General features: G+C 54.5%; 52 protein-coding genes, 1 pseudogene and 1 CRISPR repeat array (1 of these 54 cut by a window edge). Of the genes and pseudogenes, 28 read left to right on the top strand and 25 right to left on the bottom strand.

Translation table 11 applies throughout. The features are described from left to right. Positions 1–349 precede the first annotated feature (349 nt). The 4 genes from FE788_RS08970 to FE788_RS08985 all read left to right on the top strand — a co-directional run bounded on the left by FE788_RS08970 (position 350) and on the right by FE788_RS08985 (position 2,988). Entirely contained in the window at positions 350–1,246 is an 897-nt protein-coding gene (locus FE788_RS08970) for an aldo/keto reductase (protein ID WP_138381345.1), read from the top strand. Further along, complete coding sequence (locus FE788_RS08975; RefSeq protein ID WP_246057893.1) at positions 1,246–1,914, top strand: DUF6064 family protein; 669 nt, start codon at positions 1,246–1,248, stop codon at positions 1,912–1,914. Before FE788_RS08970 ends, FE788_RS08975 begins: the two co-directional genes overlap by 1 nt. A 145-nt stretch (positions 1,915–2,059) precedes the next feature. Continuing rightward, the gene (locus FE788_RS08980) at positions 2,060–2,434 is read left to right on the top strand and encodes a hypothetical protein (RefSeq protein WP_138380321.1); all 375 of its coding nucleotides are present in this window, start codon (positions 2,060–2,062) and stop codon (positions 2,432–2,434) included. 302 nt (positions 2,435–2,736) lie between these two features. Beyond that, positions 2,737–2,988, top strand: coding sequence for a hypothetical protein (locus tag FE788_RS08985; protein WP_138380322.1), 252 nt, complete (start codon positions 2,737–2,739; stop codon positions 2,986–2,988). Between the two features lie 99 nt (positions 2,989–3,087). On the opposite strand, the gene FE788_RS08990 is transcribed toward FE788_RS08985, so the two are convergent. Together FE788_RS08990 and FE788_RS08995 are read right to left on the bottom strand one after the other, a co-directional pair. Beyond that, positions 3,088–3,279, bottom strand: coding sequence for a helix-turn-helix domain-containing protein (locus FE788_RS08990; RefSeq protein ID WP_138380323.1), 192 nt, complete (start codon positions 3,277–3,279; stop codon positions 3,088–3,090). Next, entirely contained in the window at positions 3,228–3,818 is a 591-nt protein-coding gene (locus FE788_RS08995) for a sigma 54-interacting transcriptional regulator (RefSeq protein ID WP_210413843.1), read from the bottom strand. Before FE788_RS08995 ends, FE788_RS08990 begins: the two co-directional genes overlap by 52 nt. Positions 3,819–4,197: 379 nt before the next feature. On the opposite strand from FE788_RS08995, the gene FE788_RS09000 reads away from it, so the two are divergent. From FE788_RS09000 to FE788_RS09010, 3 genes are all read left to right on the top strand, one after another. After that, a complete protein-coding gene (locus FE788_RS09000) occupies positions 4,198–5,058 on the top strand; it encodes a response regulator transcription factor (RefSeq protein WP_138380325.1) in 861 nt (286 codons plus the stop codon). A gap of 96 nt (positions 5,059–5,154) precedes the next feature. After that, positions 5,155–6,300 carry a CaiB/BaiF CoA transferase family protein gene (locus FE788_RS09005; protein ID WP_138380326.1) on the top strand — a complete coding sequence of 382 codons (1,146 nt, stop codon included), beginning with the start codon at positions 5,155–5,157 and terminating at the stop codon, positions 6,298–6,300. A 10-nt stretch (positions 6,301–6,310) separates the two neighbouring features. Further along, positions 6,311–6,499, top strand: a complete 189-nt coding sequence (locus FE788_RS09010; RefSeq protein ID WP_138380327.1) for a hypothetical protein — start codon at positions 6,311–6,313, stop codon at positions 6,497–6,499. Positions 6,500–6,596: 97 nt separating this feature from the next. Here FE788_RS09010 and FE788_RS09015 read toward each other — a convergent pair whose 3' ends face one another. The 11 genes and pseudogenes from FE788_RS09015 to FE788_RS09065 all read right to left on the bottom strand — a co-directional run bounded on the left by FE788_RS09015 (position 6,597) and on the right by FE788_RS09065 (position 22,482). Further along, entirely contained in the window at positions 6,597–7,778 is a 1,182-nt protein-coding gene (locus tag FE788_RS09015; protein WP_138380328.1) for an acyl-CoA dehydrogenase, read from the bottom strand. Beyond that, complete coding sequence (gene gabT / locus FE788_RS09020) at positions 7,775–9,058, bottom strand: 4-aminobutyrate--2-oxoglutarate transaminase (protein WP_138380329.1); 1,284 nt, start codon at positions 9,056–9,058, stop codon at positions 7,775–7,777. Before gabT ends, FE788_RS09015 begins: the two co-directional genes overlap by 4 nt. Positions 9,059–9,364: 306 nt before the next feature. Beyond that, positions 9,365–9,742, bottom strand: a complete 378-nt coding sequence (locus FE788_RS09025; protein WP_138380330.1) for a DUF1428 domain-containing protein — start codon at positions 9,740–9,742, stop codon at positions 9,365–9,367. 17 nt (positions 9,743–9,759) lie between these two features. Further along, a pseudogene (locus tag FE788_RS14210) lies at positions 9,760–9,948 on the bottom strand (VOC family protein); the annotation flags it as partial. A 197-nt stretch (positions 9,949–10,145) separates the two neighbouring features. Beyond that, positions 10,146–11,564: an amidase gene (locus FE788_RS09035; RefSeq protein ID WP_138380331.1), complete on the bottom strand. Its 1,419-nt coding sequence runs from the start codon at positions 11,562–11,564 to the stop codon at positions 10,146–10,148. A gap of 114 nt (positions 11,565–11,678) precedes the next feature. Continuing rightward, entirely contained in the window at positions 11,679–12,920 is a 1,242-nt protein-coding gene (locus tag FE788_RS09040) for an MFS transporter (protein WP_210413847.1), read from the bottom strand. Then, the gene (locus FE788_RS09045) at positions 12,917–15,115 is read right to left on the bottom strand and encodes a serine hydrolase domain-containing protein (RefSeq protein WP_138380332.1); all 2,199 of its coding nucleotides are present in this window, start codon (positions 15,113–15,115) and stop codon (positions 12,917–12,919) included. The genes FE788_RS09040 and FE788_RS09045 overlap by 4 nt, the downstream gene beginning before the upstream one ends. Further along, positions 15,112–16,710, bottom strand: coding sequence for a tetratricopeptide repeat-containing sulfotransferase family protein (locus FE788_RS09050; RefSeq protein WP_138380333.1), 1,599 nt, complete (start codon positions 16,708–16,710; stop codon positions 15,112–15,114). The genes FE788_RS09045 and FE788_RS09050 overlap by 4 nt, the downstream gene beginning before the upstream one ends. A gap of 72 nt (positions 16,711–16,782) precedes the next feature. Further along, positions 16,783–19,152, bottom strand: a complete 2,370-nt coding sequence (locus tag FE788_RS09055; RefSeq protein ID WP_138380334.1) for a TonB-dependent receptor — start codon at positions 19,150–19,152, stop codon at positions 16,783–16,785. A 124-nt stretch (positions 19,153–19,276) separates the two neighbouring features. Beyond that, positions 19,277–20,155, bottom strand: coding sequence for a carbon-nitrogen hydrolase family protein (locus tag FE788_RS09060; RefSeq protein WP_138380335.1), 879 nt, complete (start codon positions 20,153–20,155; stop codon positions 19,277–19,279). Between the two features lie 347 nt (positions 20,156–20,502). After that, positions 20,503–22,482, bottom strand: a complete 1,980-nt coding sequence (locus tag FE788_RS09065; RefSeq protein ID WP_138380336.1) for an aminotransferase-like domain-containing protein — start codon at positions 22,480–22,482, stop codon at positions 20,503–20,505. Between the two features lie 594 nt (positions 22,483–23,076). On the opposite strand from FE788_RS09065, the gene FE788_RS09070 reads away from it, so the two are divergent. The 4 genes from FE788_RS09070 (at position 23,077) to FE788_RS09085 (ending at position 30,689) form a co-directional block, all read left to right on the top strand. Next, on the top strand, positions 23,077–23,541 hold the full coding sequence (locus tag FE788_RS09070) for a hypothetical protein (RefSeq protein WP_138380337.1): 465 nt from the start codon (positions 23,077–23,079) through the stop codon (positions 23,539–23,541). Positions 23,542–23,892: 351 nt separating this feature from the next. Beyond that, the gene (locus FE788_RS09075) at positions 23,893–26,601 is read left to right on the top strand and encodes a TonB-dependent receptor (protein ID WP_138380338.1); all 2,709 of its coding nucleotides are present in this window, start codon (positions 23,893–23,895) and stop codon (positions 26,599–26,601) included. A gap of 93 nt (positions 26,602–26,694) precedes the next feature. Then, on the top strand, positions 26,695–29,220 hold the full coding sequence (locus tag FE788_RS09080) for a PepSY domain-containing protein (RefSeq protein ID WP_138380339.1): 2,526 nt from the start codon (positions 26,695–26,697) through the stop codon (positions 29,218–29,220). A gap of 119 nt (positions 29,221–29,339) precedes the next feature. Further along, positions 29,340–30,689, top strand: coding sequence for an APC family permease (locus FE788_RS09085; RefSeq protein WP_138380340.1), 1,350 nt, complete (start codon positions 29,340–29,342; stop codon positions 30,687–30,689). Positions 30,690–30,771: 82 nt separating this feature from the next. Here FE788_RS09085 and petA read toward each other — a convergent pair whose 3' ends face one another. The 12 genes from petA to FE788_RS09145 form a co-directional block, all read right to left on the bottom strand. Then, a complete protein-coding gene (gene petA, locus FE788_RS09090; RefSeq protein ID WP_138380341.1) occupies positions 30,772–31,305 on the bottom strand; it encodes a ubiquinol-cytochrome c reductase iron-sulfur subunit in 534 nt (177 codons plus the stop codon). Positions 31,306–31,376: 71 nt separating this feature from the next. Beyond that, on the bottom strand, positions 31,377–31,943 hold the full coding sequence (locus FE788_RS09095) for a DUF2231 domain-containing protein (RefSeq protein ID WP_138380342.1): 567 nt from the start codon (positions 31,941–31,943) through the stop codon (positions 31,377–31,379). A gap of 176 nt (positions 31,944–32,119) precedes the next feature. Beyond that, the gene (locus FE788_RS09100; protein WP_210413849.1) at positions 32,120–32,479 is read right to left on the bottom strand and encodes a c-type cytochrome; all 360 of its coding nucleotides are present in this window, start codon (positions 32,477–32,479) and stop codon (positions 32,120–32,122) included. Beyond that, the gene (locus FE788_RS09105; RefSeq protein ID WP_138380343.1) at positions 32,476–32,769 is read right to left on the bottom strand and encodes a cytochrome c; all 294 of its coding nucleotides are present in this window, start codon (positions 32,767–32,769) and stop codon (positions 32,476–32,478) included. Before FE788_RS09105 ends, FE788_RS09100 begins: the two co-directional genes overlap by 4 nt. A gap of 20 nt (positions 32,770–32,789) precedes the next feature. Next, a complete protein-coding gene (locus tag FE788_RS09110; RefSeq protein WP_168190351.1) occupies positions 32,790–34,058 on the bottom strand; it encodes a porin in 1,269 nt (422 codons plus the stop codon). A gap of 195 nt (positions 34,059–34,253) precedes the next feature. Continuing rightward, positions 34,254–34,478 carry a hypothetical protein gene (locus FE788_RS09115; protein WP_138380345.1) on the bottom strand — a complete coding sequence of 75 codons (225 nt, stop codon included), beginning with the start codon at positions 34,476–34,478 and terminating at the stop codon, positions 34,254–34,256. Between the two features lie 205 nt (positions 34,479–34,683). Further along, positions 34,684–35,028 carry a DUF4175 domain-containing protein gene (locus tag FE788_RS09120; RefSeq protein ID WP_138380346.1) on the bottom strand — a complete coding sequence of 115 codons (345 nt, stop codon included), beginning with the start codon at positions 35,026–35,028 and terminating at the stop codon, positions 34,684–34,686. A gap of 172 nt (positions 35,029–35,200) precedes the next feature. Continuing rightward, positions 35,201–35,776: an RNA polymerase sigma factor gene (locus FE788_RS09125; protein WP_168190352.1), complete on the bottom strand. Its 576-nt coding sequence runs from the start codon at positions 35,774–35,776 to the stop codon at positions 35,201–35,203. Beyond that, positions 35,754–36,200 (bottom strand): Spy/CpxP family protein refolding chaperone, encoded by a 447-nt coding sequence (locus FE788_RS09130; protein WP_138380348.1) that lies wholly within the window; start codon positions 36,198–36,200, stop codon positions 35,754–35,756. Before FE788_RS09130 ends, FE788_RS09125 begins: the two co-directional genes overlap by 23 nt. Next, entirely contained in the window at positions 36,197–36,523 is a 327-nt protein-coding gene (locus FE788_RS09135; protein ID WP_138380349.1) for a hypothetical protein, read from the bottom strand. Before FE788_RS09135 ends, FE788_RS09130 begins: the two co-directional genes overlap by 4 nt. 95 nt (positions 36,524–36,618) lie before the next feature. Continuing rightward, positions 36,619–37,038, bottom strand: coding sequence for a c-type cytochrome (locus FE788_RS09140; RefSeq protein WP_210413851.1), 420 nt, complete (start codon positions 37,036–37,038; stop codon positions 36,619–36,621). Between the two features lie 167 nt (positions 37,039–37,205). Further along, entirely contained in the window at positions 37,206–37,556 is a 351-nt protein-coding gene (locus FE788_RS09145; protein WP_210413853.1) for a hypothetical protein, read from the bottom strand. Between the two features lie 105 nt (positions 37,557–37,661). Between FE788_RS09145 and FE788_RS09150 the strand changes: the two genes are divergently transcribed. The 17 genes from FE788_RS09150 to FE788_RS09230 form a co-directional block, all read left to right on the top strand. Then, on the top strand, positions 37,662–37,844 hold the full coding sequence (locus FE788_RS09150) for a hypothetical protein (protein WP_138380351.1): 183 nt from the start codon (positions 37,662–37,664) through the stop codon (positions 37,842–37,844). A gap of 95 nt (positions 37,845–37,939) precedes the next feature. Further along, entirely contained in the window at positions 37,940–39,193 is a 1,254-nt protein-coding gene (locus FE788_RS09155; protein ID WP_138380352.1) for a TolC family protein, read from the top strand. Next, entirely contained in the window at positions 39,186–40,631 is a 1,446-nt protein-coding gene (locus tag FE788_RS09160) for an efflux RND transporter periplasmic adaptor subunit (RefSeq protein WP_138380353.1), read from the top strand. The genes FE788_RS09155 and FE788_RS09160 overlap by 8 nt, the downstream gene beginning before the upstream one ends. After that, a complete protein-coding gene (locus FE788_RS09165) occupies positions 40,624–43,764 on the top strand; it encodes an efflux RND transporter permease subunit (RefSeq protein ID WP_138381349.1) in 3,141 nt (1,046 codons plus the stop codon). Before FE788_RS09160 ends, FE788_RS09165 begins: the two co-directional genes overlap by 8 nt. 189 nt (positions 43,765–43,953) lie before the next feature. After that, on the top strand, positions 43,954–44,391 hold the full coding sequence (locus tag FE788_RS09170; RefSeq protein WP_138380354.1) for an RrF2 family transcriptional regulator: 438 nt from the start codon (positions 43,954–43,956) through the stop codon (positions 44,389–44,391). A gap of 443 nt (positions 44,392–44,834) precedes the next feature. Beyond that, on the top strand, positions 44,835–47,393 hold the full coding sequence (cas10, locus tag FE788_RS09175; RefSeq protein ID WP_138380355.1) for a type III-A CRISPR-associated protein Cas10/Csm1: 2,559 nt from the start codon (positions 44,835–44,837) through the stop codon (positions 47,391–47,393). A gap of 14 nt (positions 47,394–47,407) precedes the next feature. Beyond that, positions 47,408–47,797 (top strand): type III-A CRISPR-associated protein Csm2, encoded by a 390-nt coding sequence (csm2, locus tag FE788_RS09180; protein WP_138380356.1) that lies wholly within the window; start codon positions 47,408–47,410, stop codon positions 47,795–47,797. 17 nt (positions 47,798–47,814) lie between these two features. After that, positions 47,815–48,510, top strand: a complete 696-nt coding sequence (gene csm3 / locus FE788_RS09185; protein ID WP_138380357.1) for a type III-A CRISPR-associated RAMP protein Csm3 — start codon at positions 47,815–47,817, stop codon at positions 48,508–48,510. Between the two features lie 17 nt (positions 48,511–48,527). After that, positions 48,528–49,469 carry a type III-A CRISPR-associated RAMP protein Csm4 gene (gene csm4 / locus FE788_RS09190; protein WP_138380358.1) on the top strand — a complete coding sequence of 314 codons (942 nt, stop codon included), beginning with the start codon at positions 48,528–48,530 and terminating at the stop codon, positions 49,467–49,469. After that, positions 49,466–50,899 (top strand): type III-A CRISPR-associated RAMP protein Csm5, encoded by a 1,434-nt coding sequence (gene csm5 / locus FE788_RS09195; RefSeq protein ID WP_138380359.1) that lies wholly within the window; start codon positions 49,466–49,468, stop codon positions 50,897–50,899. Before csm4 ends, csm5 begins: the two co-directional genes overlap by 4 nt. Next, positions 50,887–51,831 (top strand): CRISPR system precrRNA processing endoribonuclease RAMP protein Cas6, encoded by a 945-nt coding sequence (gene cas6, locus FE788_RS09200; protein WP_138380360.1) that lies wholly within the window; start codon positions 50,887–50,889, stop codon positions 51,829–51,831. The genes csm5 and cas6 overlap by 13 nt, the downstream gene beginning before the upstream one ends. A gap of 165 nt (positions 51,832–51,996) precedes the next feature. Next, positions 51,997–52,278 carry a CRISPR-associated endonuclease Cas2 gene (locus FE788_RS09205; RefSeq protein ID WP_168190353.1) on the top strand — a complete coding sequence of 94 codons (282 nt, stop codon included), beginning with the start codon at positions 51,997–51,999 and terminating at the stop codon, positions 52,276–52,278. Between the two features lie 26 nt (positions 52,279–52,304). Next, positions 52,305–53,273, top strand: a complete 969-nt coding sequence (cas1, locus tag FE788_RS09210) for a CRISPR-associated endonuclease Cas1 (RefSeq protein WP_138380362.1) — start codon at positions 52,305–52,307, stop codon at positions 53,271–53,273. Beyond that, a complete protein-coding gene (cas2, locus tag FE788_RS09215) occupies positions 53,245–53,685 on the top strand; it encodes a CRISPR-associated endonuclease Cas2 (RefSeq protein WP_138380363.1) in 441 nt (146 codons plus the stop codon). The genes cas1 and cas2 overlap by 29 nt, the downstream gene beginning before the upstream one ends. 148 nt (positions 53,686–53,833) lie before the next feature. Beyond that, positions 53,834–55,853: a CRISPR direct-repeat array (repeat unit 36 nt; unit sequence GTTTGAATAACGCCCCGTTCTTCAGGGGATTGAGAC). A gap of 105 nt (positions 55,854–55,958) precedes the next feature. Then, positions 55,959–56,546: an outer membrane beta-barrel protein gene (locus tag FE788_RS09220; RefSeq protein WP_138380364.1), complete on the top strand. Its 588-nt coding sequence runs from the start codon at positions 55,959–55,961 to the stop codon at positions 56,544–56,546. Between the two features lie 91 nt (positions 56,547–56,637). Continuing rightward, positions 56,638–56,964: a CRISPR-associated protein Csx16 gene (csx16, locus tag FE788_RS09225; protein ID WP_138380365.1), complete on the top strand. Its 327-nt coding sequence runs from the start codon at positions 56,638–56,640 to the stop codon at positions 56,962–56,964. After that, positions 56,961–57,671, top strand: partial view of a Card1-like endonuclease domain-containing protein gene (locus tag FE788_RS09230; protein WP_138380366.1) — the 5' portion only. 441 nt of this gene lie beyond the right edge of the window; the window shows 711 of its 1,152 coding nt (coding positions 1–711); its start codon is at positions 56,961–56,963; its stop codon lies beyond the right edge, outside the window. The genes csx16 and FE788_RS09230 overlap by 4 nt, the downstream gene beginning before the upstream one ends.

Consider the following 57,671-nt stretch of genomic DNA (forward strand, 5'->3'; position numbering starts at 1 on the left):
TGTCTCCCCCTCACCTTCAAAATCATTCGATCTTCGCTTTACAGTTTTATGTCATCTGTACCTGGTTTTAAGGTGAATGGTGATGAGATTGCCCCATAGGAATTCAATACCAGGCCGATTCATGATATTTTAGAGTAAATTGTGCATAGGTTGGCTCAATTCACTCTAAGGGGAGCGTGGAGAAATCTGAACGGTGGATGGTTTGGTATGACCCGACCGCTGAGCCGGCCGGAGAAAAACTTCAGGCCCAAACTTCAGGGCGCAAACTTCAGGGCGCAAGGAAACACACGTGAAATATCATGATTTTTTATCAGAACACCCGCGCCTCGCTTTGACCCGACGCAACTTTATGGAAACGCTGTCTGCGGCTTTAGCGTCCAGCGTCCTACCGGTACGGGGTGTCCGGGCCTTGCCTGAAACGCGGCTGATGAATCCCATACCCGCCACCGGAGAAACAATTCCCGCCATCGGCATGGGGACCTGGGGCACCTTCAATGTGGGACAGGATCAGACCCTGCGGGATCACCGGGTGAAAATCCTCGACGCTTTTTTTGACGGTGGCGGCGGCCTGATTGACTCCTCCCCCATGTATGGCTCTTCTGAGGAAGTAATCGGTTATGGTCTAGCACGACTGACAAACACGTCGAAACTGTTTTCTGCCACCAAGGTCTGGACCTGGTTCACCGGGCAGGGTCCGGATCAGATGGCCACCTCCCGCCGGCTATGGGGGGTGGAGCGGTTCGACCTGATGCAGGTCCATAACCTGCTCAACTGGCAGGATCACCTCAAAACCCTGCGGGCCGACCAAGATAAAGGGCTTGTCCGTTATATCGGTGTCACCACCTCGCATGGCCGCCGACATGGGACGTTGGAAAACATCATGCGCCGCGAGCCGCTGGACTTTGTGCAGTTCACCTATAACATTCTCGACCGGGAGGCCGAACAACGCCTGCTACCGCTGGCGGCGGACCGGGGGATCGCCGTGATCATCAACCGGCCCTTCCGGCGCAAGGAACTGATCCACCGCTTTCGCCCGCACCCGTTGCCGATCTGGGCGGCGGAAATCGGCTGCACCAGTTGGGCGCAGTTTTTGCTGAAATTCATCATTTCCCACCCCCATGTCACTTGTACCATCCCGGCCACGTCCCAGATCCCGCACATGCGCGAAAACATGGCCGTGCTCGCCGGCCCGCAACCGGATCAGGCCATGCGCCGGCGCATGGTCGACTATGTGGAAAATTTGTGATGCTGCCCTATTCCCAGGAAGTATTTTTTTCATTTCTCAGCCTGTATAATAGCGCCTTATGGCCGCTGCTTATTGTAGGGATGGGGCTGTGGGGGATGGGGCTGGTATGGTTTTATCGCCCGGTTTCATGCGGGAGGCGGCTTTTGGCCGCATTATTGGCGTTTGGCTGGCTGTGGACGGGGGGATATTTTCTGATGACGCGCTTTGCCGCACTCAATTTTATGGCCCCGCTGTATGGTGCTTTTTTTGTGGGACAGGCGGGGCTTATGGCATGGTACGGCGTCCGGCATGGCAAACTGAAACTTTCCCTGCGCGCGGGGGGACCCGGCATGATCGGCCGCATGATATGTCTTTATGCGTTGATCGGATATCCCCTTATTGACAGGCTTTGGAGCGAAGACTGGACGGCGCTGCGCCTGGCGGGGTTTGCGCCTGGCCCTACGGTGATGCTGACCCTGGGCGTGCTGGCACTTGCCGGCCGTTCCGCTCCTCTTATCCTCTTGTTCATCCCGCTGCTGTGGTGTGGCGTGGCAACCTATACCGCCTGGGCCCTGCCCTTGCCCGTAGACTATGTCTTGCCGGTGGCGGGGCTCATCACACTGGCCGTGAGACTTTATGATCGGCCGCGGCCATATTGTTCGACAAGCGAGCGTGAAGCGCCAGAATAGCGGGGGGTCTTGCCATGAAGAAGAAAACGATTATATAGGGAAAGAGGTCGAGTTGGTTCTTACTAAAGACTCAAATGAAACGGACCGAAGATAACATCAGGTCTTGAAACCCCGTAAAAATTCGGTTGCTATTGTGACAGAAACAATGAAGAGGCCAAATATTTTCGTTGCGCTGCTGGTTCTCATACTGGCGGCCGCCTTTTCATTGTATGACGCAAGCTCCGGTTCTCCGGCACCAGGGTTGGGGGGCACGTTATATCCCGTCAAGTCTGCAGACCACCTGACCATTGAAGATAATGCGACCGCCACGATCACCCTTCGGCTTCAGGGCGGAAACAAAAGTTCTCATTCGGAAAAAGATGATCCTGATGGCTCGTTTCCCTGGGCCATGAACTTGACCCAGGATGTCTTTTTCGCCGTCCTCCTGAAGGGCGGCATCAAGCCTGCCAACGGCTTCCTGCCGGGGGTCCCCGCCGCACCGGAAGACGCCCGACCGCGGGCTCCCCCTTTCTTCTCATGACACGATGAAACCGTGACGGACCCGGTGACGGTTCCGCCGCCTGTGCGCCGAACCGCACCGGCGTCACGCTCTCAATGTAACCCTGGTTAAAATCAAGATGATGCCCATGAATGTCCGGAATCCGATCCGGACGGCAACATGATCGTGCATCCCGCGGAATATGAGAATGAAAAACATGTCAATAGCCACAGACCTCGCGAACCACAGCAAAAACGCCCTCAACTTACTTCGGAGCGATCAGGATATTTGCATCGCATTATATGCAACTCCCTGCGATGTGCTTTTTGCCGGGAGGCCATGACATGAATGTGCCTCATAAAAAGCTGCGCAGTTCGGCAATCTTCGGGGCGCTCGTCGCCTCCTCGTTCATCGTGGCGGAGATCGTGATCATATGTCTTATAGTCGTTAATGTATTTTTGAGCGGAATAGTGCAAGATATCGCCTACGGAATTTGTTTTTTGGCGATCTCCTGGTTTTGGGTGCGATTTTATCGCCATGTTTATCACGTGGAGCTGAACTTGCTGTCCGACAGCCCCCCGGACGAACCGAGCTGACGCTATGTGGAGCGGCACCAGGGCCAGGCTCACACACAAGCCTTAACAAGAGATTAAACGGCGTCAGTCGCCGAATTATGCCGGCCGGTCGTTCCCCGCCTAGGGCTTAGGCTGGTAGTTTGTCTTGCGGACGATCGTGGCGACATCGACGCCCAGCGCCTGGGCCGCTTTACGCTTGCTACCATGAAGTTCAATTGCCTTTTCGATAACCGTCAATTCAAAGTGACGAACCAGATCTTTCAGGTTTTCCGGCTGGTCAGGATGAGGAACCGGCGGCCCTTCATCATCCATACTGTATTGCCGCCCCCGCCCAGAGAAACATATTGACTGGCATGCGTAATACAATCCGGTAGATTTTCCGGCTTCACCACTTCATCGCATTCCACGGCGAGATGCTCGATAATATTTTGCAATTCCCGTATATTGCCGGGATAATCATAGGTGACCAGACGGGTCCAAGCCTCTTTGCTAAAGCGCAGCGGCCGTCCCCGTTTTTTTACCAGATGCGCCAAGAAGTTTTCAATCAGTTCCGGGACGATCTCCCGTGTCTCGCGTAAGGGGGGAGTTTTGATCCGAATAACGCAAAGGCGGTAAAAAAGATCTTTCCTAAAGGTGTCTTCGGCCACCATTTTTTCCAGATTCCGGTTGGTCGCAGCAATGATTTTGACATTAACCTGCTTCGCTGTGGTGGCTCCCAATCGTTGAACCGTTCCGGTTTCGAGGAACTGCAACAGTTTGGGTTGACAATAAAGCGGAATTTCTCCCACTTCATCCAGAAACAGCGTGCCCTGGGGGCTGCGCAGTACCTCGACCCGCTCCAGGTCGAACATCGGAAATCCGGATCTGGTTTTCAGTCCCGAACTTTCTTGCTTGATGAAAGCAAAACCCATGCCGTTTTTTTCTATCCTTTAAAATCAAACCGTTATGCTAATTTTTTATTTTTCCCTTTCCCATAATGCTGCCTTTTTGCAACGAACCAACATCAAATAATGCATCATTTGCATCGCGCCGGCCTGCCCTGCATTCCGTAACCACAACGAGGGATGCGGACATGTGTTAACGAAACATGTCTGCAGTTCGCTATTTTTCAGACTCAGGCTTGTATTTCCCGGTTCGCTCATTACTATTTACGCAGAGAACAAACGGCTGCGGAGCAGACAGGCCATGATGGGCAGAACCATATTCCATTCGGGGACAAGGCAGTAAGATATGGGCTTGATGTCTCTGACCTCGCAGGCGTGGTACGACCTTCTTTCAGAAGCGCTTTTCGCGCCGAACAGTCGAGCCAAGCTGCACGGACTTGCAACCGCACTCAAGAGCCTTGTCGCCATCGACAGTCTGCTCATTCTTGTCTATCTTCCCCACCAGCGCCCGGTTTTTTATTACAAGGATGCCGACCACAAATGGCGCAAAAACAATATCGACGAATTTCTGTCCGGTTATTATCTTCTGGATCCGTTTTATCAGGCCGCTGAAGTCTGTCGCGCGCCCTGTCTGTGTCGACTCAACAGCATTAGTTCGGAAGATTTTTACGATACTGAATATTATGAATCCTGGTACAAACAATCCGGTCTGATTGACGAAGTAAATTATCTAATTCCTGTGGATGGCGGGCCTGTGCTCGCGATTTCCTTGGCCAAAAACATGGATCACAGCCTGTTCTCACAGACCGAAATCTCTCTCCTTTCGACCATTCTTCCCCTTGTTAAGGGACTTCTCCAGGAGGTGTGGAGCCAAGGCCTGACCCCGGAGATTTCCGCAGGAGACAGCGAAGCCGCCCACCACCGCGCCCTGCGTGAGGCACAGAAGAATTTTGGTCGTTCCCTGCTCACGGAACGGGAATTTGAGATCGTGCAGCTTCTGCTAAAAGGCCATTCCACTAAATCCATCGCCGGCAAACTCGACATTTCCCCCACCACCATCAAGGTGCACCGGAAAAATATATACGCCAAGTTGGACATCTCGTCACATTCCGAACTTTTCTCGCTGTTTTTTGATGCCCTGTCCACCGTCACCCCGGCAGAAGGGGAAGACCCCCTGATCCGTTATCATATGAGCCGGCGACGCTGAGTGACTACTCCCCGGGGGGTATTTACGCTGCCACACATCTCTTTATGCTTGGATTTACTGGCAAGAGTATCTTCAGCAAGAACAGGTCGTATTGTTATGAATAGCCCCCTGTCTCATATTAAAGTGCTTGATCTCAGCCGTGTTCTGGCCGGCCCCTGGGCAACCCAGATGCTCGGCGATCTGGGTGCGGAAGTCATTAAAATCGAACGTCCCAAGACCGGCGATGACACCCGCCACTGGGGCCCGCCCTTCCTGCGCAACCCGGACGGCAGCCAGGGCGACGCCGCCTATTTTCTGTGTGCCAATCGCAACAAAACCAGCATGGTTCTCGACATCAGTACGCCGGAAGGCCAGGACAAAATCAAGGCCCTGGCCCGCGACTGCGATGTGGTGGTGGAAAATTACAAGGTCGGCGGCCTGAAAAAATACGGCCTCGATTATGACAGTCTCAGCGCCCTCAATCCCGGCCTGATTTATTGTTCGATCACCGGCTTTGGCCAGACCGGACCCTATGCCAGCCGGCCCGGCTATGATTTTCTGATCCAGGCCATGGGCGGCATGATGAGCATCACCGGTGAAAAGGATAGCCTGCCCGGCGGCGGGCCCCAAAAGGTGGGCGTCGCCATCGCCGACGTGATGACTGGCATGTATGCCTCCGTCGGCATCCTCGCCGCACTTGCCCACCGCGACAGGACCGGCGAAGGCCAATATCTCGACATCGCCCTTCTGGACTGCCTGATCGCCAGCCTCGCTAACCAGAACATGAATTATCTGATCGGCGGCCAGGTTCCCGAACGCCTGGGCAACGGCCATCCCAACATCGTGCCCTATCAGGCCTTCGCCACCCGCGACAGCCACCTCATTCTCGCCATCGGCAATGACGCCCAGTTCAGGCGTTTTGCCGAACTGAATGGGCAGGATTGGGCCGCGCGGGCGGAGTTTTCCACGAACCAAAGCCGGGTTGAACATCGCAACCAGCTTATTCCCCTGATTGAGGAGGTCATGCAACAACGTACGACGCGGGAGTGGGTAAGCCTTCTCGAACAAAACAACATCCCTTGCGGCCCGGTGAACACTCTGAAAGAAACCTTCGCGGACCCGCAGGTGATCCACCGCCAAATGGTGCGGGAAATGGTGCGAGAGGACGGGATGCGCCTCCCGACGATTTCAAACCCCATCAATTTTTCCAAGACCCCGGTACAGTACCGGAGAAGCCCCCCCAAATTGTCTCCTGAAGAGTAGGATACAAGACATGAGCCAGAACGCGAAATCAGACATACCCCCGCCCCAAACGCCCGGCGAACGTCATCTTGCCATCAAGCTGATCAAGCGTTTCGGTTATCACGAAAGCATTCGGCAGTGCCGTGAAAACAAATGGCACGGGACACTGGAAGAAATACAACGGACCCACGCCCCAGCGCTCCCGAAAAAGACCACCTGATCAAGCCCTGAAGTCTCTGGATCTCCGTGCCCGGCATAAAAAGCCCCTTCCCCGTTGGGCGGGGAAGGGGGGATGGTGTTTCCTGAACCGGGGCGCCTTAGAACGCATTGAGGCCGGTCTGCAGGCGGCCGAGGATGAGGGCGTGGACATCGTGGGTGCCCTCATAGGTATTGACCGCCTCCAGGTTCAGCACATGGCGGATGACATGGTATTCGTCGGCGATGCCGTTGCCGCCATGCATGTCGCGGGCGGTGCGGGCAATCTCCAGCGCCTTGCCGCAATTGTTGCGTTTGAGCAGGGAAATGGCGTCCGGCGACAGCTTGCCCTTGTCCTTTAAGCGTCCCGCCTGCAGGCAGGCATGCAGGCCCAGCGTGATCTCGGTCTGCATGTCGGCGAGTTTTTTCTGGATCAGCTGGGTGGCCGCCAGCGGCCGGCCGAACTGCTTGCGGTCGAGCGTATATTGCCGCGCCGCATGCCAGCAGAATTCCGCCGCCCCCAGCGCCCCCCAGGCGATGCCATAGCGGGCGTTGGAAAGGCAGCCCAACGGGCCCTTCAGCCCTTCCACCCCCGGCAGCAGATTATCCTCCGGCACAAACACCTCGTCCATCACGATCTCGCCGGTAATCGAGGCGCGTAAGGAAAACTTGCCTTCGATCTTGGGCGCGGAAAGCCCCGTCATGCCCTTCTCCAGGATAAACCCGCGCACCACCCCGTCATCGCATTTGGCCCACACCACAAATACATCGGCAATCGGGCTGTTGGTGATCCACATCTTGGCGCCGCTTAAGGAATAGCCGCCGTCGACGCGACGCGCCCGGGTCTGCATGCCCGCCGGGTCGGACCCCGCATTGGGTTCGGTGAGGCCAAAACAGCCCACCCATTCGCCACTGGCGAGCTTGGGCAGATATTTTTCCTTCTGCGCGTCCGAGCCATAGGCATAGATCGGATACATCACCAGCGAACTTTGCACGCTCATGGCGGACCGGTAGCCGCTGTCCACCCGCTCCACCTCGCGCGCAATCAGGCCATAGGCCACATAGCCCACCCCCGCGCAGCCATACCCGTCAATGGTCGGGCCCAAAAAGCCCAGCTCACCCATCCGGGTCATGATCGAGCGGTCGAAAATCTCGTGCCGGTGCGCCTCCTGAACCCCCGGCAGCAATACCTCCTGACAGAAATCCCGCGCACTGTCCCGGATCAGACGTTCCTCTTCCGTAAGACTGTCCTCCAGCAACAGCACATCATCCCACGGCGCACTCGGCCAGCTAAATTTGCTCATCTCTCAGTTTCCACTTCGTCAAAACAGTTTTCCAGAATATCCAGCCCCTCATGGATCAGCGCATCGGAGATAGTGAGCGGCGGCAGAAAGCGGATCACATTGCCCCGCGTGCCGCAGGACAGCAGGATAAGACCCTTCTTGCGGCCGGCGGCGACCAGGGCGCGCGCCAGTTCCGCATCGGGCTTGTCCGCATCGCCGTCCCGGACCAGTTCGATGGCGATCATTGCGCCCAGGTGACGGATGTCGCCGATCCGCTCCTTATGGGCGAATTTCCCGAGACGGTCCACAAAAACCTTTCCGATCTGCTGCGCCCTTTCACAAAGGTTTTCCTGCTCGATCACCTCCAGCACCGCCAGTGCGGCCGCGCAGCCGATCGGCGAGCCCGCATAGGTGCCGCCCAGACCGCCGACAGGGGCGGCGTCCATGATTTCCGCCTTGCCGGTCACCGCCGACAGGGGAAAGCCGCCGGCGATGCCCTTGGCCATGGTCATGAGATCCGGCTCGATGCCGGCATATTCAGTGGCAAACATCCTGCCGGTACGGGCAAATCCGGTCTGGATCTCGTCGATGATCAACAGAATGCCATGCGCATCGCAAATTTTGCGGAGTTCTTGTAAAAAGGCGGGTGGGGCAATATTAAATCCCCCTTCGCCCTGAACGGGCTCCAGGATAATTGCCGCCACCCGAGACGGGTCCACATCCACTTTAAACAGGGTGTTTAAGGAGATAAGAGAGTCTTCCACGCTGATCCCGTGATACAGGTGAGGATAGGAGGCATGAAAGACTTCCGATGGAAATGGACCAAAACCTGCCTTATAGGGGATCACTTTGCCGGTCAGCGCCATGCCCATCATGGTGCGACCGTGAAAGGCGCCGGAAAAGGAGACGATGCCAGACCGGCCGGTGGCCGCGCGGGCGATCTTAATGGCGTTTTCCACCGCCTCGACGCCGGTGGACAGTAGCATGGTCTTTTTGGGGCTGCTGCCCGGGGCCAGCTTGTTAAGCTGATCCGCGAGCATGATATAATCGGGATAGAGCGCCACATGAAAACAGGTATGGCTGAATTTTTGCAACTGCGCCTCAACCGCTGCCTTGACCTTGGGATGGTTGTGTCCGGTGTTCAGCACCGCGATGCCGGCAGCGAAATCAATATAGCGCCGCCCCTCCAGATCCCAGAGCTCCGCATTCTCCGCACGCGCGCAGACAATATCCGTCACATGGCCGATGCCCTGCGGCACGGCGGCCTTGCGTAATTGAAGAAGTGAATCACTTGTCGTCATCTTTCATTCCCCGCCACCCGAAGTCAGTGGCATGTAATTATCAGAAGCCAAGCGGTATTTAGCCACTCCCCCCGACAACCGTAAATACTCCCATGGGAGTAGGCGGGACCGACAATGTCAGGCGTGGACCTCGGTAGCGGGGACGGATCAGATACTCACCAGATAACTTTCATATTCAAAGCTGGTCACCTCTCGCCCGAAATTGGCCAGTTCCTGGTCCTTGGTGGCCAGGAAATAAGTCATGAAGGGTTCGCCGAAATAGGATTTTGCGTCCCCCAGCCCGATCCCCTTGAGCTCGTATCGCCGTCAGGCCTCGACCAGCACCTCGAAACCGCCGAAGATCAGCCGCTTGCCGTCAAACGGCATCGGGTTCCTTTCGGGGTCCATGCGCGGGTCGGCCCTTTCCGGATTTTTCATCCAATCGGTCATTTTTGCATGGGCAGCATCGCGCGTTTCCTTGTCGGGCCATTCGATCCAGGAAAAGACGACCATCTCGTCGTCCCTGGCCTGGACGGCCTTGCGGAAATCTGTGACCTTGCCGTCCGGCACATCATCGCCCCAGCATTCAATCACGCGCGTTGCGCCAAGCTCAATAAACACGCTGTCGCTCAGCTTGGCGTGGTCGATGAATTTCTGCTTGTTCGCCGTCGGCACGGCGTACACGAAGCCGTCGATGTAGCTCATGGCGTTTCTCCTTCAATTTCCTTACACCAGCCGCAGGCGCTCTCCGCCCCGCCATTGCCGACGATCGCGTTCCAGTAGCGGTCAATCTCTTCCTGATCCTCTGTCAATATCATCATGCTAACGGCGGATTCGTTCAGCGTAAAGGTCGGACACGCGCACTCGAGATATGTGAAACTTGTGCCGTCGCTACGATAAGTGAGCGTCAGGCGAATATAGGAATATCCGGCCGCCAATGCAATCAGCTCCAATTCCGAACTTTATGCCATGTTTATCCAGGCCCTGCCCGGTTACGCCAATTTGCCCGACCAGGACCCTTTTTCGCTTTACGATACCCGTCACGACGGATCACAGAATCCCACATACGAGCACCGGAATTAGCCCCTGCTCGGGTTCATTCTCCCTCTTATAGCGTGTTGTATTTAGCGTGCCAGGGTTTAGCCGCTTCCAGTTGCCCGGCAATCCGGAACAAACTCGCCTCGTCCCCGAAGGCGGCGCTGAACATGACCCCTACCGGCAGGTTTTCCGGCGTCCAGTGCAGCGGCAAGGAAATGCTGGGTTCGCCACTCATATTCTGGGGGAAGGTAAAGGGACAGAAGGACATCTCCGCCTTCTCAAAAGCCTCAAGATCCGGCGTGTCCATACGCATCAGGCCCAGCTTGACGGCCGGCTGGGCCAGGGTCGGGGACATGATAAGGTCATATTTCTCATACACATCGGCCATGCGACGGCCATGGCGATGCATAATCATGACTGCCCGGGCATAAGCATCGGGACTGAGGGTGCGGGCATGCTCCACCGCCGACCAAGTCACAGCCTCCACATCCTCAGGGCACAGCTCCCGGCCCAGTCCCCGGGCCCGATTGGTCAACGCGATATCGACGGTGGTCGCAACAAGGGCCCACCAGGCCGCGCCAATCTCCTCAGTGTCATAGAAGGGTGCCACTTCCTCGACCTCGTGGCCAAGACTCTCCAGCAGGGCCGCCGTCTGCCGCACGGCTCTGTCACACTCCGGATCCAGGGCAACCCCATTCGGCGGACGGGTGAAAAAAGCAACCCGGAATGTTCCCGGCCCCGCCCCCAGTTCTTCAAGATAGGGTCGCGCGGGAACCGGCGCCACATAAGGATCTCCCGGCGCGGAACCCGCCGTTGCATCCAAGAGCGCGGCACTATCGCGGACCGTGCGGCTGACCACATGCTGGACCGCCATGCCGCCCCAGCCTTCGCCATAATCCGGCCCCATGGGGGTGCGTGCGCGGCTAGGCTTGAGCCCCACCAGACCACAGGCGGCCGCCGGAATGCGGATCGAGCCACCGCCATCTGTCGCATGGGCGGCCGGGACAAGGCCCGCCGCCACCGCCGCCGCGGCCCCACCCGATGATCCACCCGCCGTCCGGGTAATGTCCCACGGGTTCCGGGTATCGCCGTAAAAGGCATTTTCCGTTGACCCTGCTAGCCCCATTTCCGGCGCATTGGTCTTGCCGAAAATGACCAGTCCCGCGTCCAGATAACGGTCCACAAGGGTGGAGTTATGATCCGGCACATAATCCCGGAACAGCCGGGAGCCATAGGTGGTCGGCGTACCTTTCAGGAAAGCCGAGGTATCCTTGAGCAAAAATGGCACCCCCCGGAAGGGACCATCCGGCAGTCCTGACTCAATCTGCCGGCAGGCCAGGTCATAAAACTCGCAGATCACCGCATTAAGGATAGGATTTTTTTCCTCATAGCGCGCCATGGCAGAATCCAGCAATTCACGCGGGCTGACTTCCTTCTCCCGAACCAGGCGCGCCAGGCCAATTCCGTCAAAATTCTTGTAATCATCCATGTAAAAACTCCATTCTCTCCTGTGAGGACACAGCGCCGGGCCCATAATGACCCGGGTGTCCGGTCGTAAGCATGGTCATCGCCCGAACATATTAATTTACTCTATTTTGGTGATTTATCCGGCCCGGGGCTGAACCGATCTTCGCCGGTCCAGGGTATAAGCCGGGATCAGGGCAAGGATCGCACAAATCATTAACCCACCCACCGCAATATTGATCAGCAGATCATAATTGCCGCCGGCCACGATATAAGCGCCGGCCATCGGACCCGACGCCAACCCCATTTTGGAAAAGAACCCGGCCAGAGCCGCCGTCTGCCCGGTCTGATCCAGTGCCGCGCACATGCCCAGAAGATAAGGCATCACAAAGGCCCAGGTAATCGCCGTGCCGCAATTGGCGACGATAAATATCACAGGAATATCGCTGAAATGAAACATCAGGGTGCCGAAAAAGGTCAACATCATGGCGGCGAGCACCGGCCAGAAACGGCCCAGCCAGGTGCCGAGCACGATGACCAGCACCGGGCCCACCATGCCGATCCAGGCGGCGGCCCCCAATGTGGAGCTGATGAAGCCCGTCTCCAGCCCGAACTGCCGTCCCAACGCGATGATATAGGCGGCTACCCCCATATTGGCCGCCTGAAACAGAAAAATCGCACAGAGGGTGAGGATCAACAGCCCGTTATGCTGGATCGGTCCCTTGCCTGGAATTACCGGCACCGTTTTCTTTTGGGGATAGTCTGGCAAAAAGGGCAGCATGGCAAAGGTGGCGCAGCTTAAGGCCAACAGTGCCATGAATAACACTTCGTAGCCATAAAGCGGCACCAGCCGGGGCAATGTCATTACCCCCAGCCCCCCGAACCCGAACTGCACCACCAACAGTACACCAAATGTGCGGTCCGGAAAGCGTGAACGGGCGATGACCGATAGCGACACCCCGACCAGGAAACCGCCGACGAAACCATGCAGAAACCGGATCACCAGCAGAAAAACCCAAGATGAAAACACCATTGAAATCAGGTCAATGGCGATCAGAGCGGTAAGCGTAATCACCGCCGCCCGGCGCCAGGGCACCCGCTTGACAAAAAACACCACGATAAAGGCACCCAATGCCGCGCCATAGACATTGGCCGAAGCGATCTGACCCGACTGCTGGTTGCTAAAGCCCAAGCCATCCACCAGCCCGGTCACCAGCGCCGGCATGATATTGATATAAAAGAACCCCGCTGTCGCCAAAAAGGACAGAATGACGCTGGCCGCATAACCGTCTGGATTAACCTTGGGCAGTTTTGGACCCCGCGTCTGGTCCGACATGGCTTCCACCGCCAGTTCGCCGCCTTTCCCTTCTGAGATCGTCATTTCTGTTTTTCCTTCCGGCACAGTGGGCGGATTTTATCGGATTCGATCGCGGCCCGCCCCCATGCAAAATTATGATTATCACTGAAATAATAATAGGCAGTGCCGTTGGGCAACAGGGCCAGCGTGATGCCCCCATAGCCGGACAGGAAGGGAATCCAGGTCTCGTCCCGGCACCCCAACATCTTTGTTGCGTTCCATAGCCAGAAGCCGTTCCGGTAACGAAAATCCTTGCTCGTTGTTTCCCGGCCATAAGTTCCGGGAAGGCGCGGCAATGTCGCCTGTAATTTTTCACCATCAAACAGCGACCGGCCCCCAAGAGTCCCCCGGTCCCGGCTCAAAAATAGCCCAAGCTTCGCCACGTCGTCCCGGTGCAGGGTCAAGCCCCAGCCCGTAAAGGGCTGCGCCTGCGCGTCATAACTGCGCCGGGTGGACCAGGTCACGGGGCTCAACCCCAATGGCTTCCAGACCGGCTCCACCAGAATGTCCCGGTACAGATCGGCGTCCTGTCCCCGTTTCTGTTTCAGATAAGCGTCCAGCGCCGTCCCCAGAATATAGGTGGCCGACGTCTGATACACGAATTTTTCCCCCGGCAGCGTCTGATGTCTGAACTGACCGCAGGCCAGGTGGATTTTCGTGTCATGATCCAGCGCAGCGAAGAACCGGCGCATCTTGGGCCCGTTCTCATCCGCCATGCTTACAGGGGAATCATAATGTCCCGTGGTCATTTCCAGCGCCTGGGCAAACGTCACGTCGTCCCACGTGCCCCTGTCCCGGCATTGCGGGACGTAATCCACGATTTTTTCATCGCTCACCCCCGGATACAGAAGTTCCATGCGCATTAGCGCCAGACCGCCGACCAAGGATTTGGCCAGGGAAAAAGACGGCAGGTCCAGCACATCGCAATAGGGATAGATCCCATAGCGCGTATCGCAACCCCCCGCATAATGGATGCCGTCAATCACAAAGCCGAACGCCGTCATATGTTCCGCTGGCACCTCCGCCGTGGAGCCGAAATTGGCCGCCACCACCCCCGGATAATCCTCCGCCAGCCGTTCAATGGGGCGCAGCGGCAGGCGGCTGGCAACTTCTCGCCGATACGCGGTGATCAGGGCGGCCTTGTCCTTGACCGGCCCGGGCGCATAACGGGCCGGCATCAGCCCCCACATGTCGAATTTGAAATACTGACAGGTTTCGCTACCAATCTGGAACGCCACATGCGAAACCGTCCCGGCCCCGTTAAATAGGAAGGTCATGACCCCGTTATGGGTGCAGTTCATGTTTTTTTCCTGCAGCGCAAAAGGGATCGCCGCCCGGCTGTAATCACCATCCACCGGATCATGCCACACCCGGCCCGGCTCCAGAATATATTCCCAGTCCGGATGAGATCCGGCGACGGGGCCGCGCCGAAGGGGGATCAGGTCCCGCCCTGCCTGCACAAATTCAAAATCAAAGGGAGGCAGGCTGTCCGGTGCTCCAACTCCCGACCGCACATAATCAAATTCATCTCTGATAACCTTGAAACCACCGCTGATGCGCGGCCCGGTGAAAGACAACCGACCCTCAAATACATGAACCGGCGCTGCCGCCCCTGGCGGTTCGGCATAGGCGGCAAGGTCCACCGGTGTCGGATAGGCGGGTCTGTCCAGCAACCGGTCGCGGGAAAGGGACGGTGCAAGTTTTGCGTCGCGGCCCACAGGCGTGCCGGTCACCTCCACATTATCCAGCCAGCACTGATCCTTGGCACTGTTGCCGGTAATACGCGCCCGGATCAGGACCCGGGGCAAATTCCCCATATGCGACAAAACCACCTGTCCCCGATGCAGAGTGACCCCATCATCCTGACCGGGGCCAATCCGGCTTATCTCATGCCAGGTCCTGCCCTCGTCGCCGGATACATCACCGATGCAATACTCGTCCTTCTCAAGGGAAGCGGCGGCAAAAGACAGGGCAAAGGCCGTATTTTCATAACCTTGAGTTGAGATCACGGTGAGTGCTGAAACGCGGCGACTGAGGTGCAGGGAAATATTGTCGTCATACCGTGTCAGACGGATATCGCCCTTGCCGCGGGCCACCCAGCCATCCGCCTCGCCGTCCTGAAAGTCATCCCGGAAAATCGTTTCCGCCCCGGCCGCGTTTCTCGCCAAAAGCGGCAACAGGACCACCAGAAACAACACTATGGCTCGCCGTTTGCTCATAAACGGATTCCCCCCTGTTCGAGCTGTTCTTTTAACGGCGCAAGTTGTTTTTCATAAGAACGCCAGCGGGCAAGCGACGTTTTATAGATCGGTTTTCTGACTTGTGCCGCACTGGCCGTCGCCGAGGGAGACATATTGCGGTAAAATTCCAGACATTGCGGTTGCCAGTCCAAGCCGCAGAACTCAATGATCCGGCGGCTCACGCCTTCCTGATCGTCCACCAGATCCTCATAGGCCACATCAAGAAAAAAATCCGGCAAAACACGCCGCCAGTGATCCATCAGTTTCGCATAGGTCAGATAATAACGGCCAAGATCCGCCAGATCATAGGAAAAGGGATACCCCATCCGGAACAGGGTCTTGTACATGGCATAACAACTGTCCAAGGGGTGACGTTGCAGATGAATGACCTTTGCCCCCAGCAGCGCGCGGGCAATAAGGCCTACATAGAGGAAATTCATCGGGGTCTTGTCAATCAGATGCGGCGCGGCGCGGCCATGCCCCCTCAGACTGTCGCAATATTGCCGTCCCAGTTCGGCAAAATCCAGTTCCGTGGATTTTTCCACCAGCTCCCGTTTGTTGCGGGCCGGTCCCGCAGCCTGCATCAGAGCCAAGGCAAAGTGGTTCACTTCTCCCAGGCTTTCCACATCGCTGTGGGAGCTCAGGATCCGGTCAACCAGGGTTGTGCCGCTGCGCGGCAACCCAATGATGAAAATCGGTGTATCGTCGCTGTGTCCGGCCGACCCGGACCGGGCAAAGAAGGCGTCATCAAAACAATCCATGATATGGTTGATGGTCTCGACATCTTCTTCCACCTTATAGGACATATGCTGTCGCCGCAGGTCAGCGCCCCGCTTCAGGTAATGAAACGAGTCCTCATATTTCCCGAGGTCCTCCAGTTCTTTGGCCAGCGCATAACAGAGCTGGACTTCCGCCATGGGGAGAAGGTTCTCGGCTCCCAATGCGGCGCGAATTTCCGCGACATGGTTATTGTCGGCCGTCTGACGGCGCAGGGTTGAGCGGTTGTAATAAGCGTCATAATCCCGCGGGTTGAGGCGCAGAACCCGGTTCAGAAGCTGTTCGGCTTCTTCCATCCGGCCCACCGCGATGACAGCGCTGGCCAGGTTATAAAGGAATTTTGCATTGTCCGGTTCGGCCTCCACAGCCCGGCGGTAACAGGATTCAGCCTTTTCATAGGCATGACACATCGTATAGAATTCCGCCAGATGTTGCAGCATCATCGGGGGCGGCACGTCCTTACCCCCGCTGAGGCTTTCCTTCTCCAAACGCTCAAGGCACTCCAGCGCGGCATCAATCCGGCCGCAATGAATCAGGGCGTCAATCTCCTGCAACCGAACGGTGGGATGACCCGGATTGAGCATCAGGGCCCGCCGGGCCATTTCCAGCATGCCGGAAAAATCCGCCTTGCTCTGACAGATCCGACCCAGAAGCATCCAGCCTTCCAGAAGTTCAGGATGATCGGTCACCAGGTCGCGGCAGAGTTGTTCCGCCTCCGCCAGACGGCGTTCCCGGAACAATCGCTCCGCCTGCTGGAACATGCGGCGGATCTCTTCCTGGCTCTCGATCCTGGTCACTATCGCCACCTCTTCTTCGTGTGAGAAAATCCGGAAGGCGGATCATACCACCTTCCGGTTCGATAAGGTGTATCAGAAAGAATAATTCACAGACAGGCCGATGGTGCGCGGCAGGGAAATCAGCTCCTTCGAGCCGTTGCCGAAATAACCGGCCGACGGCAGAGTGCCCATGAATTCCTCCTTAAACACACCGGTTACCCCCCGGTTGTTAAAGATATTCTTCATCCACAGCGTCACATCAACCCTGTCCATGATCAAGGTTGCCGAGGCATTCCAGATGGAGAAGCCCGGCAGATCTTGCTCAACCCGCGCATTGCCGACATTATTGACGATATTGCGGGTTTTCGATTGGTAATAGCCGTCAGCCCTTAAGACGAGATCCATACCGTTATCCAGATTATATGTATAATCCACCGCCAGGTTGATCATATGTTCCGACACGCCGGGCAGCATGGTGCCTTTCGGGGCCAGTAGCGTACCGGTCGGCGAGACAAAATCCTCGGTCAGTTCCGCATTGGCATAGGCGTAGCCGAAATTGACATGCAGGGCCTCGGTCAGATTGCCATCCAGTTCGATCTCCAGCCCCTGGGTCCGCGCTTTTTCCCCGTTGGTGACGACGAAGAATCCCCAGTTCGGCGTCGAGGTGTTCAATTGCGGATCTTTCCAGTCCACCTGATACAGGCTCACATTATAGCGGAAATTGGACAAGGTGCCCTTGATGCCCGCCTCATAGTTTACCACACTGTCAGAGGCATAAGACAGAAACGCCGGATCCTCGGCAAAGAAGCCGGAGATCGGCACCCCATTGGCACCGCCCCGCCGATAACCTTCCGATACGGTAAGGTAAATCATACTGTTTTCGGACAGGTCATAGGACAGGTTGCCCTTGAACAGAATGTCATCCTCAGAACGTTCGATCGGCTCCAGGTCGAGTGCCGGGAACAGGCCCGCCCATAAAGGCAGAGCCATGAAAACCTTTGCTTCCGATTCATTGTCGAAATAGCGGAAGCCGCCGGTGGCGTGCACCTGATCCGTCACATGCCAGGTCAGTTCGCCATACACCGCCTTTTCAGTAAAATTGTCGGTATAGTCATAATCAAAATCGGTATCGCCCGTGACCAGCGCCGACAGGCCGGTCCACTCATCCCACCATCTCTTGAAGCCAACCAGAACACTTTCCTGGGTGATGTTGCGCTCCTGATCCTGGTAATAGAGACCGACCACATAATCAACCGCGCCTTCGGTGTTGGATACCAGGCGTACCTCCTGAATGAAGGAATCATCACTGTAGGTCCGGTTGGCCTGGGCCATCGGGCGAGGATAGTTATAATATAGACCAAGCCAGCCGGCCTGGGCATAGAAGCCTGTATTTTCACTGATGCTGTCGCCCATATTGTCGTAATAGGACGTGCTGGAGGTCAGGGTTGCAAAACCGAGATCAATATTGGCTTCCATCGCCACCAGGTCCACATTGCGGCTGGACGGTTCAAGCTGGATGGAACCGTTCTCATACTCGCCATATGGGTTGCCCCAACCGTCAGTACCGAGGCTTGGCTGGCGGCGGCCGCCCACATCATCTTCCTGATGGGAATAAGTCAGCAATACATTGACGCTCTCTGACGGTTCCCAGTACAGGCTGGCGCGGGTGAACCAGACGTCATAAGTATCCGCATCCTTTTTGGTTTCATATTCCGCCGTGTCCGCCAGCACCCCGTCCGGGGCCACCGGCACGCCGTCTTCGTCCAGCTTATACAAATTCACATAATCGGTAATCCCCGGATAATCCGCCCAACTGCCAACCATACGCAGCGCCAGGGTATCGCCCAGCGGAACATTTAACATCAAATCGGCGGAAACCCCCACGCTATCGGACCCCTTCACATGGCTGAGCGCACCGCTGGCACGGCCTTCAAATTCCCCCATAACCGGTTTAGAGGTGATAAAGCGTACCGTACCCCCGAGCGCGCCGGAACCATAGAGCGTGCCCTGCGGGCCACGCAGCACCTCAACCCGTTCCAGATCCTTGAGCAGGAAATTGGCGAAAATCGGCGTATCGTTAATATAGGTGGACACTGTAGAGACCGCGGAAACAGCGGAATCCCCGAGGATCGAGCTGTCCACGTTCAGGCCACGAATGCGGATGCTGTTGACGGTACCAGAGTTGCGCGGGCCGCGATCCACGATCCCCACCCCCGGGATCGACCGAAGCAGCTCTGCCGTATCCACCATTTTCGCCGCCTCGACATCCGCTCCGGACACGGCGGAAATGTTATAAGGAATATCCTGAATGCGCGATTCCCGTCGGGTCGCCGTCACCACAATTTCATCAAGAGTGACAACCTTCCCCTCATCCAGATTGTTTTCCTCCGCCTGGGCCGGCCCCGATACTCCCGTCAGAAGCGCCGTCCCGCTCAACATCACTGCTGTCAGTCTGTTCATCATTCGTCTTTCTGTTCCTGGTTTCATCATATTTCTCCCTTATCTGGCGAGCGATCTTTCACTCATCCTTTTCCCGGATACTCCGCAATCTTCCCGACATATCGGCCGCGGAGGGCCCAGGACAGCCTTACACGCCCGGCCTGTCCCGTCCGGGTTTTTCCAACCTGCCAAGCTTGCGCAATGCTTCTGTATCGGCGCCCCCCTCGACATAGGGCGGGAAGGCAACCTTGTTATCGCGAAAACTTTTCAAAACCTGGCCCAGCCCGTGCCAGCCCCGCTTTCGCACCCGATCCACCTGTTCCAGATCAATATCCACAATAATGATCTCGCGGCCTGACCCGGCCTGATGAAGCACCTCGCCCCCCGGCCCACAGACAATGGACCGGCCGACACCATAGTCGCCGGCCACGTTAATATCCACGAAATAACACTGGTTGGTGGCCGCATTCGCCCGCGCAATGGACAGCTCTACATCGCGGTCAATGGTATTGGTCATGGTGGGATGAATAATGACCTCCGCCCCCATGCTGACCAGGGTGCGGGTGGTTTCGGGAAACCACATATCGTAACAGATGGAGATGCCGAACCGGCCGACTTCCGGCACGTCAAAGACAACAAAATCCGCGCCTGGCGTCACCCCTTCCTCATAGGGAAAAAAGGGGAAGATCTTGCGATACCGCGCCACCACCTCCCCCGTGGGACTGATTACCGGCGCCAAGTTGTAAATCCTATCCTGCTGCTTTTCAAACAGCGACCCCGGCACGAACCAGACTCCATTCTGCCGCGCCATGTCGCATAACCGCGCCCAAACGGCATCGTCCGCCGTTATCGCGTTTTTCGGCGCAGCCCCAAACAGGCTCAACTCCCCCAGCACCACCATATCGACCCAGGGCAAACGCCGCTTCAGCGCCCCAAGCTCCCGCTCTATCAGATCCAGATTGTTATCCCCCTGAAGCTCCAGTTGCAGCCCGGCAATGCTAAAATGGCGCGACGTTTTCTGCGTCATAAAATTGATCCCTCTTCCCCCATTCCCGGTTTTCGGTCTTTCTTTGTCCGGGACATGGCTCATTCATTCTGCCCATGACCATAACAGACTAAACTGGACCCTACATAGATCCACTTTTTAATATTCTATAGGTCCAGTTTAAGGGGATCACAAACCAGACTACCGGACCGTGGGAAAGAAGTTCTGTTGTACGGTGGGGCAGCGGACGCCCTTCTGTTCGGAAAGAGGAGACCTTATTCCAGACCCAATAAAGCCCGGATCGAAGCCCGTCTGTTCACAATTCACTATAGAGTGAGTTATGAATGGTATGTTGTGAATAGTATAATGGGACAGCCTGGTTTTGTTTCTCAGGCGGAGTCCGCCGGCTCGGTAGGCTGAAAAATTACGGCGTTATCCAATAGACGGCCGCTTTCCCGGAACCACTTGATTTCACTACCCCGAATAACCACCCGGGATGCCGATTCACGGCCATAGCTCCAGTTATTCCACTTGCGTACCCAGAAATCGCCCTTCACATACCAAATACCGTCGTCCTTTTCTTCCGCCGGCGTGCCACGATTGGCAATGCCGGTCATGGTGCCATCCGGATGCAAGGTGATTTCGTAAGGCTCACCCAACGAATTAATCCCCAATATATTCAGACCGCTCATCCGGTCCCGAAGTGTGGTCCCATCAAGCAGTTCCCCTTCGGCCCGGTCCAACGTTTCCATATACCCTGAGGTTAGCTCGCGGATAGTTTCCGCCAGAATCCTCACCCCCTCTTCAATTCTTTCCGCCGGAATGGCATTGATGGACAGATAAAAACATCTGCCCCTCTGCCCGTCTCTCTGCCCTTTTTCTGGCCCGTTTTCTGGCCCGTTTTCTGGCTTGTTTTCTGGCTTGTTTTCTGGCTTGTTTTCTGGCTTGTTTTCTGGCCCGTTTTCTGGGCCATTTTCCCACTCACAGCCTTCCCCGGCAGCGGAATAATCTGTTTCCGGTTGAATCAGAATGCCTTTTTTTGCCGCTTGCCGCACCAGCTCAGAAATTTCCAACTCCGGTCGGCACTCAACCCCGAAACTCAACATATTGGGAGAACGGGTGACATGATACAGCGGCAGGTAATAAGACAGCGCCTCGCTCATTTCATGCCATTTTTGCCGGAAGATCTGAGCATGCCGGCGCATGGCGCTATCATAATATCCCTGAGAAATGAAAATGGCCGTGGCATGCTGAAAATAAGGGGTGGGAATTAATCCTAGTCTGCGCTGAACTTGCCGCAATTGATGGGCCAGTTCACGGGGTGCCACAATATAACCGATCGCCTGTCCCGCCAAGGCCACAGGCGACAATTCGCTGACATAGATGACGTTTTTCCTTTGAGACAGGCTTTTCAGAGCAGGAGGCAAGAGATCGTCAATATAATAGGTGTGCCTGGGATCACATTCCCATATCATGACATTTTCATTCAGTTGAGCCAGTCTCTGGGGTGTTTCCTGGGGTGTTTCCTGGGGTGTTTCCTGGGTCGGTTTCCGGATCACCTCCCGCCCCCCTTCCTCTGTCCCGTCAGCAGGAAGTCGCATATTGGGCACGGTACAGAGAATATCCACTGCGCCGGTTATGCGCTTGCCTCCGTTGGGGAATTGCTCAACGAATTTAACAGGGGCGCCACTGCTGTTCAGACACTCCCGAGTAACGGGATCAACAAGCCCGCACACCCCGATACGTTGTCCCTGATTTCTGGCAACATGAGTCAACAGCGCCAGCGCTCCTCTGTAGCCGCAAGTAATGACAATTTCCTCGACGCTTGTGCTGATGCCCCGGCCGGGCAGAACTCTGCTCCGGATTTCCTCCGCAAGTTCCGGATTCGTATAATAAGGGCCCCGCTTGCCCCAATTCAAAACCTCGGACTGGGCCATAGCCTGGCGCTGACACTCCCGCCAGGCCGCAATGGGGAAAAGCCCGACATCAACCAGCGTATTGACAAACGGATAAGGAAATGATTTGGCGCTTTCCTGGTCGCTGAATTGTCTTTCCACCGCTTTCGGCGGATTTTGAGCCGATAGTATTTGCCGGCGATGATCAAAAATTCCGCCTTCATTGAGTTCATCACTGACATAAACGCCGCTGCATTCCCGGGGTTCGACAAACCCCTCATCCGCCAGTTTTTGGTATGCAAAGACAACAGTGTTGCGCGATACCCCCAACTGCTCTGCGAGTTTCCGCGTGGATGGCAGTTTCATGCCCGGCTTAAGAACGCCAGAGATAATCAGTTCGACCAGTTTTTCGCGGAGTTGGGTCTGCAGTTTCCGGTTCGATTGCTTATCTATAGTGATCAGAAATTTTATCATCCCGCCCCATCAAAAGGATCATCTTGGGTTTTGATTTATCGCAGTTCATTTAGCGGATCTTCAGACCAGCCCCCTGTTCCGTGAGTTCTGTTCCATGAGTTCTGTTCCATGAGTTCTGTTCCATGAGTCCTATGTGCAGTTTAAACACCCAGCATCTGATGGCACAAGCCTTCGGAGTGAATTGGGTCACCCCAATCACAATTCACTCCGAAGGTCATATTGGAATCCTGGGTGATAACGACTCGTTTTTCATTCCTTCGTAATATTGGCTTCTTTCCGGTTAAAAAGAAAAAAATTCATGAATTTTTTTAAATATATATGACATGTCTATACAACCATATAACAAGATAAATATAGATAACATTGGCTATTTCATAGATATTATCACTAACATTCACATATTTTAAGATATCTTTATCTGTATCGCCAAAGAAGAGATTTTTAAAAAGTATTTGACTTTGCATAAATTCATGGAACTATATCTGCCAATTCACAGGGTCCGGTACCCAACAAAAGGGCCAAATCAGCCCCCATACATGTAACGGCATCCCTGTGTAGCAAGACCCCGGCAATAACGATGACCCGGCTATAACCATGACGCAGAAACTGTTCAAAATTGTGTTTGGCGCACTCATCTTCTGCGCACTGCTATTTGCCAATATTGCAAATGCTTGTGCGATGATGGCCGATATGCCCTCACACAAAACAGTTGCCCGGGACATAACCGACCACAAGACAGAAACCGGCGATAACCATGCCTGCGATCCCCTTCAGGCCACGACCGGAATTTCACCAGAACCGGACCAGCCCTCAAAAGAGGCCCCGGGAAAAGGGGACTGCTGCGACTATCAGGTGATGATGCCTTGTGAGGCCACCCCCCTCACCATGCAAGTCAAAACAGAAGTTTTCCATACCGAAAAAGCCATCACCCAAGACATTAAACCCGCTATTTTGCCACAGCCCCAGAAAGTCAAATCCCTATTTCTTCTGTGGCCTCGGGTTCATATTCCGATCAAATCCCAAGACATCTATCTGCAGACATCCCGCCTTCGGATCTAAGAAGTTTCGGGCGTTTCCCGCAAACGTTGCTTCGTTAACCTGACAGGTTTCGGCATCTAAGGCAGCCTTCAGGACGACGGAGCCCCTCCCTAACACAAATTTGCCAAACCCTTTCTGGCGGTTGTTTCGCCCGAGAAACTCTAACCAGAAAACTCAGGCAAAAACTCTGGCAAAAACTCTGGCCAGAAAATTCAGGAGAAAATTCAGGGCAGAAAACTCTGGTCGGGGAACTGTGCCCCGAACACATGAAACCTGACGGGGTAAGGGGAGCGGCCTGCCCGATGAGATGAGACGACACAAAACACAAATCCAACCCAAAAAATTTGAGCTAAAATCTGAGGAGGAATTCCAATGACTCACACATTAAAAAAACATCTTCTTCTCGCCACATCACTTAGCAGCCTGATGATAGGGGCAGTCGTTGCCCATGCCGACGAAGCCGCCGCTGACGCGGAGGCTTCTGAAGCGATGGCCATGGATGAGGTTGTGGTAACCGGCAGCCGCATCAAGCGCAAGGATCTGACGGGCGTTGGCCCCGTGACGGTTTTGTCGCAGGAAATGATTAAAAGCACCGGCATCACCAATATGGAAACCCTGCTGCAACGCCTGCCGGCCTCGGCCGGGTTTGGTGGCAATCAGACGGCCGCCTACTGGGTCTCCAATGGCTGGGGCACGCCCCAGGTGAACCTGCGCGGTCTCGGCATCAACCGTACGCTTGTGCTGCTCAACGGCCGGCGCATTGTGAACGGCGGCACCGGCGCCAACAGTTCTGTTGACCTGTCCATGATCCCCATGTCCATCGTCAGACAGATCGAAGTGCTAAAAGACGGAGCCTCGGCCATCTACGGCGCCGATGCCGTGGCCGGGGTGGTCAACATTATTACCGACAGTGACTTTAACGGCCTGGAGGCCAGCGCCAAATTCGGCATCACCGAAAAGGGCGACGGCGAGGAATATCTCGCAGACCTGACCTGGGGGGTTTCCAATGATCGCGGTAATTTGGTCGCCAGCGTCAGCTATCAGGACAACAAACCCTCGCCGCTAGCAGACCGGGTGCCCTGTCCGCTGGCTGCCGACAGCCTCACAGAATGCAGTGGCAGTTCCAGCACCGCTGGCGGGCGTGCCGTCTATGTTGACGACAATGGCGACCTGGTGCGCATCAACTTCAACAATGACCCCGGGCCGACCAGCTGGGCGCCCTATGATCCCGCCCTCCACAGCTATAACTACAACGTCAATTTCAATGCCGTAAACCCGATCAAACGGCTCTCCTTCAGCACCTTCGGCCATCTTGATCTGACCGATGACGTCAGGCTGTTCGGAGAATTGATGTTCACCAACCGCCGCTCGACTCAGCCGGCCTCCCCCAACACAATAACAAATTTCAACATCGCCGCAGATCATCCCACCAACCCCACGGGGGAAGATCTTCTTGTGGAACGCCGGCGTCTGGTGGAGCTGGGAGAGCGCATCTTCCTGCAGGAAGTCAACACCTTCCGCGTTGTCGCGGGATTTGATGGCACTTTGGCCGACAACTGGGCGTGGGACGCGGCGTTTAACTGGGGCCGCAACACCGGCACCGATACGATCACCAATGTGGTCAACCTGGACCGGTTCAACGAAACCATTGACCCGGATATTTGCGGCACAGGCGGCATTCCCTGTGGCAATTATCTGGGGGTCGGCAATGTCAGCGACGAGGTTCTCGATTATCTGCCTTTTGACATGACCGATACCGGCGGCAACGAACAACTGAGCTTTACCGCCAATATTTCAGGTGAACTATTCACCCTGCCGGCCGGCAGTGTTGGTTTCGCGACCGGGGTTGAATACCGGGAGGATAAGGGCTGGCGTAATCCGGACGCCCTGAAAGTTCTGGGTATTGCCAATTCCAATGCGGAAGAGCCCATTTCCGGCAAGACCAAAGCAAAAGAGGCTTATGCGGAACTCAGCGTGCCTCTGCTCAATAACGCGCCTTTTGCAAAAGAGCTGACCGTCGATTTTGCCGTCCGTTATTCAGACTACGACCGGTTTGACGCGGACACCAACTATAAAGTCGGTGTCAACTGGCAGATCATTGATCAGTTCAAACTGCGCGGCACCTACGCCACCGCCTTCCGGATCCCCAATGTGCCGGAACTGTTCGGTGGCGTCTCTGAGGGCAATCTAACCACCACGGATCCGTGCAGCGGCTGGAGCAATCTTGACCCCAATTCCAACATTTACAAAAACTGTCAGGCCATGGGGGTCCCCGTAGGATACACCCAGCTTGGCAACACGATTCTCACGGATCGGGGGGGCAATCCCAACCTAGACCCTGAAAATGCCCGCTCCATCACTATCGGGGCCGTCTGGCAGCCGCCGTTCATCGAAGGACTGTCCATCACGGTGGATTATTTTGACATCAAGATCACGGACGCCATAACTGAACCGTCCGGCTCAGTGAAACTGGCCGAATGTTATAATTCGGATAATCTGTCCCATGAGTTCTGCGGCCCTGAGCATCATCGCCGCAACCCGGTGACCGGAGTGGTTGATTTCCTCTCAGCCCAGAAAACCAACGCCGGGACCGAACGCCTCAAAGGGGTTGATTTCGGCATGGTCTATAATTTTGAGGCCATGGAGCTCAACAACAGCCTGGACGTGCAGGTCAGTTACCTGGACACTTATGAAAGGATTGCCTTTGACGGCGCCGAACCGTTTGTGCTGGACGGCTTTATTGGCGCGGGCTTTGGCGGCTACCCCAAATGGCGGGGCAATGTCAACTTCACGACGGCTGCGGACCATTGGTCGGCCACCTATTCGGTCCAGTATATCGGTGAAGGAGATGACTTTTTTGTCACCGAAGGCATCGGTTCGCATATGGACGCTGTGACCTATCATAATATCCAAGGAACCTATATGATTACGGACAGCCTGCAACTGGCGTTGGGCATTGACAACCTGTGGAACAAAAAAGCGCCGCGGGTCGCCAGCTGGACCGACGGTAACACCGACACCATGACCTATGATCTGGCGGGCCGTCGCGGATATATCCGGTTAACGTTCCGGATGGAATAATCCTAAATCGGGCTGCGGCACTCATAGGCAAAGCCGCAGCCCGTCATTCTGAGAACGCTTTTTGGAACAAACATATTTCAGGGTAATTTTATAATGAGGGCCTCCTTTATTTCGCGGAAACTTCATAAGTGGCTGTTTCTTCTCATCGGGCTGCAAATGGTCTTGTGGGCCGTAAGCGGCTTTTACATGGTCAGCATTTCCATCGACTATATCCACGGCGATCATTTAATCCGGCCTGAGCCCTCCTCCCGCCCGGACGGGACCGCTTATGTCGTGGACATCAAGGAGGTTCTCTCTACCTACCCGACAGCCACCCACATCGAAACCGGCAGTCTTCTGGAGCAGCCGGTTTATGAAGTCAGCACCCCCGAAGGCGCGCATCTGATTGATGCCCAAAGCGGCGCTGTACTTTCGCCGCTGCCCCGGCAGACCATAGAAAAAATTGCCCAGAACCTATATGCCGGCCCCGGCCCGATCCGTTCCGTCAGACTGCTGACGGACAATCCGCCTTCGGAAATCCAGTCCCGGCCCCTGCCCCTATGGCAGGTGAATTTCGACGACCCGGCCTCGCCGACACTATATCTTTCTCCAATCACCGGAGAACTCGTGACCAAACGCCATGATTTCTGGCGGGCTTTCGATTTTCTCTGGATGTTTCATATCATGGATTATGAAAACCGCTCGGATGTGAACAACTGGCTATTGCGATTTTCTGCTACGGTGGTCTCTTTCGCGACCCTTTCGGGGCTATGGCTGTTATTTTATAGCTTCAATCACCGAAAAACACGCACCCCCTCCCAGTTGACCGGAACAGAAGAGGCTTCAGCCCCTGTCGCCGGATCCGGCAATCTGTTCCGCTCCCTCCATAAATGGCTGGGATTGATTATCGGCCTGCAGGTGAGCATCTGGGCCATCAGTGGCCTGGTCATGGGAATCCTGCCGCATGATACGGTACAAGGCCATGATAGGGCTGAACACCATACCGCCACTCCCCTTCTGTCCGATATCACCCCCGCAGAGATCAGGGAAATTTCCACCATTGCCTCCCCGACCCATGTTGAGACATTTGCCCTGCGTCGCCTGGATCAGCGTCTGGTTTATGAAATCCGGAATCAAAACGGTATCCATCTTTATGACGCCCGCACAGGCAAACGGATAACGATCGGCGAAACGCTGGGCCGGACCCTGGCCGATCGGGATTATGCCGGTACAGCACCGATTGTGGCTGCTGAATTTGTACAGATGCCCACCCATGAAACCCGGCGTCATACAGGCCCGGCATGGAAGGTAACCTATGACGATTCCAGGGACACCACATTGTATATTTCTGCCGAAACAGGAGATGTTATTGCCCGACGCAATGATGTCTGGCGGGTTTTTGACGTTTTCTGGATGCTCCACATGATGGATTATACCCGGCAAGATAACTTCAACAGCTTCTGGATCATTACCGTCGCCTTTTTTGGTCTGTGGTTGTCCATCACTGGCGTGATCCTGCTGTTCCAGTCATTCAGTAAAGCAGAGTTCAGAGCCGCTCTCGCCAGACTGACCCCCGGCACCTCCCGCCGAAGCCTCACCATCTATGACAGCGACGGCGGGCATAAAACCAACATAACCACTCCTTTCGGCCTGTCTGTTTATGACAGTCTGGCTTATGCGGGTATCAGCCTGCCTTCCAGCTGCGGCGGCGGTGGCAGCTGTGGCCTGTGCCGGGTGAAATTCACGGAAACGCCGCCCCCGGCGCTGACCCCGGACCGGCACCATTTTTCCCGCCGGGAACTGGACGAGGGATACAGGCTGTCCTGTCAGCACCGTCTGATGGAGGATCTCAGCGTTATCGTACCGAAAGACGCTTTTGAGTCCAAATCCTATACCGCGGAAGTGGCGTCCAACCGCCCCCTAAGCCCGACAATCCGGGAAATCAGGCTCAAACTGAAAACGGCGGATGATTTTTCATACCGCGCCGGCAGTTATATGTTGGTGGATATTCCAACACCAGACGGCCCCCCCCTGCAACGGGCTTATTCCATGGCCACATCCTGTATGGACCATCCAGGAGAAATTGTTTTCAATGTCCGATACATGCCCGCCCCCGAAAATGTCCCAGGAATCCCGGCAGGGCTCGGGTCAAGCTATATGTGCGCCCTCAAAGCCGGGGATATCGTCCGCCTTTCGGGTCCCTTCGGTGACTTTGCGGCGCGTAACAGCGATCATGAAATGGTTTTTATCGGTGGCGGAGCCGGAATGGCCCCACTGCGCGCCATCATCCGGGATCAGCTTCTGTATCAGAAAACGTCCCGCAAGATCAGTTTCTGGTACGGGGCACGAAATGCCGCCGACATTCTTTATCAGGAAGAGTTTGAGAATCTGGCGGCACAGCACGATAATATGGAGTTTCATGTGGGCCTTTCAGCGCCCCTTGAAACTGACAACTGGCAGGGAGCGACCGGAAACATTCATGAAATTGTCCTGAAAAACTATCTGTCGTCTCACCCTGATTTGGGCAACATTGAATTTTACCTGTGCGGACCACCGGCTATGCTGGCGGCAACAAGAAAGATGTTGCGGGATCTGGGCATAAAAGAGGAAAAAATCGCCTTTGACGACTTTGGTATATAATAGTTGCAAGGGATATCCTGACTTTTTCCGTATCATGTCGCAATGAAGGTCCAGATGACTCCCAGATGACTCTATGACCTAAAAAAGACAGAAACCTAAAAAAGACGGGGAATTGCGGCATGAAAAGCGACTATAAAGAAAACAGCATAACATTAACCGGTGCCGTCTCCATGGGCACCGGTGTAATGATCGGGGCAGGCATTTTTGCCCTCACCGGGCAAGTAGCAGAATTGGCCGGCAGCCTCTTCCCTCTGGCTTTTATCGTTGCCGCGATCCTGGCGGCGTTCAGCGCCTATTCTTATATTAAACTCTCAAGGGCCTATCCTTCGGCTGGCGGCATCGCCATGTATCTGAAAAAAGCCTATGGGCGGGGCACCATGACGGGAGCTTGCGCCCTGCTCATGGCCTTCTCCATGATCATTAATGAAAGCCTGGTGGCGCGTACTTTCGGAACCTATACCCTACAGCTGTTCACTATCGACCAGAGCAGCTTTCTGGTTCCCGTCCTCGGGGTCGGCCTGCTTGCCTTTGCTTATGTGATCAATATTTCCGGCAACCGTTCTGTCGGCATATTCTCCTTCCTCATGGCATTTCTTAAAATTGTCGGCATACTGGTCTTTGCCATTGCCGGCCTCTGGATTGCAGATAGCTTTATTAAACCGGCCCCCATGCCCGAAACAGGCGGATCATGGGAAGGTTTTCTGGCCGCGCTGGCGTTGGCCATCCTGGCCTATAAGGGGTTTACCACCATTACCAACAGTGGTTCAGAAGTTATCGACCCTCACCGGAACATCGGACGGGCAATTATTATTTCCATCATCATATGTGCGATCATTTATCTGCTTGTAGCGCTAGCCATCGGCGCCAACCTGTCATTGCCCGAAATTATTGCGGCCAAAGACTTCGCCCTGGCGGAAGCCGCCCGCCCCGCCTTGGGGAACTATGGCCTGTGGTTTACCGTGGCCCTAGCCATTATCGCCACTGCATCTGGCGTCATTGCCAGTGTTTTTGCAGTCTCACGCATGCTGACCATGCTAACTGAAATGAAAATGATCCCCCATCGTCATTTTGGCATGGGCGGCCGCCTGCAGCATCACCTACTTGTCTATACCATTGTTCTGGCCATGCTGCTGACCATCTTTTTCGACCTTAGCCGGATTGCAGCCCTGGGCGCCATATTCTATCTGATTATGGACATGGCTATTCATTGGGGCGTATTACGACATCTACGCCGCGACGTTGCGGCCAATCCCTTTATTCTCGTAGCCGCCATTATCCTCGACCTTCTGGTCCTGATTGCTTTTCTGAAGATCAAGGCCGAAACGGACAGCCTGATCTTTTTCATGGCACTTGGAATACTGGTGGCAATATTCGCTGGAGAACGATATTTCCTCCAGAAAACTTCTCAAAAAACCTCCCAACAAACTTCTGGGACTAGGGAGGAAGAAACTCCACATCACCATCATTGACCGGCAGCTGGAAGCAAATCGGGGCCATACCGGTTCCCGCATCTCCCGAGGTTGAGAATGCTCAACTTCTGAAGGCGAAACCCTATCCGATACGGATATAGCTGTCCGTCAGAAATGCGTACGGGGGAATATCCAGATTACGGGGGGCGGGTCCTTTCCGGATCCGGCCTGACATGTCATAATGTGATCCGTGACAAGGACAGAACCATCCCCCATATTCGCCTTTTGGATCGCCGGGTTTCTGCCCCAGCGGAATACATCCCAAATGGGTACAAACCCCGATCATCACCAGCCATTCGTCGTATCCCGGCTTGATCCTTTGTACGTCCGTCTCCGGATCCCTTAATTCTGAAATATCTACGGCACGGGCATGGGCAATTTCTTCAGGCGTCCGGCGGCGAATGAAGACCGGCCGCCCCCGCCATTTCACCGTGATGGCCTGTCCGACTTCGATAGGAGACAGATCCACCTCGACAGTCGAGAGGGCCAGAACATCAGCCGACGGATTCATGCTGTCAATTAAAGGCCAAAGCGATATCACACTGCCGGTCGCAGCAAAGACGCCTGAGGCCACATATAAAAAGTTACGGCGATGAACTTCTTTTTTCCTATCCAAGGCAACCTCCTGGGATTCGTATCAATCTCCTCACAGCTCACTTCAGGGCGCAAACTCGCAAACTCGCAAACTCAATGACTATGATCCCCATCCTGGTGGGAATCGTCATGTTCACGCTCCTGTGCAGGGGTGACGGGATGTTCATGATTTTCGCCGGCCTCTCCATGGTGATGATCATGACCTTCTCCCCCGCTTTCCGGCAGGGACATGACTCCAATGCCGTGGCGATACACCACTTCACCCCCTTTATACCCCGTCACGCTCAAAAGACCCGTCGCTACCACCAGCGCGACCAAAAACAGGTCATGCACCTTTTTATCGCGATACAGCACCACTGACCAGAGCACCAGCCCCCAGAAAACAACCGCGGTGGTAAGGCCCCAGTTCCGGTGATCCGTCATCGCCAGATGCGATGGGCCATCATGAGCCACGGTATTATAGGCATAATATCCTGCCGCCACAGTGACAAACGTGATCAACCCCGCTGTCCACAAATTGATATATGCGGCTATCGTTATCTTTTCCGCCCATATTTTTGACGGAAAAAACCGGCCAATCAGAAACAAAAGCGTAGCAACACTATATAACGCGATGGTGAAATGTACAAAGACCGGATGCCAGTTCGGTATGATTTCCATAAGCGTACTCCCTTATTTTTCTTAAGCCCAACAGGTAATACGGAAAAAACCGGTTTATCCCTTGGATCGAAATGCGCCGTTTTCTCCGGTGAATTCGCCATTATTCCCTTCCCCAAAAAAAGGCGGTCTCCCCGACAGGGGGACCGCCTGAGATGCGGAACATCAAATAGTTTTTCCTATTTCTGGAAGGTCTTTCTCAGATAGGCAATCACATCTTTGACATCCTGCTGCGTCAGGTCCGGATTACCGCCCAGGGCCGGCATTTCCATCACAGCCCCTGGACTGATAAACCCATTGGTCACATTCCGGATCAAAATCTCATCCGATTTGGAAAGAGGCCCATCCTTCGAGGTAAAATCGGGCACACCGGGGATTTCACCTTTTCCGTTTTCCCCATGACAAGCGACACAGGTTTCGCCATAAACCTCGGCCCCATTCTGAAGATCCAGACCGGCGGCAACAGAATTACCAACAAGTAACATGCCCCCCAGGAAAACGACGACCCCTGTCTTTTGAAACGGCAAGACCGTCATCATTTCTGTTCTCCTTTGACGTTATTGCTGGACTGAAGAAACAGGATGATGTCCCGGACCATATCTCCCGGAAGGTTGGCCCGCACCCGCATATGCGTCGCAGAAACCTCCCATTCCTCATCAGACAATTCCTTCGGGGCGCGGATATTGTGGCAACGCCCACAATTCTGAGCCCAGGCTTTGGCACCTCTGGCGAGACGTAACGGATCACTTTTCTCCGCGGCCTCCGCCACGGCTATGGTGGAAAACAGTGTAATGAAACACACTGACACAAGTGTTTTGGGAATAGTCATGATCTGCTCCTTTCCCGGCCTTAGAAGCCATAAGCAAATTGAAGTTTGTATCGGGTCTCATCCGGACGCTCGGCCAGAATGAAATTACGCCGTTCGATCCCTGTCTTCACAGCAATGGTAGGGGCAAGCCAGTAATTGAGACCGACATTCCACCTCTTTTCAGAATTGTCGAGTAGCGCATCGTCAATTTTGACCCGGAATTCTCCATATCGAAACACAGGCTCAAATTTCCCTATGATCGGGTTATCGGAAACGTCCGACAGGCGATAGGCCACTTGCGCATACCAACTTTCCCAGGTGGTTTTCTCCAGCGCCCCGTGACCGTCTTCTTCTATAACAGCGCTCTCACCGCGGGGGTCAACCTTGGCGTTCAGATATTCAAAACGGACATCCCACGGGCCCTTGGCATAGGCCCCGTCAACGCCCCACAAACGATAGTCGCCATTTTTAGCGGCGATAATATCACCATCAGCCGCGATGCCGGCTTCTTCGTTCAGCGCGGCATCCAGATAGGAGAATCCGACCTCGAAAGAGGAGCTGTGTACCACGGCCACACGCCCCCCGATGGATTTGTTGCCGTCATTGTCCTCGCCAAACCCTTCCAATTCCAGTTCATCCTCATCATGACCAAAACGCGGCCCGTTACCGACGGCGAGAGAATAGGTAAAGATGAAATCATTGGCGGGAACGCCGCCTCTTAACTGAAAGCCCACATCACTGGTTGGTTGCGCACCGCCATGACCGAACCCGGCCGGTGCATTCATGGACCGGTTAATCCAGCTCGGATGCAACCGTTCCTGGAACTGGCCGATGGGGCTCAGATATTTGCCGACAACGAGTGTCACATTGTCATGCAGCAGAAAATCCAGTTGTGAATATTCCAGGGCAATTTCGGTTTCGCCGTCACCGCTCGTCTCAATCTCCATTTCCGCCTCAAAGATCAGCCAGTCCTTGTATTGAAAGTGGAAAGCGGGATTGAACTTACCCGCGACAAAACTGTCATTCTTGCCGCCGGAGACCGCCTCAAACCCGGCATCCGCATATCCGGCCAGATGCCATTTTGTGTCCGGTTCGGCCTCTCTGGACACATATTTACTCAAGACCGGGTTTTGTGACTGGATTCTGGTTTCCAGTTCCTTTTCCTTTTTGGAAAGGGTTTGTTCTTTTGTGACAAGGTTATCCTTGAGCTGCAAAAGGTCCTGTTTCAACTGCTCAAGTTCATCAAGCTTTTTTTCAATCTCAATGAGTTTTTGCTGATAGCCCGCAGGATCTTCCTGTGCCTGGGCCATTGCAGCGCTCCCCAATAACAAAGTTGTCATTAGGGGGGCATACAGTATTTTCTTTCGTATATGCATGAGCTTTCCTTCCATAAGTGACTAAGAACTGCACGCACGGGACCGCCGCCGCGACACCCGTTCGCGATCAAATTTTCTGAAAACCGTGGTCTTCAGTTCCCGATTATGTGATGACGGAGAAAGTTCGGATCAGCGATGAGGCATCATATGCTGAACGTCATAGACCCCTTCAAAATAGTAATAGGCCCAGTAGGCTCCCGTACAGATCGCCGCGAGCGTCCCCGTAACGATCATGACCCATGCCGCCCATTTCATGAGCGAACTGTTTTCCTTTTGCGCAAAATGCAAAACGATCAATCCCGACGCCAGCACCGCCACATCAACCATAAACGCAATATCGCCAAGAAATTCCATCGACCCCTCCTTTAAAAACGAGTGTGGATTTCAACTTCCGTCTTATGGGGTGATACGAATGGCAACGGGGCTGCCCTCAAAAAATCAAACGAAAATGGAAAAATAAAAACAAGCCGGAAAACGGCCTTATAAATATCGGGACCGGACGATGTGAACAGTTCCACTGACCAGTCCCGCAGCAAGACAAAAGCCGGGTCAAGCGAGCTTAATGATTATGCCCGTTTCCCTGATGGCGATGTTCAGGCTTCTTGTCGCCTTTCTGATGATGCCCGTCTTTCCCCGCACCGCCATGCATCTTTTTCATTTTATCCATCATCTGGCCCATCTGATCATGCATTTTCTTCATTTCGGACCTGTGGCCGGGATCTGACATCTTCTGCATCATATCCCCCATTTTGGTGTGCATGTTTTTCATTTCCTTCATCATCTGCATCATGTCGGCAGACTGTCCGCTCACCATCTGGTCATGCTGATGCTCTTTAGGCCCGGAAGCAGCATACCCGCTTGCGGGCAGGGACAACAGGGCCGCAATGATTAATGTTTTTGTCATGATTTTCACGATTTCATCTCCTGTGAAACTAGTTGTATTCAGGGTCTCGTTTACAAAATGCTGTTCAGCAGTACTGATACGAGACGACAGCGGTCATCCCTTAGAGTGAATTGTGCACAATTCACTCTAGAACAGCCGAGCGACAGAAAGACTGTTCTGTACCGGACAGGGGTCAGGAAACGAGTTTTTTGCGGGCACGGTAAATTCTGGTTTCCACGGTTTTGGTGGTCACGCCGAGGATCTGCGCGCATTCCTCCTGGGGCATGTCCTGCAGCACACACAGGATAAAGGGGGTTTTCAGCTTATCCGGCAGCCGCGCCACAGAACGGGCCAGTTTCTGAAGCTCCATTTTGTCATCAAGAATTTTATCGGGGCCCGCCCCCTTGAAAGAAACATTTTCCAGAAAATCATGTGCTTCGTCGGTGTCTGTATAGGCGGTAAAGGATATAAACCGCCTCAAGGTGTTTTTTCGCCCCCAATCCCGGCATTTGTTCAGGGCAATCTGAAACGCCCAGGTGGAAAACCGTCGCGACGGATCATAAAGATGAATTTTTTCATAAATACTGACAAAGGTTTCTTGCAGCAGGTCGTAGGCTTCTTCCCGATCTGTCACATAACGGCAGATGAAGGCATATAACCGCGCCTTATATCGGCGCATGATCTCCTCAAATGCCCCGTGACTGCCCGCCCTCATTTCCCGGGCCAGGGTTTCATCATCCAAATCTTTATTTTTTATGCCGGCTGCCATAAAGAACGTCCGCCACGTAATCGTCCAGGATTTCTGATTGTTCTTCATCCAGCAGGGCGCGCATCTCAAAGATGTGTTTCAAGGTAATTTTCTGAAGTTCGCCCATCGCCTCATGAATGTCATCGACCGCGGCCTGAACTTCTGGCGTATAGGCCTTTTCCTCGCGCATCACATCCGCAAGTTTCATATTGGACAGAGCGATCTGATGCTCGTAAAAGGCTTTCTGTTCAGCAAAGACCTTTTCTATGGGGATCAGCTTTTTTTTCTGTTCCTCCGTCAGATTCAGAATCTCGTGAAATGCCTGATGCGAACCATGGTTGTCCCTGGGTGGCGCCGGAAAAAACCTTTCGGCCAGAAGAAAACCTGCGCCCGCAATCAGGAACAGGTTAAAGGCAAATACAACAATCTTGAAAATTCTGCTCATTGGGACACATTCAGCAAGGTTGACGGCAACAGGTTATTATCCGCCGTAAGCACCTCAAGACCCAACTGGTCCTGAGGAAACAGGGGGGATGCCTTTTGCGTCACCGCCCCCATATACAGCCCCAGAAACAACGTCAGAGCCATCGCCGGAATCCCCACATAGGAAGGCACGCCGAAACAGGCTTTCAGCCAGCCTGCCAAACCACGACTTTCGGCAACCCTGTGCTGAAGCCGCAGGTTCACGTCTTTTTCCAGTGAAACCAAATCACTTTCAAAGTTCACTCTCGCATAACTGTTGAGAAGATCGTCTATTTTTTTGTCCATTTTAATACCCTTTATAATGAAGCAGCCCCTTTGGTCCCGGGCCATACGCGTCCCCGTCACACGCAGGATACATCACAATGTATATACCAGTCAGGTCACATCTGATGTTTTTTATATTTAATGCCGTTGGCCCGCTGCAATTCACGAATATAGGCAATAATAAGCTCTGTTTGCTTCCGGCTGACATGCCGCTGCGGCAACATATTGCCAAACCGCCAGTGATGCTGGGGCACACCGCTCTGCACTGCCCGGTAAAAAGCCATATCCGAATGATGGCCCGGATTATAGATGTCATGCAACAAGGGAGGGCCCTGTTCGGTGCCCAACGCATTGACCCCATGACATTGGGCGCAGTTTTTATTGAAAAGCTCCAGACCTTTTTGCGCCGCAGCAGAAAACGCCGGGATAACAACCTGTTGTCGGGACGATATCCCCTGTGTTTCGTTTTTATTCCATACGGCATAAACAGCCGCCAGCGCCCCCAGCAAAATCATCACACCTACAAACTTACCCACTCAACTCTCTCCCTGAATACGGTCTCAGTTTTTCAATACTCCCGGTCTTTAAAATATTGCGGGTTGGTTTTGCGTTCCGAGTCGCAAAACATGTTATGACTTACAAAAAAACCGGTTTTGAGGCCAGTTTCTGGAAAAACGACTAAGTCACTGTATTTTATGTATTATTACAACAAAATACTCTCATGACATTTTAAACTGGCTTTATTAATACGAAAAAATAATCCCCATCCCTTATAAAAATACTGAAAAAGCAGTTTTTTTTGCCTGAGAGCATTTGCTGCTTGACGACGTCCAGCTAATCGCCCAAATATCCCTATATGTTTACGAGGGTACGACATATGATCCGGCAGCAGGGAAAAAGCCTTCTTTTTCTCATTGTCGCTGTGGTTCTTGGACAACTGGCGTCGTCTGTGCCAGCAACGGCCCATGCGGCTATGGCCATGGATCACATGGCCTGTGGCCAAGATCATCATGTTCAGGATCATCATGTTCAGGGTCACCAGGGCCAAAATCATCAGGCTCAACATCCCTCATCGCCAACGGCTTCAATGTCTGAACTCTGCTGTGATCTGACAGAGGGAACCCCTTCCGCCTCCCTAGGCGAGCCGACGGTTGTCCCCATGTCCGCCGATTTGGCCTGTTATGATGCCTGCATGACGTTTTGCATCGCCCTTCATGCGGCGCTTCCCCTGCCGGACAGTACGGTCCGCACCTTTGCCACGCCATCTGCGCCGCATCGTCCTGATATGGATGATCCGACGGCATATATTTCCGACTTCATTTCTCCTCCACCCAAGGCCTAATTCGGCCCGCACTTTCTTTGTTACGTGTTTCGTAACTCCTGCGACCTGAACTGATCAGGCCGCAAAAAATTCCATTCCCTTATGGAGGAAAACATATGATTAGAACCCTTCCGCTTCTGCTTGCGGCATGGGGCTTTCTGTCCGGAATAGCCACCGTCGCCACCGCAGAGGAAACATTAACGATGGACCGGGCTGTAGCTCTAGCGCTCAAGGCCAATGACCCGTCCGCAACCCGATTCAAACAGCAGGGGGATGCGCTTGCTGAACAGGCCATTGCCGAAAGCCAGCTCCCGGATCCGAAACTTAGCCTGGATATGGCCAACTGGCCCGTGGACAGTTTCAGTTATACCCAGGAGCCCATGACGCAGGTCAAGATCGGCATTCAGCAATCCGTGCCCCGGGGCAAGACCCTGTCCTATAATCGTGAAAAACGGGAAGCCGAAGCCCGCGCAGAATATGAAAAATACAATCTGCAGACCCGGAACATCATTCTTGATGTCCGGCAGGCCTGGCTGGAGCTGTATTATTGGCGTAAGGCTCGCGAACAAGTCGAAAAAAGCCGTGAAGAAATCAAGGAACTCATCGCGGTAATCGAAAGTGTCTATGTCACAGGCCGCCAGACCAGCCAGGACTTGCTCAGGGCCGAACTGGAACTCAGCATCCTGGATGACCGGTTGATCGACGTGGATCGGCAAATCGACATGACCAAAGCCGACCTCGCCCGCCTGATCGGGGGGGAGGCCGCCTCTTTGCCACTGGCGGATCACCTGCCGGTTCTGCTGTTCCCTTCGGAAAAGGAAGTGATCAGGGACAAACTCACCCAGCACCCCGCCGTGAAGGTGGATGACGCCATCATCACCGCCCGGACAAAAGCCATCAATATTGCCGAGGAACAATATAAACCCGGCTGGACGGTGCGTGCGGGATATGGTTTCCGGGGCAACGAACGGTCCGATTTTGCCTCTCTGGGCGTCACTATGGATGTGCCGCTGTTTACCGCCAACCGACAGGACAAGGCTCTGTCCGCGGCAAAACTCAAGCGACATGCTGCCCGCCTCAGCCGAGACGAGAAACTTCTGGAACTTTATAAATTCCTGGAGCGGACCTATTCGGACTGGAAGGGTCTGGAAGACCGGATCAAGCTTTATAAAAAAGTGGTCATTAACCGTGCGGACGAAACCAGTCTGGCCTCTCTCGACGCCTATCGCAACAGGGTCGCCGATTTTCCGGAACTGATCCGCTCCCGTCTTGCCGTGCTCGATGCGGAACTGACCCTCATTCGTCTGCAAACAAACTATCTTCAGGCTCAGTCCCGCCTCTTGTTCCTGGAAGGAGAATACAATGAATAAAAAACAGCTTGTCATATTGGGGACCGTTTTATTAACAGGGGCGGCGCTGGGCTACGGTTTTGCGCATCTGCCCTCAGCCGATTCCGCCCCTACCGAAACCGGACAAAAAAGGGAAATCCTATACTGGGTCGCCCCGATGGATGCCAATTACCGCTCCGACAAACCCGGGAAATCTCCCATGGGCATGGATCTGATCCCGGTCTATGCGGATGACGCCGCGGCGGAGAGTGCAGAAGAACCGGCCCTTAAAATCAATCCTGCCGTCGTCAACAATCTTGGCGTGCGTACTGCCAAAGTCGAAAGATCGACCCTGTATCACCCTGTTCATACCGTGGGGTATGTCACACCGGATGATGACAAGATCAGCCTTATTGACGTGCGGACGGAAGGTTGGATCGAAAAACTTTATGTGAAGACTGAAAATGAATGGGTCAAAAAAGGCGACCCCTTATTCAAAATCTATTCCCCGCAACTCGTCACGGCCCAAACCGAATATCTTCAGGCTGTAAAGCGTAACAACGCCTCCCTCATCAAAGCCTCGGAGGATCGCCTGAAAGCCCTCGGCATGAGAGACAAACAAATCCGCACACTCAGAAAAAAACGACAGGTCGAAAGTCTGACGGATATCCTGGCCCCGCAGGACGGCGTCATTCTCACGCTGAATGTTCGCGAGGGGATGTTTGTGAAACCCGGCGATACTGTCCTCAAGCTGGCCGACCTTTCCTCGGTCTGGGTCATGGCGGAAATTTTCGAAAATCATATCGCCTGGGTCGCCCAGGGACAGGCCGCTGAAATGACCATTGCCGGGAAACCCGAAAAAACCTGGCAGGGGGTTGTCGATTATGTGTATCCGGTCGTCGATCCCGTTAGCCGGACTGTGAAACTGCGGTTGCGGTTTGAAAATCCCGATCTTTTTCTGAAACCCAATATGTACAGCAAAGTTCGGATCAAGGGGCGCTCTCGGGAAAACGCGCTACATATCCCGCGGGAAGCTTTGATCAGAACCGGCAGTTCTGAACGGGTCATCCTTGCTCTGGGAGAAGGAAAGTTCCGGCCGGCCCAGGTTGTTTCCGGCCTTGAGGCGGGAGACCGCATCGAAATCCTGTCCGGCCTGCATGAAGGCGAAACCATCGTCACGTCTGCCCAGTTCCTGCTGGATTCCGAAGCCAGCATGAGCGTCGGCCTGATGCGTTTGCATACGGAAACCGGCAACAGCACCGAAGCAACGGATCATGCGATAGATCATTCAACACTGTCCCATGACCCGGCTTCCCATGATCCGGCTTCCCATGAGGGCGGCGACCACAGCCAGATGGATCATTCTGGCCATTCAGATCATTCTGGCCATTCAGATCATTCTGAAATGTCCCATGACCCCGCTGCGGGAACGGCAACGGCAACGGAAATGGAACCGGGAAAGGGGATGGACCATGATTAATGCCATTATCAACTGGTCGCTTCAGAACCGTTTTCTGGTGATTGTTTTTTCCCTGATCTTGGGCGGATGGGGCATCATGTCCCTGCTCAAGACTCCGCTTGACGCCATTCCGGATCTGTCGGATGTTCAGGTCATTATTAAAACCACATACCCCGGGCAGGCGCCGCAGGTGGTGGAGGATCAGGTGACTTATCCACTGACCACGGCCATGCTGGCGGTTCCGGGGGCGGTCACGGTGCGTGGTTATTCCTTTTTCAACGATTCCTATGTCTACATCATTTTCAAGGATGGTACAGACCCTTATTGGGCGCGCTCAAGGGTTCTTGAATATCTGAGTCAGGTCGCCCCGACCCTGCCAGCCGAGGCCCGTTCGGCGCTGGGCCCCGATGCCACGGGTGTGGGCTGGGTCTATCAGTATGCCTTGGTGGACAAAACCGGAAAACATGACCTGTCCCAGCTCAGAAGCCTTCAGGACTGGTTCCTGAAATATGAACTTCAGACCGTGGAAGGTGTATCCGAGATTGCCACAATCGGCGGCATGGTTAAACAGTATCAGGTCATTGTCGATCCTGAAAAGCTGCGAGCTTTCAACCTGCCCTTAAGCCGGGTGCGCCAGGCCATCCAGCGCGGCAACCAGGAAACCGGGGGCCGGGTCCTGGAAATGGCAGAAGCAGAATATATGGTCCGGGCCTCGGGGTATATCCAGACACAGGAGGATCTGAAAAACATTCCTCTGGGGTATACTGAGAACGGCACGCCGATCACTTTGTCCCAGGTGGCCGAGGTGCGGCTCGGCCCGGAACTCAGGCGCGGCATTGGCGAGCTTAACGGCGAAGGCGAGGCCGTAGGTGGTGTGGTCATCATGCGGTATGGCGAGAATGCGCTCTCCACCATTGAGCGCGTCAAGGCAAAGCTGGACAATCTGAAAGCCAGCCTGCCCGACGGCGTGGAGATTGTCGAAACCTATGACCGATCCGCCCTGATCAAACGCGCCGTGGCCAACCTTAATGAAAAACTGCTGGAGGAATTCGCCATTGTGGCGCTGGTTTGTGGGCTGTTCCTGTTTCACTTCCGCTCCGCCCTGGTGGTGGTGCTCAGCCTGCCGCTGGGTGTTCTGATCTCCTTTATCATCATGGAAAGCCAGGGGATCAACGCCAATATCATGTCGCTGGGCGGCATCGCCATCGCCATTGGCGCCATGGTGGACGCCACCATTGTGATGATCGAGAATTTCCACAAACATATCGAGAAAACGCCCGTGACCCCGGAAAATCGATGGGAGATCGTCTCCCGATCCGCTATCGAAGTGGGGCCGCCGCTGTTTTTCTCGCTGTTGATCATTACTCTCAGTTTCGTGCCGATTTTTGCGCTCGAAGCGCAGGAAGGGCGAATGTTTCATCCGCTCGCCTTCACCAAAACTTTCGCCATGGCGGCGGCCTCGGGCATCTCCATCACCCTGGTGCCCGTGCTGATGGGCTATTTCATCCGCGGCAAGAATATCATCCCGGAACATAAAAACCCCATCAACCGGGGGCTTATCGCCCTGTATCGCCCGTTTATTGGCCTGGTCCTGAAACATCCGCGCGCCATGCTGGCCTTTGCGCTGGTCGCCATGATCAGCATGGCCTTTCCGCTGCAACGGCTGGGCAGCGAATTCATGCCGGACCTGGACGAAGGAGATCTGTTGTATATGCCGAGCGCCTTTCCCGCCATCTCTGCCGGGAAAATGGCCGAGGTGTTGCAACAGACCAACAAGCTGATCAAGACGGTGCCCGAGGTGGAAACCGTCTATGGCAAGGCCGGCCGCGCGGACAGCGCCACGGACCCTGCCCCCCTGACCATGGTGGAAACCACCATTCGCCTGAAACCACGGGACCAATGGCGGGATGGTATGACCATGGACAAGCTGAAAAAGGAACTGGATCAGCTGGTGCAATTTCCCAGTCTGACCAATGTCTGGATCATGCCGATCAAGAACCGTATCGACATGCTGGCCACCGGTATCAAAACTCCTGTGGGCGTCAAGGTTGCCGGCCCGGATCTTAAAGTCATCTCAGAGATCGGGGAAAAGATCGAACGCGTCCTTAAAAAAGTTCCAGGAACCTCTAGCGTCTATGCCGAACGGGTGACGGGGGGGCGTTTTATTGATATCGACATCGACCGCCTTGCCGCCGCCCGCTACGGGCTCAATATCGCGGATGTACAGGATGTGGTGCGCACGGCCATTGGCGGCATGGTCGTCACTGAAAGTGTGGAGGGGCTGGAGCGCTATCCGGTCAATCTGCGCTATCCGCAGGACTATCGGGACAGCCTGGAAAAGCTGCGCAGCCTGCCGGTGGTGACGCCCTCGGGCGCGCGCCTGCCGCTAAGCGCCCTGGCCTCGATTAATATTTCCGACGGGCCGGGGGCCATCAAGAGCGAAAATGCGCGGCTGAATGGCTGGATTTATGTCAATATCGACGATGTGGATCTGGGCTCTTATGTGAAAGAGGCCCAGCAGGCCGTGCGTGATCAGGTTGAGCTGCCGCCAGGATATTCCATTTCCTGGTCGGGCCAGTATGAATATATGGAACGGGCGGCGGAAAAACTCAGCCTGGTGATCCCGGTGACGATCCTGATTATTCTGTTGCTGCTGTTCTTTAATTTCAAGAATCTGACTGCCGTGCTGATCATTATGGGCACCCTGCCCCTATCTCTGGTGGGCGGGCTGTGGCTTTTGTATCTTCTGGACTACAACATGTCCGTCGCGGTCGGGGTCGGCTTCATTGCCCTCGCCGGCATCGCCATTGAAATCGGGGTTCTGATGATGGTCTATCTCAATCAGGCTTGGGACGCCAGAAAGGCCCTCGCCCGGTCCGAAAATCGCCCCCTCGGGCTTCGGGACCTGCATGAAGCAATCATCGACGGCGCCCTGATGCGGGTCCGGCCAATCATGATGACTGTGGCGGTGATCATCGCGGGTCTGCTGCCAATCATGCTGGGCAGCGGGACGGGGTCCGAGGTGATGCGTCGCATCGCTGCGCCGATGGTCGGCGGCATGGTCAGCGCAACTCTCCTGACCCTGCTGGTAATCCCGGCCGTCTTCCTGCTCTGGAAACGCGCCACTGACCGTCAGGATCTGTCAGAAAACTGAGTACAAAAGCTGAATATAAGGCTAAATACAAAGGAGGGGCCCTTTTCCGGCGACAACGGAAAGGGTCCCTTTTCCATATACTCCCCTTGCGGCCTCCCCCTGGATGTCTGAAGAGCCTCGCGGGCAACTTGTCAGATAAAAATAAATAGCATATTATATACTTCTTATCGAATATTACAGGATTCCCGAATGCGTCTGACGTATCATACAGACTATGCCCTTCGGCTTCTCATGCTTCTGGCCGTTGAGCCTCACAGGCTTCATACGATTGAAGAAATCGCCCGCCGTTACAATATATCCCGCAACCATATGATGAAAGTGGCCCATACTCTGGCGGAAGCAGGGTTTATTACCCCGGTCCGGGGCCGGAACGGCGGCTTAAAACTGGCCTCTGTGCCTGAGAAAATTAATCTGGGTCAGGTTGTGCGCGCCACAGAAGATAATTTTCATCTGGTGGAATGTTTTGACATTAGCAAGAACAAATGTTTGATTTCAGCCGATTGCGGACTCCAGGCTCCGTTGAAACACGCCCTCCGGGCCTTTATTGAAACGCTGGACCAATACACGCTGCGTGATCTTGTCATTCATCCAGAATCCGATGACACGTTAAGGGCCCTGTTTACCTAAAGGCCCTGCTTACCTGAAGAAAAAAGCACAACCATCACACTTCCCCCGGACCCGCTCTAGTCTCGCTACCAGTCGCATCTTCCGACCTGGCAGGTGTCTTTTGTTTGCTGTTTGTGCATACCCAACAGTGAGTGGTTTGGTCTTGCTATGTCGGTCATGTCAAAATCGCTTATTATAAAATGTTAACTTCATCTTGCCTCAGTACAACTTTTGACTGAAAATGCATGGCTCAGCAGAAGACATAAAAGCATAAAATATACTGCCGCTATTCTTTTGTCTGTTTTCGGTAAACATCCTGTTTATGCATCTAAATATTATAATATTGAAAATTTTCAAAACAGTCTTATGCCAATATTGGCAGTATGGACAAAACCTACCGAATTAGGTATCCAATATTCTAAGTTGCACGATTGTGACGAATACACAAAATTGGGGATATCATTATGTATGGCCAAACCTGTCGCCTCGCCTTAAGCGCTCTGTTGCATGATCTGGGGAAAATCACACAACGGGCCAGGGTGTATGACCGGCACGAACGATTCGACGCTAGTAAAACCCTCTATTGTCCCTATCAGGACAAGGGCCAGTATCATTCCCATATTCACGCCGCCTGTACGGCCCTGTCTCTTGATGAGCTGGAAGAAAGTCTTCCGGATATCCTGAAGGGGGATACGAGCCCCTTTGCGTCCCGCACCGCCCCGGGAGAAGACATCACCGATTGCCTGGCCAACGCCGCCGCCATGCATCACCGGCCAGGAACCTTCCTGCAATGGTGCATTGCCGTGGCCGATCGAATTGCCTCCGGTTTTGAACGGGAAGAGTTCGATAAATACAATCAAAGTCGTGATCGGGAGGATTATATTACGGCGCAGTTGCGGACGATCTTCGCCATAGTGGGCAAGGAAGACGTCCAAAAGGAGGACACCAAAACGAAGGACGATTGGTTCTATCCCCTTCGCCCGCTCTCCCCCGCCTCCATTTTTCCCATAAACATAAAAAAGGCAGAGCGCAGCCGGGAAGACGCCGCTAAGGAATATGAACAATTATGGCGGGGTCTGCTACAGGATCTGAAGAAAATCCCCCCCTCCCATCGCCGAAACTGGCCCTTGTGGCTGGATCATTTTGACAGCCTGTGGCTGACCTATAGTCACGCCGTTCCCTCGGCCACGGCATTCAACATCAGGCCCGATGTCTCGCTTTATGATCATTCCAAGACCACGGCGGCGTTGGCGACGGCGCTGTGGCGCTATCATGAGGAAACGGGACAAACCACAGCGGAAGCCGTGAAGGAGGATTGGGAAAGCAAGAAATTTCTGCTGATCCAGGGCGATTTCTTCGGCATTCAGGATTTTATTTTCAATAGCGAAACCCACACCGACAGCAAGATCGTCAAGCTACTACGCGGTCGATCCTTTTTTGTCTCCCTGCTGTGCGAATGCGCGGCTCTCAATGTGCTGGACAGCCTGGATCTGCCGCCGACGTCGCAGATCATCAATGCGGCCGGAAAGTTTCTGATTGTCGCCCCTAATACAACGCGGACGAAAAATGTCCTGAACACATTGCAGGCGGAATTCGATCAATGGTTTCTGGATCATACGCTGGGGCTGGCCGGTATTGGGTTGGCCACCTGTAGCGCCTCGCCCCGGGATTTCACCGAAAAGAAATTTGATTCCCTTAAAAAGAGCCTGTTTGACGCCCTGGAAAAGGCCAAATTCCAGAGGTTCAGCCTATGCGCCGCGGATGCGCCCGCCCCTCTCCGCCAGGCGGAATATCCCATAGGCCCTTGCGCTTATGACAGCCGTCTGCCGGCCCAGGAGGTCGAAGACGGACAAAAGGTTAGCCGGCTTGCCCAGGATCAGATCCGGATCGGCGAGCTGCTGGCCAAGGAAAAATATTCCCGGCTCCTGATCTTTAACAGCTCTGACAAAATATGGGACAGCCCAGGAAAACTCAAAACAGAAATTTTCGGTTATACCATTGTCCTGACCCGAAATGAGGATGAAACCGGAAAATTCGGCCGGCTTGCCGAAAGCGGCGTCCTGCGCCGGGCCTTTGACATTTCCCTGCCGGATCCCGCTTCCGGTAACGTCTGGGATGGCTACAGCCGCCGCAACATCAACGCCTATGTCCCGCTGCACAAAAATGATCCAACGCAAGACGATCGTTACGACGACCTAGATAAAGCCGAACAGGGCGAGATCAAAACTTTTGAACATCTGTCCCGGGATGATCAAAATATGGATGAGAATGGAAAAATTTCGGGTATTTCCGGCCTCGGGGTGCTCAAGGGCGACATTGACAATCTGGGGCGAATGTTCCAGGAAAATACTAATAATTTCGCCAAATGGGCGTCACTCTCCCGACAGGTCAATAATTTCTTCGCCCTTTATCTTCCCTGGCTGTGTCAAAAGGAGCCGGCGTTCCAGAATATATACACCGTCTTCGCTGGCGGCGATGATTTCTACATGATTGGCCCCTGGTACAGCCTGCAGCGCTTCGCCGCGCGGATGCGCGACGATTTTCACCGATATGTGGCCGAAAATCCCTACATCCATTTTTCGGCCGGTTACGGCATTTACAAAGCCGGCACGCCGTTGCGGTTGCTGACCGCGGGCGCCGAAGAACAGCTGGAGAAAGCCAAAAAGAACAAGGAAAATAGAGAAAAAGACGCCTTTTCCATCTTTGACCAGACCGTCCCGTGGCAAGATTGGCCCCGGATCCGCGAAACGACCGAAACTGTCGCGGAACTGGCCGATACATATAATTTTTCCACGGCATATCTCTATGATCTGATCGAATTCACCCATATGGCCGAAACCATAAACGACCATCCCGAGAATGCCCGCTGGCGATCTCTGTTCCAGTACCGCACCCGGCGCATGGTCAGCAACAAGGAGCAGAGCCTCAACGATCTCGCCCAAAAAATCGGCGACCGCATCGACGAAACAGGCGGCAGATATCGCATCGCCCTGTTTAATCATGTTTACAGAAACCGCAAATAAAGGGGGAAAACCGCATGACACCTCAGATTGATATAAAGGATATTAAGCCGGAGCTGTTTCTCGACACAGCGAAAAGCTGGGCCCGGGAACTTCAACCCAAGGATAAAAACAAAGATAAAAACAAAACCTCCCAAATGCGGAAATTCTACAATGAAGTCTGCAGCCTTGAGGAACGCCTTGCCGCCTGCCAGGATAAGCAGGAAAAGGAACAGCTGTTCAGCAAGCTGCAGCCCGGCCTGTGCATGCTGGTGCCCAAGGCCGAATACGCCAAAACACGGAAACATGTCGATGAGAACTTTGTCAAAATGATCAGAACCTGCATCACGCAGGTGGACGGCCCGGACACCCTGGCCCATTTCAGAATGTTTTTCGAGGCCGTCATCGGCTATAGCAAAGAGAATTAACCGAGGGGGATACTTAAATGAAACTCAAAAATATCATCCGCATTACCGGAAAAATCGAATTAAAAACCGGCCTGCATATCGGTGGGGGAGATACTTCCATGCGCATCGGTGGCGCCGACAGCACCGTGGTCAAACATCCGGTCACCAAACAGCCCTATATCCCGGGTTCCAGCCTCAAGGGCAAAATCCGCAGCCTGCTGGAATGGCGCACCGGCGAGGTTCAGGAAGCCCCGCTGTCCTGGAAGGATTATGAAAACAGCCAAAACCCGCAGGTGCTCAACATTCTGAAACTGTTCGGCGTCAGCGGCGATGCAAGTGCGGACGTTGGAAAGGGCCTCGGCGGCCCCACCCGCGTCAGTTTCGCCGATTGTATGATGAATCAGGAGTTCGCCGAACGGGTGAAATTCGATTTTTGTGAAATCAAAAGCGAAAACAGCATCAACCGCATCTCGGGAACGGCGGCCAATCCCCGCTTCTTCGAGCGTGTACCCGCCGGCAGTCTGTTCGATTTCGAGGTCACCCTGCGCTGCTTCGATGGCGATGACGACGCAATGACCAATCTTTTGCTCGACGGCATGCGATTGCTGGAACTCGACAGCCTCGGTGCTAGCGGTTCGCGCGGCTATGGCAAGATCAAATTCACGGAACTTCGTCTCAATGATGAGGAAATCCAGGAAAAATTTGACGCCATCGCCCCCTTCAAAGCAGCCTGATCCCAAGGACCAGAACCATGAAATGGCACAGGATCATGATCCGCCCACAATCGGCCTTTGGCTCATCGCTCAAGGGCGATATGCTGTTTGGCCAGCTCTGCTGGGCTCTCCGGGAACGGTTCGGCGAGGGCCGCCTGAACAATCTGCTTGAAGGATATACGACAGGACGCCCCTTCGCCGTACTTTCTGATGCCTTTCCCACAGGCTTTCTGCCGCGCCCGACCCTGCCGCTCTCTTTCTGGGCTGAAACCGGTGCTGAGGACAGAAAAGCGGAAAAGGCCAAAAACTGGATAAGGGAAGAGCAATTAGCCTTCCCGATTAACCGGGCTAGGGCCGAAAAAGTGGAAATTTTTGAATCCCAGCCCGCCTTCCACAACAGCATCAATCGGGAAACCGCCACCACGATGGGGGCCAGTTTTGCCCCCTATCAAACGGAACAAAGTTGGCCGGCCAAAAGTCTTGATAGCCTGTCTCTTTTCCTGCTGCTAGAGGACGAACGGCTGGCGGCGGAAGAATTTAAACAGGCGTTTTGCGATATGGGACAGGTGGGCTTCGGCCGGGACGCTTCCATCGGCCTTGGCCGGTTTGAAGTGACTGCCATAGAAGAGGCCACACTGCCCGCCCCGGCGCAGCCCAATGCCGTCATGACACTGGCCCCCTGTGCGCCGCAAGGGGGAAACTGGCAGACAGAAAAATGTTATTATAAATCCTTTGTGCGCTTTGGTCGCCACGGTAACAGGGCCGCCCTGCTGGGCAACGCCTTTAAAAAGCCGGTTCTTCTGGCCGATACTGCCGCGGTTCTGACCCCCTCGGGCGAACAGATGCCCGCGCCCTTTGCCGGTCAAGGATTAGGGGGCAGGGATAATCCCCTGTCCGCCGTCATGCCCGAAACCGTGCACCAGGGTTATGCCCCCGTCCTGCCGATCCAACTGGAAAAAGAAGGAGGGGACCAATCATGACCTTTATGATCCCAATACCCTATCGGCTGACGCCGATTTCCCCCATCCATATCGGCTGTGGCGAAGAAGTAAACTGGGCCAGCACCCTGATCGACGGCCAAAACCTGCTGCTGATTGACCTGATGAAGGCCGAACTGCCGACTAATCTCGCCCGCAAGATTATCGATATATCGCTGAAAAGCACAAATGAGCGCGGCCTGTTGCAATTACAGCAATTGTTCCGGGACAATCAGGCGATTCTCAAAACCGCCGCCTATGACGCTATTCCGGTGCGTCCGAAGCTGTTGCAGGAATTCAAAAACAAGCTCGGCCGCAATGTTCAGAGAAACAACAAAAACGCCCCGATCATCAACAAGCTGGATATTGCCCGCACCGCCTATGCGTCGCTCACCCACAGCCCCTATATCCCGGGCTCCAGCCTCAAGGGCGCCCTGCGCACCGCCTGGCTCGCCGATAAGGCAAAAAGGCAGCACGTAAAGCCAGGTAACCAAGGCAATGAACTGGATGAGAAAAAAATCCTGGGCGGAAGTTTCGCCACCGACCCCTTCCGGCTGATCCACATTGAGGATGGTATGACAACGGCGGAAAACCTTACGGAAGCTGCCTGGGCCAGCAACTGTAACCGTGAATCAGGCAAAGAAAAAATCTCAAACCGGGTAGAGGTCATCCGCCCCTGTGCCTATGCGGCGTTTTCCGGCAGCCTCCGCCGGCGCGACCTGGGGGGGCGGCCCGCGAAAAACCATAACCGCGAGGCGCAACCCGTTAACGCCCCGCCGCTCAGGGACCTGGTCAATACCGTCAATAATTATCATTTGAAGCTGTTTGAGGAACAGGCAAGGCAATGGCAAAATCTGAAGCAGATTGACCGAACATGGGTGGAGAAGACACAGCGACTTCTGGAAGAAGTGAATCGGCAGAATTGCATGCTGGTGCGGCTCGGCAAATACGGCACGGCGGAAGGCAAGACCGTCAGCGATGACATGCTGCGTCAAGTCAAGGTCAAGGTTGGAAAAAAAGAATACAAAAAACAATCTCACGGCACCACCTTCTGGCTGGCGGGCGATTATCAGGCGCAAAGCGGATTTCTCCCTTTCGGCTGGGCGATCCTGGAAATCGGCGACTATCGGAGCAAGGTTCTTCAAGACTATTGCGAGACCCTTGGGAAGAAAGCCCCTGGAACGCCGTCCGCCATGCCGAAAGATCCCGTACCCAAAGATCCCCAAAAGGCGCTGCAATGGCTCAAGGCAAAGCTCGGTCCGGCCACGAGAAACAAGGAAGCCCAGGCCGATCTGGTCATACAGGTTATTTCCAGTGCCGGATCATGGCCAATTGATGACCGTTATGAGTTGAGCGATCTTCTGGCCGATTACAACTTTGGCAAGTTCCATCAGGACATCGACGATCTGCTGGAGGAGATATGCGAGGAATAACCGCACCCGAAATTCCCTTCTCCATCGCCAGCTACCGCATCACGGCGGAACTTCAGGAAGACTTCCGGCTGCCGGATTTTGCGGGCTCCCTGCTGCGCGGCGTCTATGGCCGGGCGCTCAGACGGATTTCCTGCATGACCGGGGAAAAGGAATGTCGCGACTGCCCGCTGCTCGCCACCTGTCCGTTTCCAGAACTGTTCGACCCGCCGGCGCCTGACCCCGCAGCCGGGCATGTCACGCCTGCCCCCTATGTGATCCGGCCTCCCCGGTGGGGCGCGCGACCCATCAAGGCCGGGGAGAGTCTGATCTTCGACATGCGGTTATTCGGCCGGGCGACCGGGCGGCTTCCCTTTGTCATTCAGGCGTGGCGACAAGCCTTGGGACGCGGCATCGGTCGTGGCGAGAACAGAGCGCGCGCCCTGATCGACCATGTGGATCATCTGGAAAGCGGCCAAACTATCTTTACTGCGGAAGAGGGACAGATCATAGCGCATGACGCCGCCCCACCCCATCTGCCGCCGGAGACAGTCGCCCGTGACGTCGCCCTCACCTTCCACACCCCGTTCCGCTCCCAGGTTCAGGGCAGACCCCTGTCCCCCGAAGCGCTCACCCCCCGACGCCTTATTGCCGACATTATCCGTCGGGCACGGCTTCTAAGCGTAGCGCAGAACGGCACACCCTGCGGCGTAGACTGGCCGGTGGAGCGGTGGCTGGAAGCAGCCGACAATATTACCCATGATAAGGATCTCACTTGGCAGGACTGGCGCCGTTATTCCAATCGACAACACAAGACCATGACTTTAGGGGGTGTCATGGGCGTGTGGCGCTGGCGACAGGTACCACCGGACCTTATCACCCTTTTGCATATGGGCGAAATCCTGCATGTGGGCAAACAGACCGTGTTTGGTTTCGGCAGGATGAGCTGCATTTAACCCTTTGCTCTTTGACATTGTGAATGGGGGCGATCTTTTTGCCAACACATTGCGACTGGAATGCCAATATTGGCAGGCTGGACGCGGCATGGCGTTCCTGCCAGACTTATTCATAAGCAAAAAAGCCAGAAACAGGACCAGAAACAGAAAAGGGGAGCACCATTCATGAGCCAGAGAGCTTTCTATCTCGTCGCCTATGATATCTCGCACCCGGCACGCCTGCGGCGGGTGGGCGCTGCGGTAAAAGCCTATCTGACCTGTGGTCAGAAATCGGTGCCCGAATGCTGGATGACGCCCGTCGAACGGGAGCTTCTGTTCCAACAACTGTCCGAACTGATCGCCCATGATCAGGACCGCATCCATGCATTCCGCTTGGATCCACGTCAGACGCCGCTCCTAATGGGAACAGCCCAGCGCATCACCGGCGCCCCCTTTATCATCTCCTGAGTACTTCTGAGAGGAAAAAGAAAACCATGAGCAGTCTTTATATCGACCGGCGCGGTATCACGATCAGGTTGGAAAGTGACGCCCTAGTTTTTCACGACTCTGGTGAGCGGATTGGCACCGTTCCGATCGCACCGCTGGAAAGAATTTATCTGCGCGGCAATGTCACCCTGTCCTCCAGTCTTCTGGGCCGGCTGGGTCGTAAGGGGGTAGGCATTGTGGTATTGTCCGGCCGCAAGGGAGACGCCTCCCTGCTCCTGCCTCGCCCGCATAATGACGCCCGCCTGCGCGTGATGCAGTATGAAACTACCCGTGATCCGGCACGCGCCCTGCCACTGGCCCAGGCCACGGTTCATGCAAAGCTCAAAGCCCAGGCAAATTTTTTGGAACAGGCCGCAGAGCAACGTCCGGCGAAACGTCATGCCCTGATCACTGCCGCCCAAACCCTCAAGGTGATGACCGGACATGCCTTCCGCAAATCCGATCTTGCTGCATTACGCGGCTTGGAAGGTGCTGCTGCCGCAACCTATTTTTCAGCTTACGCTCACCTAATACCGCCGAGCGCCAATTTCAGGGGCCGCAACCGCCGCCCGCCCCGGGATCCGGTTAATGCTTGTCTGTCACTGGCCTATACCCTTTTACATGCCGAGGCCACGCTGGCCGCCTATGGCCACGGATTTGATCCCTATATCGGTTTTCTGCACGATCTGGATTTTGGGCGGGAATCGCTCGCCTGCGATTTGGTGGAACCGTTACGGCCGGAAATGGATCGTTTTGTCTGGCGGATGTTTGCCGATCAAGCCCTCCGCGCGCGGGATTTCAGCACAGAAAAAGGCGGAGCTTGTCTTATGGGCAAGGCGGCAAGGGAAAGTTTTTACAACCATGTCGAACAACCGCTGGAGACGGTGCGCAAACGCCTGGAAGAAACACTGAAAACCCTGCGGCGCTATATTTTGGAGACAACGGACCATGACGACCCCGTATCTGATCGGCTATGATATCGCCCATCCCCGGCGTCTAGGCCGTCTCCATCGCCGTCTTAAAGGCTATGGTATCCCGATTCAGTATTCCTTGTTTCTATGCAGTCTCACGGAAACCCGGCTTGCAGAGTGCGTCGCCATGATTGAAGAGATCATCAATCCGCGCGAAGATGATGTCAGGCTGTATCCGCTGCCCACCAATTACTGGTCTTTCCGCTTGGGTCGGGCCGTGCTGCCCGACGGCATAGTTCATACCGATCTGCCTGCCAGCTGGCGTGGGGAAAAGGCCAAAAAGCCGCTGACCACAGATCCGGCCATGAACGCCGATTTTTCCCGCAAAAAACTGGTCCGCCGCCTGGATGCCACGACACGTAAACTGATTGCCACCACTCAGACCGGTCAGAAAAAAGGCCTTTATTACATTCCCTAAGTCTCCTAAAACACACTTTTTAAGAGCTCTGCACCAACACAATACACCCATACAGGACATATTCATGAGACAACTGAGGAATTTGAATTATTTCTGTCTATTCACCCCGGCAAGCATTTATTCTTGCAAATAAATTTCATATGGTGCAGTTTGAATAACGCCCCGTTCTTCAGGGGATTGAGACAGTCCCAGTTATACAACAATTCGCGAGCGGCGATGTTTGAATAACGCCCCGTTCTTCAGGGGATTGAGACTTATTTTCATTTGTCCCTCTTTGTCATTCAATTTAGTTTGAATAACGCCCCGTTCTTCAGGGGATTGAGACTGATCCCCGAGGCGCGGGTGCGGGATAATCCCGCGTTTGAATAACGCCCCGTTCTTCAGGGGATTGAGACCCCACTCTCCATTCGCCTTGCGCGCGCCGATCTTGTTTGAATAACGCCCCGTTCTTCAGGGGATTGAGACACCCCGTTTTTGTAAAGATTGCGGCCCTTTATCGTTTGAATAACGCCCCGTTCTTCAGGGGATTGAGACGATCCTGTACCTTATAGTACAGGATAGGGCCTTGCTCGTTTGAATAACGCCCCGTTCTTCAGGGGATTGAGACATGATATAGATCATGTATTGCTTTTGTGATCTTATCGTTTGAATAACGCCCCGTTCTTCAGGGGATTGAGACCCTGCGGCGCGGGCCAGACAGACTGCCACCAGCAGGTTTGAATAACGCCCCGTTCTTCAGGGGATTGAGACTTTGTGGATTGTCGGTATCGCGCTTCCCAGTCGAGTTTGAATAACGCCCCGTTCTTCAGGGGATTGAGACTCGAGGAGCTCTGCGGGGGATACACCATGATCCCGTTTGAATAACGCCCCGTTCTTCAGGGGATTGAGACGTCCCAGTTCCGCCACAATTTGCGAGCGGCGATAATGTTTGAATAACGCCCCGTTCTTCAGGGGATTGAGACTTGGCCTTTGTGGCCAAGGAAGCCAAAGTTTTTTGTGTTTGAATAACGCCCCGTTCTTCAGGGGATTGAGACTGATTTTAAAGGATGGATATATCGCATAACAAACGTTTGAATAACGCCCCGTTCTTCAGGGGATTGAGACAATGTGGAGCCGGGACAGGTCGTGTCCCAGCCAGGTTTGAATAACGCCCCGTTCTTCAGGGGATTGAGACCTGCCCACTCCTGTTTGTCGAGCAGCTCCCGCATCTCGTTTGAATAACGCCCCGTTCTTCAGGGGATTGAGACAGCTTCCTCGGCCCTGGCCTTGGCGGCCAGGTTTTGTTTGAATAACGCCCCGTTCTTCAGGGGATTGAGACTTGTGGCCAGTCCGCGACCATATCATCGGTCGCGGCGTTTGAATAACGCCCCGTTCTTCAGGGGATTGAGACCGGTGGCCCTTGTGGGTGTTTTGGTTAGTTTCATTGTTTGAATAACGCCCCGTTCTTCAGGGGATTGAGACTTTATTTTCTCAATTATTTTATCCATCTCTTCCTCGTTTGAATAACGCCCCGTTCTTCAGGGGATTGAGACGCGACATCAAATAATGTCGCGGCCCGGCACCAGGGTTTGAATAACGCCCCGTTCTTCAGGGGATTGAGACAGAAGGGAGGTTTCAATCTCCTCCCCGAGCTCCGTTTGAATAACGCCCCGTTCTTCAGGGGATTGAGACGGTATGCCAGCCCCCGTCTTCCTGGAGCTCGAGGTGTTTGAATAACGCCCCGTTCTTCAGGGGATTGAGACACCACTAAGTGGCCCCTATTCATCACATCCATTCATGTTTGAATAACGCCCCGTTCTTCAGGGGATTGAGACTTATCCTCAGTCGCAAGGATTTTATCCTTGCGAGTTTGAATAACGCCCCGTTCTTCAGGGGATTGAGACTCGGTGTCTGCGATTAATTCTAGAAGTTCCGGCTCTGTTTGAATAACGCCCCGTTCTTCAGGGGATTGAGACATCATCGGTCGCGGCCATGAGCCGCTCAATCTCGGGTTTGAATAACGCCCCGTTCTTCAGGGGATTGAGACGCGGGTGCGGGGGGCGATACCCCCCACAAGATTAAGTTTGAATAACGCCCCGTTCTTCAGGGGATTGAGACCAGCTGTAGCGATCCATCAGCTCCCGGCCTGTGACGTTTGAATAACGCCCCGTTCTTCAGGGGATTTCAGTAAAAATTCCTGCGTCAGGGCTATGCCAATATTGGCATGACTTTTTTATTCTTCTGAATGCAGTAGATCTTCCTCACCAACAACATTCAACAAGAGGACTATCAAAATGAGGAAACGTTTTATTGCAACCACACTGATCTCAACCACGCTTTTTGCCGCCGTGCCGGGGGGTAACGTTGCCCAGGCAGAGGACAAAAACCCCTTTGCCGGCGCCTATGTGGGGGCGGAACTGGGGTATGAAAGTTATTCCTTTGACGATTTCGAGGAATTCAACAGTGGCGGCCTGTCCTATGGTGGTCTGTTGGGATACCGGGCCGCTGTGTCGCCTCATATGCTGTTAGGAATCGAAGGTTTCCTTGGCGGCGATACGGCGAAAGAGGAAGTTTATCTGGGTGGTATCGGTACGATCGAGGTCACATCCGGCACAACCTGGGCCATCAACGGCCTGGTCGGTTTTACCCGCAACAATGCCCTATTCTTCGCGACGCTGGGCTATGGCGAGGTTGACGCCAGGGCCTCAGTGCCGGCAGTCTCCGAGGCCGCACTCAGCGAAGCTTCTGGCGGCATCCGAGCCGGACTGGGCATGGAATTCAAGATCAGCGACCGAATGGGCCTGCGCCTCAGCGGTCACTGGCAGGATTTTGACGGCGCCTATGCGCTGGGCACTTCCGCCGGTCTGATCTTTCAGTTCTAAGTCAATCCTTATTGGGCTGTCAGTTTCGGCCGGCAGCCTTTTATCAATCTTTTTAATTGATCCTTTGAAAAGAGGAGGTTAAGGTTTCATCATGACAAAAAAGGGGGGTCATAAAATCTGGTTCATCAGCCGCCACCCCGGGGCCTGGGAATGGTTTCAGGCGGTCGGCAATCAACATGAATGGACGGTCACGCATCGGGTCGAACATCTTGATCCGCAGGACGTGTCCGAAGGCGATGTCGTGCTGGGCACGCTGCCGTTGCATCTGGCGGCGGCGGTGTGTGAACGCGGCGCGGAATACTGGCATTTGAGTCTCGATCTCGCGGTGCATCAGCGCGGTCAGGAACTCACCTATCAGGATATGGTTCGCTCGGATGGACGACTGGAACGTTATGACGTTAGAAAGGTAAAATCATGACAACGATGATCTGTATGGTATCCGGCCAGCCTATGCCCAATTTGCGCCCGGCGCTGTGCCAAAATGAGGATTTCAAGGTGCGCCAGGTCGTGCTACTGGTGACGGAAAAAATGACGAAGCAGGCTGCCAGCCTCACTGCGGTTCTGGAGCGTAACCAACGCGCCTGCGTCTATCATGAGGTGCCGGATGCTTATGACCTGCCCGCGCTTATCGCCCAGTTCCGCAAGATTCTGGACGATATTAACGGCAACGGCATCGCCAACCTGACCGGGGGCACCAAGATGATGTCACTGGCCCTGCGCGATGCGGTCCGGGGGCGGGACAATTGGCGTACACTCTATGTTCGTGAAGACACCCATCAGGGGCAGTGGCTGGACGGCACGACGGACCAGCCTTTCCCGATCGAAGCGCAGATGAGCTTGAAGGACCTTCTCGACGCTCATGGCTTTGATCATAAAGCCCCCGGCAGTTTTCATCCCACCCGCGCGCAACGGGATTTCGCCGACTGGCTGCTCCGAACATATTACCGAAACCGGAATGTGATCGACCTGCTGAATAAAGTAAGTTATGATGCAAGCGATAAAAAGAAAAACATCAGGAAATACTTTTCCGAAATAGACAACGGTAAATTTGACAAGGCCAACGTCCTGCCGTGCATGCAGCCGATCCTGGAGCGGGCGCAGCAGGTTGGACTCTTGGAGCTCCAT

The sequence above is a fragment of the Luteithermobacter gelatinilyticus genome, from assembly GCF_005849285.1.
Taxonomy (GTDB): Bacteria; Pseudomonadota; Alphaproteobacteria; order Sphingomonadales; family Emcibacteraceae; genus Luteithermobacter; species Luteithermobacter gelatinilyticus.

Excerpts from the sequence above, each read along its gene's own strand:
- FE788_RS08970 (WP_138381345.1), top strand. The coding sequence starts at position 350 with ATGGAAACGCTGTCTGCGGCTTTAGCGTCCAGCGTCCTACCGGTACGG.
- FE788_RS08975 (WP_246057893.1), top strand. The coding sequence starts at position 1,246 with ATGCTGCCCTATTCCCAGGAAGTATTTTTTTCATTTCTCAGCCTGTAT.
- FE788_RS08980 (WP_138380321.1), top strand. The coding sequence starts at position 2,060 with ATGAAGAGGCCAAATATTTTCGTTGCGCTGCTGGTTCTCATACTGGCG.
- FE788_RS08985 (WP_138380322.1), top strand. The coding sequence starts at position 2,737 with ATGAATGTGCCTCATAAAAAGCTGCGCAGTTCGGCAATCTTCGGGGCG.
- FE788_RS08990 (WP_138380323.1), bottom strand. The coding sequence starts at position 3,279 with ATGGATGATGAAGGGCCGCCGGTTCCTCATCCTGACCAGCCGGAAAAC.
- FE788_RS08995 (WP_210413843.1), bottom strand. The coding sequence starts at position 3,818 with ATGTTCGACCTGGAGCGGGTCGAGGTACTGCGCAGCCCCCAGGGCACG.
- FE788_RS09000 (WP_138380325.1), top strand. The coding sequence starts at position 4,198 with ATGGGCTTGATGTCTCTGACCTCGCAGGCGTGGTACGACCTTCTTTCA.
- FE788_RS09005 (WP_138380326.1), top strand. The coding sequence starts at position 5,155 with ATGAATAGCCCCCTGTCTCATATTAAAGTGCTTGATCTCAGCCGTGTT.
- FE788_RS09010 (WP_138380327.1), top strand. The coding sequence starts at position 6,311 with ATGAGCCAGAACGCGAAATCAGACATACCCCCGCCCCAAACGCCCGGC.
- FE788_RS09015 (WP_138380328.1), bottom strand. The coding sequence starts at position 7,778 with ATGAGCAAATTTAGCTGGCCGAGTGCGCCGTGGGATGATGTGCTGTTG.
- gabT (WP_138380329.1), bottom strand. The coding sequence starts at position 9,058 with ATGACGACAAGTGATTCACTTCTTCAATTACGCAAGGCCGCCGTGCCG.
- FE788_RS09025 (WP_138380330.1), bottom strand. The coding sequence starts at position 9,742 with ATGAGCTACATCGACGGCTTCGTGTACGCCGTGCCGACGGCGAACAAG.
- FE788_RS09035 (WP_138380331.1), bottom strand. The coding sequence starts at position 11,564 with ATGGATGATTACAAGAATTTTGACGGAATTGGCCTGGCGCGCCTGGTT.
- FE788_RS09040 (WP_210413847.1), bottom strand. The coding sequence starts at position 12,920 with ATGACGATCTCAGAAGGGAAAGGCGGCGAACTGGCGGTGGAAGCCATG.
- FE788_RS09045 (WP_138380332.1), bottom strand. The coding sequence starts at position 15,115 with ATGAGCAAACGGCGAGCCATAGTGTTGTTTCTGGTGGTCCTGTTGCCG.
- FE788_RS09055 (WP_138380334.1), bottom strand. The coding sequence starts at position 19,152 with ATGATGAACAGACTGACAGCAGTGATGTTGAGCGGGACGGCGCTTCTG.
- FE788_RS09060 (WP_138380335.1), bottom strand. The coding sequence starts at position 20,155 with ATGACGCAGAAAACGTCGCGCCATTTTAGCATTGCCGGGCTGCAACTG.
- FE788_RS09065 (WP_138380336.1), bottom strand. The coding sequence starts at position 22,482 with ATGATAAAATTTCTGATCACTATAGATAAGCAATCGAACCGGAAACTG.
- FE788_RS09070 (WP_138380337.1), top strand. The coding sequence starts at position 23,077 with ATGACGCAGAAACTGTTCAAAATTGTGTTTGGCGCACTCATCTTCTGC.
- FE788_RS09075 (WP_138380338.1), top strand. The coding sequence starts at position 23,893 with ATGACTCACACATTAAAAAAACATCTTCTTCTCGCCACATCACTTAGC.
- FE788_RS09080 (WP_138380339.1), top strand. The coding sequence starts at position 26,695 with ATGAGGGCCTCCTTTATTTCGCGGAAACTTCATAAGTGGCTGTTTCTT.
- FE788_RS09085 (WP_138380340.1), top strand. The coding sequence starts at position 29,340 with ATGAAAAGCGACTATAAAGAAAACAGCATAACATTAACCGGTGCCGTC.
- FE788_RS09095 (WP_138380342.1), bottom strand. The coding sequence starts at position 31,943 with ATGGAAATCATACCGAACTGGCATCCGGTCTTTGTACATTTCACCATC.
- FE788_RS09100 (WP_210413849.1), bottom strand. The coding sequence starts at position 32,479 with ATGATGACGGTCTTGCCGTTTCAAAAGACAGGGGTCGTCGTTTTCCTG.
- FE788_RS09105 (WP_138380343.1), bottom strand. The coding sequence starts at position 32,769 with ATGACTATTCCCAAAACACTTGTGTCAGTGTGTTTCATTACACTGTTT.
- FE788_RS09110 (WP_168190351.1), bottom strand. The coding sequence starts at position 34,058 with ATGGCCCAGGCACAGGAAGATCCTGCGGGCTATCAGCAAAAACTCATT.
- FE788_RS09115 (WP_138380345.1), bottom strand. The coding sequence starts at position 34,478 with ATGGAATTTCTTGGCGATATTGCGTTTATGGTTGATGTGGCGGTGCTG.
- FE788_RS09120 (WP_138380346.1), bottom strand. The coding sequence starts at position 35,028 with ATGACAAAAACATTAATCATTGCGGCCCTGTTGTCCCTGCCCGCAAGC.
- FE788_RS09125 (WP_168190352.1), bottom strand. The coding sequence starts at position 35,776 with ATGGCAGCCGGCATAAAAAATAAAGATTTGGATGATGAAACCCTGGCC.
- FE788_RS09130 (WP_138380348.1), bottom strand. The coding sequence starts at position 36,200 with ATGAGCAGAATTTTCAAGATTGTTGTATTTGCCTTTAACCTGTTCCTG.
- FE788_RS09135 (WP_138380349.1), bottom strand. The coding sequence starts at position 36,523 with ATGGACAAAAAAATAGACGATCTTCTCAACAGTTATGCGAGAGTGAAC.
- FE788_RS09145 (WP_210413853.1), bottom strand. The coding sequence starts at position 37,556 with ATGATTTTGGCCCTGGTGACCCTGAACATGATGATCCTGAACATGATG.
- FE788_RS09150 (WP_138380351.1), top strand. The coding sequence starts at position 37,662 with ATGTCCGCCGATTTGGCCTGTTATGATGCCTGCATGACGTTTTGCATC.
- FE788_RS09155 (WP_138380352.1), top strand. The coding sequence starts at position 37,940 with ATGATTAGAACCCTTCCGCTTCTGCTTGCGGCATGGGGCTTTCTGTCC.
- FE788_RS09160 (WP_138380353.1), top strand. The coding sequence starts at position 39,186 with ATGAATAAAAAACAGCTTGTCATATTGGGGACCGTTTTATTAACAGGG.
- FE788_RS09165 (WP_138381349.1), top strand. The coding sequence starts at position 40,624 with ATGATTAATGCCATTATCAACTGGTCGCTTCAGAACCGTTTTCTGGTG.
- FE788_RS09170 (WP_138380354.1), top strand. The coding sequence starts at position 43,954 with ATGCGTCTGACGTATCATACAGACTATGCCCTTCGGCTTCTCATGCTT.
- cas10 (WP_138380355.1), top strand. The coding sequence starts at position 44,835 with ATGTATGGCCAAACCTGTCGCCTCGCCTTAAGCGCTCTGTTGCATGAT.
- csm2 (WP_138380356.1), top strand. The coding sequence starts at position 47,408 with ATGACACCTCAGATTGATATAAAGGATATTAAGCCGGAGCTGTTTCTC.
- csm3 (WP_138380357.1), top strand. The coding sequence starts at position 47,815 with ATGAAACTCAAAAATATCATCCGCATTACCGGAAAAATCGAATTAAAA.
- csm4 (WP_138380358.1), top strand. The coding sequence starts at position 48,528 with ATGAAATGGCACAGGATCATGATCCGCCCACAATCGGCCTTTGGCTCA.
- csm5 (WP_138380359.1), top strand. The coding sequence starts at position 49,466 with ATGACCTTTATGATCCCAATACCCTATCGGCTGACGCCGATTTCCCCC.
- cas6 (WP_138380360.1), top strand. The coding sequence starts at position 50,887 with ATGCGAGGAATAACCGCACCCGAAATTCCCTTCTCCATCGCCAGCTAC.
- FE788_RS09205 (WP_168190353.1), top strand. The coding sequence starts at position 51,997 with ATGAGCCAGAGAGCTTTCTATCTCGTCGCCTATGATATCTCGCACCCG.
- cas1 (WP_138380362.1), top strand. The coding sequence starts at position 52,305 with ATGAGCAGTCTTTATATCGACCGGCGCGGTATCACGATCAGGTTGGAA.
- cas2 (WP_138380363.1), top strand. The coding sequence starts at position 53,245 with ATGACGACCCCGTATCTGATCGGCTATGATATCGCCCATCCCCGGCGT.
- FE788_RS09220 (WP_138380364.1), top strand. The coding sequence starts at position 55,959 with ATGAGGAAACGTTTTATTGCAACCACACTGATCTCAACCACGCTTTTT.
- csx16 (WP_138380365.1), top strand. The coding sequence starts at position 56,638 with ATGACAAAAAAGGGGGGTCATAAAATCTGGTTCATCAGCCGCCACCCC.